Source organism: Pseudomonas sp. yb_5 (genome assembly GCF_043103865.1).
In the GTDB taxonomy this organism is placed as follows: domain Bacteria; phylum Pseudomonadota; class Gammaproteobacteria; order Pseudomonadales; family Pseudomonadaceae; genus Aquipseudomonas; species Aquipseudomonas putida_Y.
In genome coordinates this window covers 54,000-110,592 of sequence record NZ_JBICKE010000100.1, presented here as the reverse complement: position 1 = coordinate 110,592, position 56,593 = coordinate 54,000, and the positions used below count along the sequence as shown (strand labels likewise).

Sequence of the window (56,593 nt, the reverse complement as noted above, 5' to 3'; positions counted from 1 at the left end):
CCAATCTCCACCCGCCGTTCACCGTTGCCGCCGCTACCGTATTCGCGGGTAAACCCGCTCCTACCTTGGTTTGCGCTAACGGCTGAATTTTGCGCCGGGCAAGACAGGCGCTGTAGATGTGGAGCGCAATGGCAGCGATCAGCGGGCCAGGCCTGAACGACGCTCGCGCAGCGCCTTGTCGACTTCGGCCTCGACCTTGTAGGCCGGCCCCTCCAGGTCGTCGAAGTTGCGCGTATAGCGTCGGGCAAACTCCTCCACACCCAGCTCCTGATACTGCTGCACATGCTTGAGCTCGTGCGCCCACAAGGCCACGTTGTCCTCGGCATCGGCGGCCCGGCGGAAGATGATCGTGTCGATCAGTGTAACGGCGTTCACATCGGGGTTCTGCAATAGCGCATTGGCTGCGCTCATCTGTTGCTCATCCCCCACCCGAAAGCGCGCTGCGTCGAGCACGGCAAAGTCATACCAAGGTTCAAGCTGCGCCCGAATATGCAACGGAATCGGCTGAACACCGCTGGCCGTGGCTTCGTCGCGGGCCTGGCGCAAGGCGTAGGCAAGGCTGGACGAGGCCATGACCTCCACATCCTTGAGGATCTGCCCGGCCTGGCCCGGGTCGATCGGGGCGCAGAAGCAACCCATCAGGCACACCTGATACTGCCCAGGCGGGCAGGCCTGCTCGGCAAACGCTGGCAGGGCCAATAGCAAACCCAACAAGGCACTAATCTGCCTCATGCAGGGCCTGTTCGACAAACTGGCGGCTGGCGCCCAGTACCTGCGCTTGCACGCTTTCACTGGCCAGCATGCGCCCGACCAGCACTGCCCCTACGCACTGGCTGATCAGCACCCAGGCCAGTTGCTCATCCTCCAGGGTTGTGCTCCAGGCCTGGTGCAGTTCTACCAGCCAGTGCTCAGCCACTTCACGCACCGGCGTGTCGGCCCGGGCGATTTCCACTCCCAGCGGCGGCAACGGGCATCCACCTTCGGCATTGCGCAGGTGGGCCAGGCTCAGGTACTGCTGCAGGCAGCGGCCCAGGCGTTCGCGGTTGGCTCCTTGGCAGGCCAGGCGTATCAGGGGGCTGTTGCTCAGCTCCTGGCGTACCACCTCGGTAAACAGGTCGTCCTTGGACGGGAAGTGGTTATAGAAAGCACCGCCGGTCAGGCCGATCGCTTTCATCAGCCCGGCCACGCCGGTGCTGGCAAATCCCCCGCGCTTGGCCAGCGCGCCGCTGCTGGCCAGCAGCCGTTCGCGGGTTTGCTGTTTGTGTTCGTTGGAGTAGCGCATTCACATGCCTCGGCAGACAGGCTTGACGATGACCGCGATCATAACATAGCGTTCGTTTACTAAACGATCATTTACCCATGGAGGCAGGCATGTCAGAACAACAAAAAGTAGTGCTGGTGATCGGGGCGGGCGACGCCACTGGGGGCGAGATCGCCAAACGCTTTGCGCGTGAGGGCTATGTTGCCTGCGTAACTCGGCGCCAGGCCGACAAACTGCAGCCGCTGTTGGAGGAAATTCGCGCCGCTGGCGGCCAGGCTCACGGTTTTGGCTCTGATGCGCGCAAGGAAGAGGAGGTTACGGCGCTGGTGGAGACTATCGAGCGTGATATAGGCCCGATTGAGGCATTTGTCTTCAATATCGGTGCGAATGTACCGTGCAGTATCCTCGAGGAAACCCCGCGCAAGTACTTCAAGATCTGGGAAATGGCCTGCTTTGCCGGTTTCCTCACCGCGCAGGCGGTGGCCCGGCGCATGGTTCAGCGTGAGCGTGGCACCCTCCTGTTCACCGGTGCTACAGCCGGTACCCGCGGCGCAGCCGGTTTTGCCGCCTTCGCCGGGGCCAAGCACGGCTTGCGTGCCCTGGCACAGAGCATGGCGCGCGAGTTGGGGCCACGCAACATCCATGTCGCCCATGTGGTGGTGGACGGTGCCATCGACACGGCCTTCATCCGCGACAGCTTCCCCGAGCGCTATGCCCTCAAGGACCAGGATGGCATCCTTGACCCGGCGCACATTGCCGACAGTTACTGGTTCCTGCACGCACAGCCTCGCGACGCCTGGACCTTCGAGCTGGACCTGCGCCCCTGGATGGAACGCTGGTAAATCCCCGTTAACCCGCAAGGATCTTAACCATGCACACGTCTGTCGACTTTTTTTTTGACCTGGGCAGCCCGGCCAGTTACCTGGCCTGGACCCAACTGCCGAACCTGTGTGCCCGCCAGGGCGCCACGCTGCGCTACCGGCCAATGCTGCTTGGCGGGGTTTTCCAGGCTACCGGCAATGCTTCGCCGGCCATGATCCCGGCCAAAGGGCACTACATGTTCACCGACCTGGCCCGCTTTGCCGAACGCTATGGAGTGCCGTTCGGGATGCCGCCGGGCTTCCCGGTCAATACCCTGACTTTGATGCGCGGCGTGACAGGTACACAATTGCATTCACCGGATCGGTTCGAGGCATTGCTAACGGTGCTGTTCACCGGGCTGTGGGTACAGCGCCGCAACCTGAGCGACAGCGCTGTGCTGAATGAAACACTCGCGCAGGCAGGCTTCGACCCGCAGGTTTTTCACGCCCTGGCCGCTGACAGCGAAGTAAAAGCAGCACTAAAGCAGGCGACCGAGGCGGCTGTGGCGCGCGGGGTGTTTGGCGCGCCCACCTGTTTTGTCGGTGATGGGATGTTCTTCGGCCAGGACCGTCTGGACTTTGTCGAGGAGGCGCTGCGTCAGGGCGCCAACAGCCTCTCCAGCTGAGTGCGTTCCCACAGGCTGAGCAGGTCTGTGGGGTTGGTGCCATAGCGCTGCCAGTGCTCGAGCCCGGCCTGTTCGCCGTCGGGGGCTTGGCAATGAACGCAATGCGCCAGGCCTTCGGCATCCAGCGCCAACGTCAGTTGCCAGCCCTGGATGCCGACATCGACCAGGCCGTCATCGCGGCGTTCAGTCACCTCAAGGGGATGCACGCCAAGGGCCACATTGCGCAGGCACTGATAGACATCCCGGGTGCTCAGTGAAGCTCTGTGGGTCAAGATCAGAAATTCGCCGGCGTGTTGGCGCTGATGATCTCGGCCTCATCCGGGCCGATGTTCTTGAAACTGTGCGGCAGGGTCGTGGGGATATAGTAACCGTCGCCCGAGTTGAGCACGCTGACCTGGCCATCGACCCACAGCTCGACGGTACCACGGGTGACCAAGCCGCATTCTTCGCCTTCAGCATGCACGATCGGCTCGCCAGAGTCGGCGCCGGGTGCGTACAGCTCACGCAGCATGCGCATTTGCCGGCCTTCGACACTGGCGCCGACCAGCAGCATGCGCAGGCCATTGCGCCCCAGGTCTGGTTGTTCGCCACCACGGAATACGTAGCGCTCTTCGCGCACTGGCTCGTCGAAGCTGAAAAACTCCGCCAAGCTCATGGGAATGCCTTCGAGCAGCTTTTTCAGGGAGCTGACCGAAGGGCTGACGCGATTCTGCTCGATCTGCGAGATCGTCGAATTGGTCAGTCCGCTGCGGCGGGCCAATTCCCGTTGGGAGAGATTGTTGCGTTCACGCACCAGTTTGAGTCGCGTCCCCGTGTCCATAGCCGCCTTGTAATCAGAGGTGTCAATAATAATGAGCGATGCGCATTAAAACACACTCTGCGCCCTTGCGCGCTGTGCTTCTCAGACCCGCTGCTCACGCGGCATTGGCCACAGCCCGACCAGCAGCAACAGCACGGCCACGGCCAAGAATGGCAAGCGCGGATCAAGGGCATACACCAAGGTACCGGCGAGTGGCCCGATCACCGCGCCCATACCTTGGGCGGCGCCAATGGAACCGGCTGTGGCGCCTTGCTCAGAGGCCTGCATGGCATTGGCTGCCAGTGCCGAAAACGCCGGGAACACGAAGCCCATGCCCGCTGCCGCAACAAAGTAGCAAGCCCACAGCCAGGGGGCCGTGGTGGCCAGCGAGCCGCAGGCAAAGCCCAGTGCCGATACCGTGGCACCCACCCGGATCATCTTCAGCGGTGGCCACTCCAGTTGGCGCAGTATCACCTGCGCCAGCATCAGCGCCACACCTACGGTGGTCAGGGCGATGCCAGCCGCCTGGGCCGCTTCGGCAGGGCCCAGATGCAAGCGGTCGAGGGCAAAGAAACCGACGATGATCTGCGACACGGTCACACTGAGCATGGCGCTGAATGCCACCAGCAGCGGCCGGCGCAGGCGCGGGTCGTTCAGCCGCACCGGGCTGGGGGCGTGGCTGTGCGTCAGAGCCTGTGGTTTAAGGGTAAAAAACAGCACGAGGAAGGCGGTGGCCGGCAGTAGCGACATGATATGGAACGGCAGGCTCAGGCTGTGCCGCGCCAGCAGTGCGGCCAGCGCCGGCCCGACCACCAGACCGACGGCGTTGGCCGCTCCCAGTGAGGCCATGGCCCGCGCCCGGCGTTGCGGCTCGACATGGTCGGCGATCAGCGCATTGCAGCCTACCGGGATGGCGGCATAGAAGGCGCCGATGCAACCGCGCGCGATCATCAGGCCGATGAACGCCAAGGTTGCCCCCGGCAACCAGCGTAGTGCGCCTTCGACGAACAGGCACAGCAGCCAGTAGGCCAGGGTAAAGCCAGCGCTGCCCAGCAGCAGGATGCGCCGGCGGCCCAGGCGGTCTGCCGCGCGCCCCCAGGGCCGGGCCAGCAGTACCCAGACCACGCCGGCCACGGTTATGGCGGCGCCGGCTTGCCAGGTGGCCATGCCAAGCTGGCGGGCTATCGGGCCGATCAGGGCGACGAAGGCCATCATCGACATGGTGCAGGCCATGTTGGCCAGCAGCAGCGGGCGCAAGTCCAGGGTGCTGGCAGGTAGAAGGGTTGCAGGATCCTTTGCGGCGTTCATAGGCAGTCCAAGGCAGAGCGGCAAGCAAAAACCGATATTATTAGGAATCATTATCGATTGTCGAACCCCTGGGCTGCTGCAGTTCATTCACTGCGGCGCAAGGGGCCAGGCCACATGCTACGCAACACACCGTCGCGGCGCACCCACGCATGCATCAAGGCTGCACCCACATGCACCAGCACCGTGGCGAACAGCAGGTAGCCGGCCCAGCCATGGGCCTGGCGCAACACGGCATACAGCTGCAGGTTGTGGGGGGTGATGGCAGGCAAGCCGAGCGGGCGCGGGTAATCGCCGGCTGACAGCATGGCCCAGCCCAGCAGTGGCATGCCCAGCATCAGGCCATAGAGCAGCAGATGCGAGGCCCCGGCGGCCCAGCGCTGCAGTTTTGGCAGGTCGTTCGGCAGGGGCGGGTGGGGTACGGCCAGGCGCACAGCGATGCGCAGCACCACCAGCACCAGCAGGGCCAGGCCGGTGGCCTTGTGCAGGCTGATCAGCACCGGATGGCGTAGAGACAGGTCGGCGACCATGCTCACGCCGATGAACAACATGGCCAGGATCAGCACGGCCATCAGCCAATGCAGCAGACGGGCGAAAGGGTGGAAGGTTTCAGGTTTCATGGCTTGGCTCCGGTGCTGAGCGACTCGCGGCTACGGCGGTTGAACGATTCCGAATAGGCGGCCGAGCGGGCGGCAAGAATCGGGTCCGCCGATGCCTCTATACCGCGCGGCAGGATCAGCGGGTCGAAGTTGAGGTCGCGGCAGGCCCCTTGCTCGGGGGCGTCCACCTGTTCCAGCACCAAAGTGCCGGCGTCCACGCTGCGCCGCTCGGCGGGCCACCGCCGTGCAGGATCGTCCACGGCGTCGCCTGGTTCGGCCAGCACCAGACGCAGCTTCCAGCGCAACGGGCCTTGGGCAAGGCGTTGCTGCAAGTCGTGTTGCAGGAATTGCTTGTCATCAACCTGGGTGGGCAATGCCGCAAATGCAGTTTGTGGCTCGAGCTGCCAACGCACCGGGTGGGCCGCGCCAGCGGCGTCGATCAGGCGGAAGGCATTGATACTGTGGTATTGCGTGTTGGCGAAGCTGTCGCTGGGTTTGTAGCCCGCCGCCCATTGGCGAAACGCCGCGCTTTCCGGGTGGGCGGCAAAGAACGCCTGCAGCTTGCCAGGGTCCGGTTTGCCGGTCGCCGGGTCTGGTGTGCTCGCCAGTACTTGCTGGTAGAACGCTTGCGGCGTGCTGACTGCCAGCACCGGAGGATTGTTCATGCCCGTCCGCCAGACCTGACCGTCGTCGGTGCTTAGCTGAATTGCCAGGCTGCGTACGGGTATAGCGGTATCCGGGGCGAATGGGTTGGCACCGCCGATGGCAAAACGGCCCACCACCGGCACCCGTTGCTGGCTGAAGGCGCGCGCCGTGGACAGGTTGGCGGCCTGCCCGCTGGCCTGGAAGTAGCCGCTCACGCACAGGCCCTTGGCGTGGTTCTTGCGATAGCCGGGGTAATGCCCGGCCTGGGCTTCGAAGGTGTCGATGATGCGCTGTGGCGTCAGCCGGGATTCGCCGAGCCAACCGGCGGCATAGGCAAAGCCGGCACCTGCGGCCAGCAGCACGCCGCCAATGGCGGCCAGGCGCAAGGCTTTGGCCGGGCCGTGCAAGGGTGTGTTCATGGTCAATGTCCGGTTCAGTGAAGGTGCCAGTACGACGGGGCAGGGAAAAAGTTATTCCCTCATCGGGAATAGAATTTGTTCACAGGCGTCTGCCCTTTACACTGACAACCCCAGAGGCCGGTACCTGACCATGCACGATTTGGACGACCACCAGTGGCGCGAGCTGCTGGCCCGCCTGCGCCGCTTTGCCGTGTGGCTGACCCGCGAGCCGGGCAGCGCCGACGACCTGGTGCAGGCGACGGTCGAGCGGGCCCTGAGCCGCCGCGACCAGCAACGGGACGCCGATGCCCTGCGTGCCTGGCTGTTCACCATCCTTTATCGACAGTTCCTCGACGGTAAGCGCCGTGAGCGCTTGCATGCGCGCTGGTTGTCCTGGTTCGGCCGTAACGAGCGCGACGAAGAGCCGGCTGGTGACAACATCGAAGCCATCGTCCTGGCCCAGGCCGACCTGCAGGCCTTTGCCCGGCTATCGGCGGAGCAGCGTGCCTTGTTGTTGCTGGTCAGCATCGAGGGCTTGAGTTACAAGGAGGCCGCCCAGGCCTTGGGCATCCCCATCGGCACTGTGATGTCGCGCCTTTCGCGCGCGCGCAATGCCTTGCGCGAACTGACCGAGGGCAACCCCCAGCCCCCGGCCTTGCGGAGACTGAAATGACGCGCCTGATCCCCACCGATGATGAATTGCACGCTTACGTCGATGAGCGCCTGGAACCTGTGCGCCGGGGCGAGGTGCAGGCCTGGCTGGCGGCCAACCCGCAGGCTGCGGAACGGGTGGAAGGCTGGCGCGCCGATGCCCGGCGGCTGCGTACGGCACTGGCGGGATTGGGCGAGCTGCCCGGTGCAGCGCAGTTGGACCTTGGCCAGTTGCGTCGGCAATTGCGCCAGCGTCGGCAGCGGCGCTGGGCTGCGGCGGCGGTGGTGATGCTGGCGTTGGGTGTGGGGGGCTTGGGTGGCTGGCAAGTGCGCGATGCAACCCTGGCACGAGCCGACCTGCCCATGGCTGACGCTGTTCAGGCGCATCGTTTGTTCGCCGGCAGTGAAACACTGGATATCCAGGCCAGTGATCCTGGGCAGTTACGCGATTGGCTGGGGCGCTATTTCAGCCGGGTGGGCCAGTTACCGGACCTGGCGGGCTACGGTTTCAAGCCGGTGGGTGCGCGCTTGCTCAGCAACGAACAAGGGCCGGCTGCATTACTGGTGTTCGAGGATGGCAAGGGCCAGCGCATCAGCCTGTTCCTGCGCTCGCCGGGCGACCTTTATCGGCGCATGCCGGACGGGCAGCGGGTCGATGGCCAGCTGGAAGCGCGGTACTGGTCGCATGGGGCTTATAACTTTGCCTTGGTCAGCGCAGCGGACGATGTGCGTGGGGCGGGGGTAGGGGAGGCGTTGAGGCTGGGGTTGTAAGTGTGGGCCCAAGGCATGCACCTTGGGCCCGTCACCAGAGTCAGCTCAACTCCAACCAGATCGGCGCATGGTCCGACGGCTTTTCCATCCCGCGCAGTTCATAGTCCACCCCCGCTGCCTTGATGCGCGGCACCAGCGGCTGTGAGGCCATGATCAGGTCGATGCGCAGGCCGCGCTTGGGCTCGTCCTCGAAGCCGCGGCTTCGGTAGTCGAACCAGCTGAAGCGGTCGGTCACGTCTGGGTACAGATGGCGGAAGCTGTCTACCAACCCCCAGCCTTTCAAGCGTTCCATCCACTCACGCTCTTCCGGCAGGAAGCTGCACTTGCCGGTCTTCAGCCAGCGTTTGGCGTTGTCCGGGCCGATGCCGATATCACAGTCTTGCGGCGAGATGTTCATGTCGCCCATCACCAGCACTGGATGGTCGTTGCGGAACTGGCTTTCCAGCAGTGCCTGCAGGTCGCTGTAGAAGCGCTGCTTGGCCGGGAACTTGGTGGGGTGGTCGCGGCTCTCGCCCTGGGGGAAATAGCCGTTCATGATGGTGATCGGGTTGCCGTCGGCATCGGCGAAGGTGCCCCAGATGAAGCGGCGCTGGGCGTCTTCTTCGTCGGTGGCAAAGCCCTTGTGCAGGCTCAGCGGCGCCTGGCGCGACAGAAGGGCCACGCCGTAGTGGCCCTTCTGGCCGTGATAGTGCACGTGGTAACCCAGAGCCTGCACGTCGGCCAGCGGGAACTGATCGTCGCTGACCTTGGTTTCCTGCAGGCCGATCACGTCCGGCTGGTGCTTTTCGATCAGCGCCGCCAGCTGATGCGGGCGGGCCCGCAGGCCGTTGATGTTGAAACAGACGATCTTCATGGAAAGACAATCCCGGTAAAAGGCGCGATGCTAGCCGACATCGACCTTCATCACCAGCATGGCGGCCAGGCGAGCCTGCTGCTAACGTGCTGTTGGGGGTGAACGAAGCGCGCAGGGGCACCTCCAAGGCACAGTATGCCCATTCCAGGAGGTCTGCCCGTAATGCCCGAAACCACAGCCGCCCCGGCCCGTGTCTGCCTGCTCGATGATGGTTACAGCCGCGAGGCGCGTTCGCTGTTGTACAACGCCTACCGCCACGAGCCCACCTTCGCCTATCTCTTCGAAGCCCAGCGCCCGGGGTATGAGCGGCGCCTGCGGGTGATGGTGCGTGAATGGGTACGCCAGCACTTCTACCTGCAACTGCCCGCCATCGGCCTGTTGGTCGAGGACCGCCTGATTGCCCTGGCCCTGATCGTGCCGCCGCTGCGCCGGCTGGGCGTGGCCGACAGCTGGGCCTGGCGCCTGCGCATGATGCTGGGGACCGGCCTGCGCTGTACGCGGCGCTACATGGATTACCAGGCCGCGTTGGCCGCCTGCCTGCCCACTGACCAGGTACATATGCTGCCGTTGCTGGGGGTGCATCCGCAATTTCAGGGCAAGCACTACGGCGAGCAATTGTTACAAGCCGTGCACGACTGGTGCGCGGAAGACCCAGGCACCCAAGGTGTGGTGCTGGACACTGGTAACGAGCACTACCTGGCTTTTTACCAGCGTCAGGGTTATGAGGAAATTGGTGAAGTAGCTGTAGGGCCGATCCGGGAGAGGGTGTTCTTTCATCCTAATCCAGTCTCGTCAAAACCCGCATTTACCTGAACAGGCCGCCAGGCGGCTCCCTTGAGCGCCTGGCTCTGGTAGCATGCGCCGCATGACGTATTCAGGAAGATTGACCTGGGGCCTGGTTTTCTGGGTCGCCAGTTTCGCAGCATGGGGCCAGAGCGAGTTGTTGGTGAAGGTGAAGCCAGCCAACAAGGCGCTCAAGGCCAATGTCGAAGGCTATATCGGCACTTTGGGTGACCGCGACGAAGAAGCACTTTTGCGCTTCAGTCGCGGGGCAGAGGAGCAGGCGCGCAAAGCGGCACAGGCACTCGGCTACTATCAGGCGCAGATCGATACCGAGGTCAAGCCCGCCAGCGACGCAGACCATCCCCCACAACTGATTATCAGCATCAACCCGGGCGAACCGATTCGCCTGCGCAACGTTACCGTGCGCATCGAGGGCCCAGCCAGCGAGATGAAAGCCTTCCGCGTGCCTGGCAGCAAGGCGCTGCGGGCGGGTGAACAACTCAATCACGGCCATTACGAGGATGCCAAGCGGTTGATCCAGAACCAGGCGTCGCGCTATGGCTTCTTCAGTGGGCGCTTCACTAGTCAGCGTCTGGCTGTCGACCCGCAAGCCGGTGTGGCCGATATCGACCTGGTCTACCAGAGTGGCCCGCGTTATCGCCTGGGCGCCGTCACCTTCGGTGGCGACACGCCGCTGGACGAGGACCTGCTGCAGCGCATGGTTTCGTTCAAGCCGGGCACTCCCTACGACTCGGAATTGATCGCGGAACTGAACAACGACCTGCAATCGAGCGGCTATTTCGAAGGCGTGCGCGTGGATGCGGCGCCCACTGCTGCTGTGGGCGAAGACATCCCGGTGGATGTTCACCTGCAAACCCGTAAACCACGCACCATGGGCCTTGGCCTGGGCTTCTCGACCGACGTCGGGCCACGCGGCAAGGCCAACTGGACCCGCCACTGGGTCAACCCGCAAGGCCACAGCTATGGCTGGGAAACCGAACTGTCGGCACCGCGCCAGAACGTCGGCCTGTGGTACGACATTCCGCTCGACCCGCCGCTGACCGACAAGCTGCGCTTTGCTGGTGGCTACCAGAACGAGGAGCTTGCCGGCACCGACACGCTCAGCAAGCTGTTGACGGTCGGTCCTGAGTGGCACAGCAAGTTGCCCAGTGGCTGGCAGCGGGTGATTTCGCTCAAGTACCAACGTGAAGAATATCGCCTGGGTGACGACTCCGGTTTGAGCAACCTGTTGATGCCGGGTGCCAGCTATTCCTTCCTGCGCAGTGACAACCGCATCGACCCACACAACGGCTATCGCTTGCAGTTCGATGTTCAAGTTGCCAAGGAAGGGCTGGTGTCCGACACCAACCTGCTACACGGCAACGTATTGCTCAAAGGCCTGACCACGCTCGGCCACAACCACCGCTTTCTCGGGCGCGTACAGTTTGGCGGCAGTGCGACCAATGGCTTCAAGAACAACATTCCGCCGTCGCTGCGTTTCTTCGCGGGTGGCGACCAGAGTGTGCGCGGTTACGACTACCAGACCCTTTCCCCGAAGAACAGCGACGGTGACCGTATTGGCGGGCGCTACCTGGTGGCAGGGAGTGTCGAGTACCAGTATTCGCTGACCGAAAAATGGCGCGTCGCGACCTTCGTCGACCAAGGTAACTCGTTCAACGACCTGGAACTGCCCAGCCTCAAGACCGGCGTCGGCTTTGGTGTACGCTGGGTATCGCCGGTCGGGCCGTTGCGCCTGGACCTGGCCAAGGCGCTGGATGACGAAGGGGGCATTCGCCTGCACTTTTCCATGGGGCCCGAGCTGTGAAACGCGTAATCAAATATAGTGTGCTGGGCCTGCTTGGGGGCGTCGCGAGCGTGGGCCTGGTGCTCGGCCTGCTGCTGGGTACCCAGGCCGGCAGCCGCTGGGCACTGGGCAAGGTGCCCGGGCTTGAAGTGGCCGACTTCCAGGGGCGCCTGGCGGGCAGTTGGCAGGCCAGCCGGCTGAGCTGGGCCGACGCCGGCAGCAAGGTAGAGTTACAAGCGCCGTTGCTGGCCTGGTCGCCGGCTTGTTTGCTGCGCGCTACCTTGTGCATTGACCGGTTGCAGGCAGACCGCATTGACATGGCCTTTGCGCCAAGCACCGAACCGGCCGAGAGCGCCCCGCTGGAATTGCCGACCCTGCGCTTGCCGCTGGCCATCGAACTGGGCGAGGTGAAGGTCGGGCAGTTGCGCCTGGATGGCAGTGACCTGCTTGGCGACTTGCAACTGGCTGCGCACTGGACCCACAGCGGGATACGCATCGACAGCCTGCGGCTGCTGCGCGACGACCTGCAATTGAACCTGCAGGGCGACCTGCAACCCGAAGGCGACTGGCCGGTGCAACTGCAGGCGCAGTTGCAGTTGCCTACGGTAGACGAAAAACCCTGGCAACTGGCACTGACAGCCAATGGCCAACTGCAGAAGACGTTGGAACTCGCCGGCACCAGCAGCGGTTACCTCGATGCCACATTGAGCGGGCAGTTGCAGGCATTGGCCGAGCACCTGCCGGCGACCTTGCGCATCCGTTCCGAGGCGTTCAAACCGGCTGGTGCGTTGCCTGACACCTTGCAATTGAACGCGCTTGAGCTCGATGCCAAGGGCGATCTGCTCGATGGCTATCAACTGTCTGGCAGGGCCAGCCTGCCGGCCGAGCAGTCACCGATCGCCTTGGTCCTGTCCGGTCTGGTCGACAGCAAAGGCGCCAGGCTCGATGCCCTGGACCTGACCGCCAGCGACAGCCAACGGGTCAAGCTGCAAGCCACGGCTGACTGGCAGCAAGGCCTGAGCGCCGATGCGCAGCTGGACTGGCAGGACTTCCCGTGGTTGCGTCTGTACCCACTGGAGACTCCCCCCGAAGTCAACCTCAAGCGCTTCAATACCCAGGTGCATTATCGCGATGGCAATTACCAGGGCACCTTCACAGGCGACCTGGACGGCCCGGCGGGAGCGTTCAGCATCGCCAGCCCGTTCGAAGGTGACCTCACCCAGGTGAAACTGCCGCAATTGGCGCTGACCGCCGGCCAGGGCAAGGCAGCCGGCAGTGTCGCCGTACGTTTTGCCGACACCCTGGCCTGGGATGTCGACCTGCAGCTCTCCGCGCTCGATCCGGCGTATTGGCTGGCCGAACTGCCGGGCACCCTGGCGGGGCCACTGCGCAGCAAAGGCGAACTGAAAGGCGATGCGCTTACCCTCGATGCCCAGCTTGACCTCAAAGGCCGCCTGCGTGGTCAGCCAGCCATGCTCAAGGCCGAGGCCCAGGGGGCGGGGCAAAACTGGACCCTGGGCACACTGGCCATCCAGTTGGGTGACAACCGCATCAACGGCAGTGGCAGCTTGCAACAGCGCCTGGCTGGGCGAGTCGACCTTGACTTGCCGCGCCTGGGCCAGCTGTGGCCAAGGTTGCAAGGCCGGGTCAAGGGCCGGCTGGATGTCGCCGGCACCTTGCAGGCCCCGCAAGGTACGCTGACCCTGCAGGGTCAGCGCTTGGCCCAGGCCGAAAACCGCCTGCAGCAGCTGGACCTGGATGCGCGCCTGGACAGCGTCCAGCGCGGTGTAGTCGAGCTCAAGGCAACCGGTATCCACCTGGGTGACACAGCCTTGGGCACGTTGCAGGCCAACGGCAAAGGCGACATTCGCCAGCAGGCCTTGACCCTGGCGCTGGACGGCCCGCAGCTTAAGCTAGACCTTGGCCTGGATGGCCAGTTGAACAAAGGTGACTGGCGCGGGCGCCTGGCCAGTGGCCGAATCCAGGCCGGCGGCCAGGACTGGCAGTTGCAGGCGCCTGCACGCCTGCAGCGGCTGGCCAGCGGCCAGCTCGACTTCGGGGCCCACTGCTGGCGCTCCGGCCAGGCAAGCCTGTGTGGCGACGACCAGCGGCTGGCCCCCGAACCGCGCCTGCGCTACCACCTCAAGCAGTTCCCGCTGGGCAGCCTGGCCCAGTGGCTGCCGAAGGACTTTGCCTGGCAAGGCCTGCTCAACGCCGATATCAATCTGGACATCCCGGCCAGCGGCCCCAAGGGCACTGTCGTTGTCGATGCCAGTGGCGGCACCCTGCGTGTGCGCGACAAAGGCCGCTGGATCGATTTCCCTTACCAGGCCCTGCGCCTGGACAGCACGCTGGCACCGCGGCGCATCGATACGCGCCTGGCGTTTCGCGGTGAGCGCCTGGGTGAGCTGAACGTCAACGCCCGGCTCGATCCGCTGGGCAAGAACAAACCGTTGTCGGGTGATTTCCGCTTGGCCGGTCTGGACCTGTCGGTGGCCCGCCCGTTCGTGCCCATGGTCGAACGCCTGGCCGGGCAGCTCAATGGCAGTGGTCGGCTTTCAGGCACCTTGCTGGCACCTCAGGTCAACGGCAACCTGGTGCTCAGCGGTGGCGAAGTCAGTGGTGCCGAGCTGCCGGCCAGCCTTCAGGACCTGTCACTGCAGGCGCTGATTGCCGGCGAGCAAGTCCAGCTCACCGGTAACTGGCGCAGTGGCGAGGCGGGACGTGGCCAGTTGAGCGGCAACCTCACCTGGGGGCAGGCACTGGGCATGGACGTGCGTCTGCAAGGCCAGCAACTGCCGGTCGCGGTAGAGCCCTACGCCACGCTGGAAGTTGCCCCGGACCTGACCTTGCGCCTGATCGATGACAAGCTGTCGGTGACCGGCAAGGTGCAGGTGCCCAAGGGCAAGATCACTGTACGTGAGCTGCCGCCGTCCACGGTCAAGGTGTCGGATGACACGGTAATCGTCGGTCACCAGACCGAGGAAGGCAAGCCACCCATGGCAATGGCCATGGACATCGATGTCGAAGTGGGTCGCGACAAGCTGTCGTTCAGCGGCTTTGGACTTACCGCCAACCTGCTTGGCCATGTGCACATCGGCGACAACCTCGATACCCGTGGCGAACTGAGCCTGGCAGACGGCCGCTACCGCGCCTACGGCCAGCGCCTCACCATACGCCGGGCGCGCCTGCTGTTCGCCGGTCCGATCGACCAGCCGTACCTGGACATCGAAGCGATCCGCAGGGTCGACGACGTGATTGCCGGCATTCGCCTGAGCGGCAGCGCCGAGCAGCCGACGACCCAAGTGTTCTCGGAGCCGGCCATGAGCCAGGAACAGGCGCTTTCGTACCTGGTATTGGGGCGGCCATTGGGCAATACCGGCGAGGATAACAACATGCTCGCCGAAGCGGCGCTGGGCCTGGGCCTTGCCGGGAGCGCCGGCATTACCGGCAGCCTGGCTTCGAGTCTGGGGATCGACGACTTTCAGCTGGATACCGAAGGTTCTGGCAACAGCACCAGCGTGGTCGCCAGCGGTAACATCACTGAGAAGCTGAGCCTTCGTTACGGGGTGGGGGTGTTCGAACCGGCCAACACGATCGCGTTGCGCTACAAGCTGAGCAAGAGGGTCTACCTCGAGGCCGCCAGCGGGCTGGCAAGCTCACTGGACATCTTCTACAAGCGCGACTTCTAGGCCCGCAGCGTGGCGGCCATCAACGGACGGTGGCCGCCTCGATGAACTCGTTGGTGCCGGGTGAGGGCGGTGGGGGGGTGGCGCGTACCGGGACGATCAGGTTGGTGTATTCCTCGATCAACCGGTTCAAGGCCTCTGGCGGTTCGCTTGCCTGAAACTGCATGCGGATCTGCACTTCGTCCGGGTCGCGGTTTTCGCCCTGACGGCCTTGGCCACCAATGGTGACCTTGAAGCTCGCGGCCTTGCTCTCGCTTGCGGTCAGCAGTGCCTGCTGCGCCTCGGTGCCTTTGACCCTTACCGACAGGTCGACCTGCATGCGCTCCAGGGCCAGTCCTTTCGGTGACACCAGCGCAAACAAGGGGACGCGCATGATGTGCTGCCCATCCATGGCCACCTCGACCATCTTGGCTTTCATGGGGGCGCCCAGTGCTTCGGTGTCGCACTCGAAAAACTGGTCGAACAGGTTGATGTACTGCTGGGCAATCAGGCTGTTGGTGGCACTGGCGGCTTCTTGCAGGCCACGGGTAATTTCACGCAGGTCAATGGAGGTCATGGGGGCGGGGGGCTTTTGCAAAGATTCGACTCCTCAGGCCAGGGTGTGCCCCTCCCAAAACCGGCAGGAGGGGCAATCGGGTCAAGCACCAGCGGTTTACGGGGTCGGCAGGTTTGCAGGCGCGGGCCGTTTCAAGGTATCCGCCTGGGAGATTTCGTCCGGGCATTGCAGTTCGGCGGTTCGGACAACGGTTGGCTTTGTCGCGGCGTCAGTGAGGAACTCGATTACCCTCATCATCGCTTCGGGCGGTTCCTGACGCTTCAGGGTCGTGTTGAAGGCATAGCGGGCGCGAGTATCTGTTTTGCGGGTTTGCGTGGATTTGTGGCTTACGCTGCCTTTCACGTTCAGCCTGAACGGCCCCCATCCGAGTGAGCCGCTAGCTTCTGCATTCATGTCCTTGCTGGAAACATCTTCCGACATCTGGTTGATAACCAGCTCGAACGCTACATTACCCTCTTCGATGGAAATGTTGGGGTGGGTAATGGCCGCCATCAGCGGCACTTTCATGGTCTTGCTGACCACGCCTTTGTACTCGCCCTGTTCATCGACGATGGTTTCGTCGTAGTCGAACTGGATGGCGACTGCCTTGCCATCCTGGACGCATACCTGCATCAGGAAGTCGGCGTACGATTTACTGGCGGTTACCTGCGCCTGGACCATGGCCTGCAAGGGACCGGCGATCATGCGGTCCATCGGCAGGGCATTGATGACGGAGCCTATAAGGCTGTTATCTAACGACATATCGGAAAGCTCGCTCTATGTAGGGGTAAGGCAGCCGCGAATGGCAGCTACGGTGTTCGGGCGTCAGCGCGTGCAAAGCTCCTGGCGCCGGATGTTGCCGATCTGCCGCAGGCTCAGGCCGTACTTGTTGGCCAGCAGGCTGCGGGACAGTCCGTTGGCGCTCTCCTTCTGAATCTGCTGGTTGCGCAGTTGACGCAGAAAGTGGTCAGCCTTGGGGATCTCCAAGGCGACCCCGGCAAAGCGCTTGATCAGTGCGTCGAGCGCTTCGGCCGGCAGCACGTCGGCGAGCTTGGTGCGCTCGCGGTGCTTGGGTATGTACTTGGGCCTGCCGCCGTAGGCGCAGGTCAGTTGGTAGGCGTTTTCGATGCCGATACAGTCGATCAGGGCCTGCAGTGAGTGGGGCAGTTGGCTGATATCGATCTGGCTCAAATCTGGCATTTGCATATGGCGCTCCTTCGGGGTGGATGGGATGTGCGACCCGATCACCCGCGGCGTTATGTCGAAGGTGTGAGCAAATTCTGTGCGACAGCCGAGGCGCGTCGCTAGGCGGCATAGGGGTTGGGGGTTGTAGCTTCGGTGAACAGGATTTGCAGGCAGCGATATCTGGCTCTGTAGGAAATGGCGCCGATATTTGGCTGTGCCGCTTGGTTTCCTGTCGGGTCACTTCCGATGATGTGGAGTGGGTGCGGCACCCCTCAATCGCACGGATAACTGCTCAGCAAGCTGGCGCTACCCAGATAGGCTTGAGGGGTATCGCGCATGCCCGGCGGCAACGTGCGCCAATCGACCAGCAGGCACAGCGCGTGCAACGGCTGGCCGTTGCGCTGGCCGATGACCTGGTCGACAAAGTGGCGGCGGTACAGTACCTGGGTCTGACGCAGTGGCTGTGCCTGGTCGGCCTGTGCCAGTGTCAGTCGGGCCAGGTCGGGCAAGCGGGCTGTGGGCACGCTGAAATGTACCGGTGCAGCATCGGTCTGCAGGTAGCCGGCCTGGCGTACGCGTTGCCACAGTTGTTGCCATTGGCTGGCACCGGCATGGGTGGCCAACTCGCGGCCCAGTTCGAGCAGGTGTTCGGCCGGCGTCTGCTGGGTGTCCAGTGCATGAAGGGAGAGCGGGGTCAGTAACAGCGATGCGAACAACAGGGGTTTGTACATGGTGCCTCCGGCGTGGGTGCTAGGGAGCCCCATGCTTTCAGGCTGACGTCACCCCACCCAGCAGGAAATCCAGCGCCGGGGGCGGTGACCGTTGTATCATTGCCGCGGCTCGTTGCGAGCCATTTGCCCCTGATGTTGCAAGGAACATTCGATGACACACGTGCAGCGCCTCAAATATTCACTTCTGATCATCCTGGTGGTACTGGGCCTGATGCTGGGCCTGTCCCACCTGCAGAAGCAGGGCACGATCAGTGAGCAGACCTTCCAGATGCTGGCCATCGCCATTGCCGTGGTGGTCGTGGTGATCAACGGCATTCTGCGGCGCAAGGTCAAGCCCTGATCTGCGCGGGCCGGCCAGGCATGGCCGGCCATGCGCTCAGCGCGACGGTGTTTGCTCCAGCACGGCGCGCGCCTGGGGGTTGAGCCTGTAGCATTTGTCGCTACCCAGTTGTATGACGCCTTCGGTGCACAGGCGCTTGAGCACTTCGCGCACACTGAGGAACGACAGCGGGATATCCAGTTGTTCCAGTTGTGCGTGCACCCCGCGCACGCCAATGCTGCGGCCATTGCGGTCGGCGGCGTGCAAGGCGTCGATAACCTTGAGGCGGATCAGGCTGGTGCGCAGGCCGAAGGTGCGCAACAGCTCGCGGATCTGTTCGTTGCCGACACGTTCTTCAGCAAATACGTCCTGTCCCTTGGACGCTTTGCCTGGGGCGTGCCCGGCCTGGATCGAGGTTTGCGGGTTGTACATGCGAATGCTCCTTTTCGTGGACGAACCCGAAATGTGGGTGGCTCACTTACTAGGACGAATGAGCACGCAAAAACTGCAACCCATTCGTGAAAAAAATGCCTGTTTCTCATCAAGACGTTCCGTCGCCTTGTAATACGTAAAATATTCATCTGGCCATTCGTCTGATCGGGATGACCCCCGAACCCGAGGAGTGCCCGTGTTTCCACTTTGCCGTCCCATGACTTGCGCCGGCCTGGCCGCTGCCCTGGTGGCCTTCAGCGTCGGCGTGCAGGCCCAGCCCGCGATAGCCGATGCCACTGCCCAGATCCGCCACACCCGTTACGGCGTACCGCATATCGTGGCCAAGGATGAGCGTGGCCTGGGCTATGGCGTCGGCTATGCCTACGCCCAGGACAACCTATGCCTGCTTGCCAATGAAGTGCTGACCGTGAACGGTGAGCGCTCACGCTTTTTCGGCACCAAGGGCAAGACCCTGGAGCAGCGTGACAACCTGGCCAGTGACCTGTTCTTCACCTGGCTCAACAGCCCAGCGGCGGTCGATGCCTTCCTGCAGGCGCAACCCGCGCCGGTGCAGGCATTGCTGGCGGGCTATGCCAGCGGCTACAACCGGGCGTTGGCCGAGCGCCGTCGTCAAGGGCTGCCTGCCGAGTGTGGCGACGGTGAGTGGGTGCGGCCCATCAGCAGCCAGGATCTGGTCAAGCTGACCCGCCGTTTGCTGGCCGAGGGCGGTGTCGGGCAGTTCGTCGAGGCGTTGGCGGGGGCGCAACCGCCAACGCTGACCAGCCAGCAATCGTCAGCGGACTTTGCCACCGCTTTGGCCCGGCAGGCGCGGTTCGCTTCGGAGCGCGGCAGCAATGCGGTGGCAGTAGGTGCGCAGCGCTCAGCCAATGGCCGCGGCCTGTTGCTGGCCAACCCCCACTTCCCGTGGATGGGCGGCATGCGCTTCTACCAGATGCACCTGACCATTCCCGGCCAGCTCGATGTGATGGGGGCGGCGCTACCAGGCCTGCCGGTCGTCAACATCGGTTTCAACAAGCACCTGGCGTGGACGCACACCGTGGACACCTCCAAGCACTTCACGCTCTACCGCCTGCAACTCGACCCCAAAGACCCGACCCGCTATATGCTCGATGGCAAGTCGCTGCCGATGGCCCGGCAAACCATCCGTGTTATGGCCAAGGCTGCGGATGGCAGCCTGAGCCAGATTGAGCGGCAGGTCTACAGTTCGCAGTTCGGCCCTGTGGTGCAATGGCCAGGTCACCTGGACTGGAATGCGCAGGCGGCTTACAGCTTGCGAGACGCCAACCTTGAAAACACACGGGTGTTGCAGCAGTGGTACCAGATCAACCGTGCCGACAGCCTGGCGGCATTGAAGGGTTCGGTCGAACAGTTGCAGGGTATCCCGTGGGTCAACACGCTGGCCGTGGACGAAGGGGGGCGGGCTTTGTACCTGAACCAGTCGGTCGTGCCCTATGTCGACCAGCAACTGCTGGATGCCTGCAGCAACCCGCAGGCGCAAGGGCGCCTGGTGGTGCTGGATGGCTCGCGCAGTGCATGCCAGTGGAAGGTTGACGCGCAGGCTGCGCAACCGGGCATCTTCCCGGCGCGGCTACTGCCAAGCCTGGAGCGTGAAGACTTCGTGCAGAACTCCAACGACCCGGCCTGGATGGCCAACCCGGCGCAGCCGCTGACTGGCTATTCTCCACTGGTCAGCCGCAGTGACCAGCCGCTGGGCATGCGTGGTCGCTTTGCCCTGCAGCGCCTGCAAGGCAAAGCCCGGCTAGGGGTAGATGAACTGCAGCGCATGGTCACCGATGACGAGGTGTACCTGGCCAGCCTGGTGTTGCCAGACCTGCTGCAATGGTGCGAGGGTGCCAGTGCAGAGGTGCAGCCAGTGTGCAGCAGCCTGGCCGCCTGGAACGGCAAGGCCGACCTCGACAGTGGTATGGGCCTGGTGCACTTCCAGAACCTCTTCAATACGCTGGCTGAGGACCCGGAAAGCTGGCGAGTGGCATTCAATCCGGCCGACCCGCAACACACCCCACGCGGCCTGGCTGTCGAGCAGGCGGCGGTGAGCAAGCGGGTACATCAGGCAGCACTGGTGTCGCTCAAGCAGGTCAGTGAAAGTGGCGTTGCCCGGAATGCCCGTTGGGGGCAGGTGCAACAGGCCCTTGATGGCACGCCGGTACCGGGTGGCCCGCAGGCGCTCGGGGTGTACAACGCGATCTACAGCGTGCCGCACGGGCAGGGCAAGCGGCTGGTGGTGAGTGGCACCAGCTACCTGCAACTGGTCAGCTTCACCGACAAGGGGCCAGAAGCCCGTGGCCTGCTGGCGTTCTCCCAGTCGAGTGAGAAGGCTTCGGCGCATGCCAGTGATCAGACCAAGGCATTTGCGGCCAAGCAACTGGCGGTGATTCCGTTTACCGAGGCGCAGATCAAGGCAGACCCGGAGTATCGGGAAGTGGTGATCAGTGAGCGGGACAAAGGGGCGGTAGTCAGCCAGCCCTGAGGCGTCAGCCTGCGCCGGCCCATTCGCGGGTAAACCGGCTCCTACAGGGGCCTGCGGGCTTGCCCGCGAGCCCCTGTAATGTCAGGAAAACTCGAACGGCGCCAGCTGAAAGCCCTGTTCGTCAACCTGCAAGGCCCAACCGCGGCGATCCCAGTCGCCCAGTACGATACGCCGTGCCGGTTGCCCGTCGACCACCAGCTTGTGAATCGCCGGCCGATGGGTATGGCCATGCACCAGGGTGCGCACGCCATGCGCCGCCATCACCTTGGGTACTTCTTCTGGCGTGACGTCGACGATTTCGGTGGACTTCATCCGCGTTTGTGTACGGCTTTCATTGCGCAGCTTGCGCGCCAGCCGGTAGCGGGCCGACAGCGGCAGGTGGCGCAGGATCCACAAGCTCAGCGGATTGCGCAGCAGGCGGCGCATCTTCATGTAGCCCAGGTCGCGGGTGCACAGGGTGTCGCCGTGCATCAGCAGCACCTGTTCACCGCCCAGTTCGATCACACTGGGGTCGTTCAACAGCGTGCAGCCCGCCGCCTCGCAAAAGGCCTGGCCAATCAGGAAGTCACGGTTGCCATGCATCAGGTAGATGGCCGTACCACTGTCGCTCAGCCGGCGCATGGCCTGGCAGATCGACTGCTGGAAGGGCGTCATGGCATCGTCGCCAATCCACGCTTCGAAGAAGTCACCAAGGATGTACAGGGCCTTGGCGTGCCGGGCGCGGCCATCGAGCAGATCAAGAAACGCCCGGGAAATATCCGGGCGTTCTTCTTGCAGGTGCAGATCAGAGATCAGCAGAATCACTCAATGATCTCGGCTTTCTCGATGATCACGTCGTCTGCCGGTACGTCCTGGTGGCCAGCTTTGGAACCGGTGGCGACCTTTTCGATGGCGTCGACCACTTCACGGCCTTCGATCACTTCGCCGAATACGGCATAGCCCCAGCCTTGCACGTTCTTGCCGCTGTGGTTGAGGAAGTCGTTGTCGGAGGCGTTGATGAAGAACTGCGCCGAGGCAGAGTGCGGCTCCATGGTGCGGGCCATGGCGATGCTGTACTTCTTGTTCTTCAGGCCGTTGTCGGCTTCGTTCTGGATGCTGGCGCGGGTTTTCTTCTGGTTCATGCCGGCTTCGAAGCCGCCGCCCTGAATCATGAAGCCTTTGATCACACGGTGGAATACGGTGCCATCGTAGTGGCCATCCTTGACGTACTGAACGAAGTTTTCGGTAGTCAGCGGCGCTTTCTCGGCGTCCAGTTGCAGGACGATGTCGCCGTGGTTGGTGCTCAGTTTGACTTTGGACATGCTGAAACTCGCTCTTTCAAGGCAATCAGAAATTAGGGTGCGCAGGGCGCGGGTTATCACCAGACGCAGGATCAGGCGATCGCGACACATGGCGCGCACTGGCCATTTTGCCAGGCTGCGGCAAAAAGCCGTGATAAATCACATCAGTTTGTCCGGGCGCGGCTGTCAGCAGCTTGACTGCTTCGGCTATGATAGGCCCTTTGATTCAATCGGCCTACCCAGGCTGGACACACGCATTCAAGGATCCTATGAGCAAGCCCACTGCCGACAACGCGCCCAACGCCGCTGCCAAAGGCGCCCCCGCTGTCCCTGCGAACTTCCTGCGGCCGATCATCCAGGCCGACCTGGACTCGGGCAAGCACAGCAGCATCGTCACCCGTTTCCCGCCGGAGCCCAATGGTTACCTGCACATCGGCCACGCCAAGTCGATCTGCGTCAACTTCGGCCTGGCCAAGGAGTTCGGCGGCGTCTGCCACCTGCGTTTCGACGATACCAACCCGGCCAAGGAAGACCAGGAGTACATCGACGCCATCCAGAGCGATGTCAAATGGCTGGGCTTCGAGTGGGGCGGCGACGTGCGCTATGCCTCCGACTACTTCGACCAGTTGCACGACTGGGCGGTCGAGCTGATCAAGCGTGGCAAGGCCTATGTCTGCGACCTCACCCCTGAACAAGCCAAGGAGTACCGCGGCAACCTCAAGGAGCCGGGCAAGAACAGCCCGTTCCGCGAGCGCAGCGTGGAAGAAAACCTCGACCTGTTCGCCCGCATGAAGGCCGGCGAGTTCAAGGACGGCGAGCGTGTGCTGCGGGCCAAGATCGACATGGCCTCGCCAAACATGAACCTGCGCGACCCTATCCTGTACCGCATTCGCCATGCCCACCACCACCAGACCGGCGACAAGTGGTGCATCTACCCCAACTACGACTTCACCCACGGCCAGTCGGATGCCATCGAGGGCATTACCCACTCGATCTGCACCCTGGAGTTCGAAGGGCATCGTCCGCTGTACGACTGGTTCCTCGACAACCTGCCGGTGCCGGCACACCCGCGCCAGTACGAGTTCAGCCGCCTGAACCTGAACTACACCATCACCTCCAAGCGCAAGCTCAAGCAGCTTGTGGACGAGAAGCACGTCGACGCCTGGGACGATCCACGCATGTCGACCTTGTCCGGCTTCCGTCGCCGTGGCTATACGCCGGCTTCGATCCGCAACTTCTGCGAAATGATCGGCACCAACCGTTCCGACGGTGTGGTCGACATGTCGATGCTCGAGTTCAGCATCCGTGACGATCTGGACCGCACCGCGCCACGCGCCATGTGCGTGCTGCGCCCGCTGAAAGTGGTCATCACCAACTACCCGGAAGGCCAGGTCGAGCAGCTTGAGCTGCCACGCCACCCGAAGGAAGACATGGGCGTGCGTGTACTGCCGTTCTCCCGCGAGCTGTACATCGACCGCGACGACTTCATGGAAGAACCGCCGAAGGGCTACAAGCGCCTGGAACCGGCCGGTGAAGTGCGCCTGCGCGGCAGCTACGTGATTCGTGCTGACGAAGCGATCAAGGATGCCGATGGCAATATCGTCGAACTGCGTTGCTCGTACGACCCGGACACCCTGGGCAAGAACCCTGAAGGCCGCAAGGTCAAGGGCGTGATCCACTGGGTGCCGGCCGAGGGCAGCGTCGAGTGCGAAGTGCGCCTGTACGACCGCCTGTTCCGCTCGCCGAACCCGGAAAAGACCGAGGAGGGCGGCAGCTTCCTGGACAACATCAACCCTGCTTCGCTGCAAGTGCTCAGCGGTTGCCGTGCCGAGCCGTCGCTGGCCCAGGCGCAGCCCGAGGACCGCTTCCAGTTCGAGCGCGAAGGCTACTTCTGCGCCGACCTGAAAGACAGCCAGCCGGGCCGCCCGGTGTTCAACCGCACTGTCACCCTGCGTGACTCCTGGGGCAGCTGAGGAACCGCCGTGCTTACCATCTACAACACCCTGAGCAAAGCGAAGGAAACCTTCAAGCCGCTGGATGGCAACAAGGTGCGCATGTACGTGTGCGGCATGACCGTGTACGACTACTGCCACCTGGGTCATGGCCGCAGCATGGTGGCCTTCGACCTGGTCACCCGCTGGCTGCGCAAGAGCGGCTATGAGCTGACCTACGTGCGCAACATCACCGACATCGATGACAAGATCATCAACCGGGCCAACGAGAACGGCGAAAGTTTCGACGCCTTGACCGCCCGCATGATCGACGCGATGCACGAAGACGAACGCCGCCTGAACATCCTGCCGCCGGACCAGGAACCGCGTGCCACCGACCATATCGCCGGCATGCACGCGATGATCCAGACCCTGATCGACAAGGGGTACGCCTACGCGCCAGGCAATGGCGACGTGTACTACCGCGTCGGCAAGTTCGTCGGTTACGGCAAGCTGTCGCGCAAGAAGATCGAAGACCTGCGTATCGGTGCACGCATCGAGGTCGACGAAGCCAAGCAGGACCCGCTCGACTTCGTCCTGTGGAAGGGCGTCAAGCCGGGCGAGCCGAGCTGGGAATCGCCATGGGGCCCGGGTCGCCCGGGCTGGCACATCGAGTGCTCGGTGATGTCCACCTGCTGCCTGGGCGAGAGCTTCGACATTCACGGCGGCGGCAGCGACCTGGAGTTCCCGCACCACGAGAACGAGATTGCCCAAAGCGAGGCGGCCACTGGCAAGCAGTACGCCAACGCCTGGATGCATTGCGGCATGATCCGTATCAACGGCGAGAAGATGTCCAAGTCGTTGAACAACTTCTTCACCATCCGCGACGTGCTCGAGAAGTACCATCCGGAGGTGGTGCGCTACCTGCTGGTGGCCAGCCACTACCGCAGCGCGATCAACTACTCGGAAGACAGCCTGCGTGACGCCAAGGGTGCGTTGGAGCGCTTCTACCACGCCCTGCGCGGTCTGCCACGGGTGGCGGCCAAGGGTGGCGAAGCCTTTGTCGAGCGTTTCAGCGTGGCGATGAACGACGACTTCGGTACCCCCGAAGCCTGTGCCGTTCTGTTCGACCTGGTGCGCGAGATCAACCGCCTGCGTGACAGCGACCCGGAAGCGGCTGCCGGCCTGGCCGGTAGACTGCGCGAGCTGGGGGATGTGCTGGGTGTGCTGCAACTGGAGGCCGATGACTTCCTGCGTGCCGGTGCCGAAGGCAAGGTCGATGCGGCTGAAGTCGAGGGCTTGATCCAGGCTCGCCTGCAGGCACGTGCGGACAAGAACTGGGCCGAGTCCGACCGCATTCGCGACCAGTTGACTGCCATGGGGGTGGTGCTGGAAGACAGCAAGGGCACGACTACCTGGCGTCTGGCTGACTGAAGTAACTGGGGCTGCGGTGCAGCCCTTCGCGGGCACGCCCGCTCCCCGCAGGGATAGCGCACACTTGAAATGTCGCGCCAACCTGTGGGAGCGGGCGTGCCCGCGAAGGGCCGCAACGCGGCCCCAGCTTTTATTTGCCTAGACCCGCAAGCGGACAGTGCAATACCAGCCTGGCCCCACCCAATTCGCTTTCGCCAATCTCCAGCCCGAACCCATGCAGGTCGACGATCGCCGCCACGATCGACAACCCCAGCCCGAAGCCGGCATGGCGGTGGCCTTCATCGCTGCGATAGAACCGTTTCAGTACAGCCGTTCGCTCTGCTTCGGGAATTCCAGGCCCGCTATCCTCGATCGCCATGTGCACGCCGTTGTCATCCTGCGTGGCGGCAATGCGCACACGACCGCCCTCGGGCGTGAACTTGATCGCGTTGCCCACCAGATTCGCCAAGGCCTCGAACAGCAGCTCGCGGTCGCCGTGCAGTGCCGGTAGCTGCGCAGGTTGGTGCAACTGCAGGTGAATGCCGCCATCCTCGGCCAATGGCAGGTAAAAATCGTGCAGCTCTACCAGCAGCTCATGCGGGTCAAGCTGGACGAAGCCGGCGCGGCGCTGGCGGTCTTCCAGCTCGCTGATGCGCAACAACCCGCGAAAGCGCGCCATCAAGGTGTCGGTTTCGCCGATGGCCTGGTCCAGTGCTTCGGCTTGCGCAGAGTCCACGTCGCTTTGCTGGCGAATACGGTACAGCTGGGCGCGCAGGCGGGTCAGCGGTGTGCGCAGGTCATGGGCAATGTTGTCGCACACACCCTTGACCTCGTGCATCAGCCGTTCAATGCGGTCGAGCATGGCATTGACGATCGCCGCAAGCATGTCCAGTTCGTCACGGCGGGCCGACAGAGGCAGGCGGTGGGTCAGGTCGCCGGCGACGATCAGTTCGGCCTGGGCCTGGATCGCACGTATACGCTTGAGCGGCCTGCGCCGTAGCAAGTACCAACCGGCAAAACCCGGGATCAGGGTCAGCGAGATGCCCCAGAGCAGGGCGTGCAGGATGATCCGGGTAACCACGAACAGCGAGCCGTTGTCACGTACCAGCACCAGCCACCGGCCATCCTGTACATTGATTGCCACCGCGTCGCAGCTGTCGCGAGGCATGCGAGGGTCGTCGGCATCCAGGCAGCGTTTCAACTCATGGATCTTGCCGTCCAGCCTGAGCTCTGGGGGCAAGGCCCGCACGCTGCCGCCAATCGGGTTGAGCTGAGGGTCGAACAGGCCGTAGGCGTCAAAGCTGCGCTCCTCGAACGCCTGGCTGGCAATCAGGGCATCGTCCAGCTGCTTGCCGCTCATGTGTGCGAACAGGTGCTGGCGCTGCAGCATGGAGTGACGGGTGAGTTTGCTCAGGTAGCTGGACACCTCGAAATACAGCACCCCCATGAGGATGCTGCTCCAGGCCACGAACAGAAAGCTGTAGAGTGCCAGCAGGCGGCTGGTAGAGGAGCTCCAGCCTTTAGACGGGTTCAGCAATGGCATAGCCGGAGCCCCGTACCGTACGGATCAGCGGCGACTGGCCGGGGGAGTCGATCTTCTTGCGCAGGCGGCCGATGTGCACGTCGATCAGGTTGGTGCCCGGGTCGAAGTGATAGCCCCAGACTTCCTCGAAAATCATCATCCGCGTGATCACCTGGCCGCTGTGGCGCATCAGGTACTCCAGCAGCTTGTACTCGGTGGGCAGCAGGTTGAGGGTATTGTCACCGCGGCGCGCTTCGTGGCTGATCAGGTCCAGCTCCAGATCGGCAACCTGCAGGCGGGTCTGGGTCATGGGCACGCTGTTGCGGCGCAGCAATACCTCGACTCGCGCGGCCATTTCGTCGGAGGCGAACGGCTTGGTCAGGTAGTCGTCTCCGCCGGCACGCAGGCCGCGCACCCGCTCATCGACGTCGGAGAGGGCGCTGATCATCAGGATCGGCGTAGCGATCTTGAGGTTGCGCAGGGTGGTGACGATGGTCAGGCCGTCGACCTCGGGCAGCATGCGGTCCAGGGTGATCAGGTCGTAGCCGCCGGCAATGGCCTTGGCCAGGCCTTCACGGCCATTGTCGGCCCAATCCACCTCCAGGCCGTGGCTGGTAAGTTCGGCGACGATTTCCTGGCCGGTGACGGCGTCGTCTTCGATGGTCAGTACGCGAGGCATGCTGGTTCCCGGGCATCTAATGAAGATTTGATTGTGCCAAAGAATAGACAACCGGCGATTTAAGAAAAATTCATCTAGCGTGCACCGATGCCTTCGGCATGCATGATCTGCGCAATGATCGGTACCGGTGTCATCAGGTGCGCGCGCATCATGGCGCTGGCGCGTTTGGCATCACGGGCGAGGATCACCTCGACCAGTGCCGCATGCTCCTGGCGCTTGAGCGCCAGCGCCTGTTCGGAAAACACCGTTTGCGTCAGCCACAGGTGGCGGTAGCGCTCGGCCTGGTCAAACAGGTAGGTGCGTGCCTGCAGCAGGTGCTTGGAGCCGCAGCCCGAGGCAATGGCAGTATGAAACGCCTTGTGCCGCTCGTCCCACACATCCAGCCGCTGCTCGCGGGTTTTTACTTCTACCACCTTGGCCAGGGTATGCGAGTGGGCCAGCACCGACGCCTCCCAGGCGTCGTCGCCGCGCTCGATGGCCAGGGCGATGATCATCGCTTCCAGGTTGGCGCGGGCGTCGTAGATGTCGTTCATCTCATCCAGCGACATGGGCGCTACCCGGTAGCCTTTCTGGCTGATCGCGTTGACCAGGTGCTCGGCCACCAGTTGCGACAGTGCTTCGCGCAACGGGCCCACACCCAGGTCGTAGCGTTCCTTGAGGGCACTCATCAACAGCTTTTCACCGGGCTTGAACACCCCGCGGATGATGTCCTGCTTGAGCCTCTCATACCCGCTGAATGCTGAGTTTTGTCGGGGGGCGAGCGCTTCCAAGATCCTGTTCCTCAAAACGTTTTGCCGATCATACCGAAACCCTCTGTCGGCGAAAAACAATGGACAAACACAAATATTGTCGCCGAATCATAAAAATGTAGACATTTTGATTTTGTGGCGATATTTTTACCTCGCCCGCACTGATCCAGGTCATTACCGGACGGCGCCACCTACTTTTTAGCCAGGACATTGCCATGAACGCCTTTACGCAGATCGACGAACTTGTCATGCCGCTGCCACTCGAACCGCAGGGCTATTCCATCGCCCCCTCGAAACAGTCGCCGCGCCTGCTGGAACTGACCTTTGCCCGGGAAACCGTCGAAGCGTTCGTGCAGGCCGTTGCCCAATGGCCGGTGCAGGCATTGGAGTACAAGTCGTTCCTGCGTTTTCGCGTAGGCGAAATCCTTGACGAGCTGTGCCAGGGCACGCTGCGCCCGGTGCTGCTCAACACCATCCTCGATCGCGCCACAGGCGGCATGCTGATTACCCCGGTCGGCCTGGATGACGTGAGCCAGGCCGAAGACATGGTCAAGTTCACCACCGCCTGCGCCCACTTGATCGGCCGTTCCAACTATGACGCCATGAGTGGCCAGTTCTATGCGCGCTTCGTGGTGGTCAACAGCGACAACTCCGACAGTTACCTGCGCCAGCCGCACCGGGTCATGGAACTGCACAACGACGGCACGTTCGTGAACCAGATCACCGACTACGTGCTGATGCTGAAGATCGACGAGAAGAACATGGAAGGCGGCAACTCGCTGCTGCTGCATCTGGACGACTGGGAGGAGTGCGAGGCGTTCTTCCGTCACCCGATGGCCCGTCGCGAAATGCGCTGGACCGCACCGCCGAGCAAAAAGGTTGCCGAAGATGTGTTCCATTCGGTATTCGACACCGATGCCGAAGGCCGGCCGACCATGCGCTACATTGACCAGTTCGTGCAGCCGGAAAACTACGAGGAAGGTATCTGGCTGAACGCCTTGTCCGAGTCGCTGGAAGGCAGCGGCAAGAAGGTCTCGGTACCGGTAGGCGTAGGCAGTTTCCTGTTGATCAACAACCTGTTCTGGCTGCATGGCCGCGATCGCTTCACCCCGCACGAGGGCCTGCGCCGCGAACTGATGCGCCAGCGTGGTTACGTCGCCTTCCCCAAGCCGCTGTACCAGCGCGGGCAATAATGACAGGGCGCGGGGCGGGCGCTCGTCCACGCGTTTTTGCACATAACAATGCCACCAGGCCCCGTGCGGGCCTTGGTGAGCCTGCCAGGCAATGCCTGCGTGTGAGGTAAGGCTGTGTACGATTTCATCATTATTGGCGGCGGGATTGTGGGCATGTCCACGGCCATGCACCTGATCAAGGTCTACCCGGATGCGAAGATGCTCCTGCTGGAGAAAGAGTCTGGTCCGGCCCGCCATCAGACCGGCCATAACAGCGGCGTGATCCACGCCGGCGTGTATTACACCCCCGGCAGCCTCAAGGCGCGCTTCTGCCTTGAAGGCAACAAGGCGACCAAAGCCTTCTGCACCCAGCACGGCATCCGCTTCGATGAGTGCGGCAAGCTGTTGGTCGCCACCAACGATCTGGAAATGCAGCGCATGAAGGCGCTGTGGGAGCGCACCGCGGCCAATGGCCTGGAGCGCTACTGGCTGTCGGCTGACGAGTTGCGCGAGCGTGAGCCCAACATCGTCGGTATGGGGGGGATCTTCGTGCCGTCCAGCGGCATCGTCAATTACGCCCAGGTGACTGCTGCGATGGCGGCAGAGTTCCAGCGTGCCGGTGGCGAAATCCGCTATGGCGCAGAAGTGGTCGGCCTGCAGGAGCAGGCAAGTGAAGTGATCGTGCGCACCCCGCGTGATGAATTGCGCAGCCGTTTCCTGGTGACCTGCTCGGGGCTGATGGCCGACCGCGTGGTGGGCATGCTCGGGCTGCGTACCGAGTTCGTGATCTGCCCGTTCCGTGGCGAATACTACCTGTTGCCCAAGCAGCACAATCAGATCGTCAACCACCTGATCTACCCCATTCCCGACCCGTCGATGCCCTTCCTGGGGGTGCACCTGACCCGCATGATCGACGGCACCGTCACCGTAGGCCCCAACGCCGTCCTGGCGATGAAGCGCGAGGGCTACCGCAAGACCGATGTCAGCCCCAGCGACCTGTTCCAGACCCTGACCACGCCCGGCATCCTCAAGGTGCTGGCGAAGAACTTCCGCCCGGGCCTGATCGAGATGAAGAACTCGCTGTTCAAGGGCGGGTACCTCAAGCAGGTGCAGAAGTACTGCCCGAGCATTAGCAAAGCCGACCTCACGCCTTACCCGGCCGGCGTGCGTGCCCAGGCGGTGTCGCGCGACGGCAAGCTGATCGACGATTTCCTGTTCGTCAACACTGCACGCAGTGTCAACGTGTGCAACGCACCGTCGCCAGCCGCTACTTCGGCCATACCGATCGGCGCCTACATCGTCGAGAAAGTGTGCGAGCAGGTCGGCCTGCAGGGCGGCAGCTTCCCCAAGGCCGACCTGTCGGCCAACCAGAGGGCTGCCAGCTGACAGCCCAGTAACACCTTTTGCGGTTTCGTTTTACTCAACCCGTACTGCCCTGCTCACCATTCAGGGCAGGGCGGGCTTTTTCGCGCCTGCGTCGGTGACGTGCAGCCGGCGGCCCCTGCGTGGGCATGACAAAAACAACAAGGTAGCGCCATGCAAACCCACAAGAACAATTTGAGTCATGGATTGAAATCACGGCATGTCACCATGCTGTCCATTGCCGGCGTGATCGGCGCCGGGCTGTTTGTCGGCTCTGGCCGCGCCATCGCCGAAGCGGGGCCGGCCACCATCCTGGCCTATATCCTGGCGGGCGGCCTGGTGGTGCTGGTGATGCGCATGTTGGCCGAAATGGCCGTTGCATCCCCAGATACCGGCTCGTTCTCAACCTATGCTGACCTCGCCATCGGCAAGTGGGCCGGTTATACCATCGGTTGGCTGTACTGGTGGTTCTGGGTGCTGATCATCCCGATCGAGGCCAATATCGCCGCTACCATCATCAACTCCTGGGTCCCGCAGATGGAGATCTGGGTGTTGTCGTTGGTGATCACGTTACTGCTGACGGCCACCAACCTGTTCAGCGTGAAGAACTACGGTGAGTTCGAGTTCTGGTTGGCACTGGTCAAGGTGGTGGCCATTGTCTGCTTCATCGCCCTGGGTGTCTGCGCCATTTTCGGCCTGTTGCCGGGGTCCGGCGTCAGCGGCGTTTCGCGCCTGTGGGATACCGGGGGCTTCATGCCCAACGGCTTTGGTGCAGTGCTGAGCGCCATGCTGATCACCATGTTCTCGTTCCTCGGGGCCGAGGTGGTGACCATTGCTGCGGCTGAATCCGACGAGGCGGGCAAGCATATTTCCAAGGCCACCAATTCGGTGATCTGGCGGATAACGCTGTTCTACATCCTGTCGATCTTCATCGTCATCGCACTGGTACCGTGGACCGACCCGCGCCTGGCTACCGAGGGTTCTTACGTCACGGTGCTGGACACCCTCGGCGTGCCAAATGCCAAGGCCATCATCGACTTCGTGGTGCTGACCTCGGTGACCAGTTGCCTCAACTCCTCGCTGTACACCGCCTCGCGCATGGTCTATTCGCTTAGCCGTCGTGGTGATGCCCCGGCCTGTGCCCAGATAACCAGCCGCAGTGGTACACCCGTGGTGGCCGTGTTGTTGTCGACGGGGGCTGCATTCCTGGCGGTGATCGCCAACTACCTGGTGCCGGCCAAGGTGTTTGGCTTCCTCATGGCAAGCTCCGGCGCCATTGCCCTGCTGGTGTATCTGGTCATCGCCATTTCCCAGTTGCGCTTGCGCCAGCGCCTGACGGCACAGGGCAAGACACTCGGTTACCGCATGTGGCTGTTCCCGTGGCTGACCTGGGGCGTGATCCTGTTCATCAGCGGCGTACTGGTATTGATGCTGTTCCGCCCGGATCATCGCCTGGAAGTGGTCTCGACGATGGTGCTGGCGGTGTTGGTGGTGTGCTCGGGGGTGCTGGTCACCCGGCGCCGGGCGCGCGGCGGGGCCGTGGCTGGCGTAGGGCAGCGCGCCTGATTCGTCTGGCCTGAAGACAGACGAGCAAGTCGCATCAGGCTGTGAGAGGATGTCCGTCAACAAAGCCAGGACCCTGAACGCAGCCTGATGAAGACACCTAAAAGAATCGAACCGTTGATCGAAGACGGCCTGGTCGACGAAGTACTCCGGCCGTTGATGAGTGGCAAGGAAGCCGCTGTGTATGTGGTGCGCTGTGGCAGCGAGGTACGCTGCGCCAAGGTCTACAAAGAAGCCAACAAGCGCAGTTTCCGCCAGGCCGCCGAATACCAGGAAGGCCGCAAGGTGCGCAACAGCCGTCAGGCCCGGGCCATGGCCAAGGGCAGCAAGTACGGCCGCAAAGAAGCCGAGGATGCCTGGCAGAACGCCGAAGTGGCTGCGCTGTTCCGTTTGGCCGGTGCGGGCGTAAGGGTGCCCAAGCCTTACGACTTCCAGGACGGCGTGCTACTGATGGAGCTGGTGACCGATGCCGATGGCGATGCGGCCCCGCGCCTGAACGACGTACACCTGGAAGTTGAAGATGCCCGCGCGTTCCATGCCTTCGTCATTCGCCAGATCGTGCTGATGCTGTGCGCCGGAATGGTGCATGGTGATCTGTCCGAGTTCAACGTGCTGCTCGGCCCGGACGGGCCGGTGATCATCGACCTGCCGCAGGCAGTGGATGCAGCCGCCAACAACCACGCCTTCAGCATGCTGCAGCGCGATGTGGACAACATGGCCCATTATTTCGGGCGCTTTGCCCCGGAGCTGAAAAGCACCCGCTATGCGCAGGAGATGTGGGCGTTGTACGAGGCCGGCGAGTTGCTGCCCGACAGCCCGTTGACCGGGGTGTTCGAGGATGACGAACATGAGGCTGACGTAACCGGGGTGATGCGCGAGATCGACGCCGCCCGTATGGACGACGCTCGCCGCCGTGCGGCACGCGCCGAGGCTGAGCATGGGCCGGCCAAGGCAGAGGAGGTGACGCCGCCCTGGTTGCAGTAATTTAGTGCCTGTGCCGGCCGCTTCGCGGGTGAACCCGCTCCTACTGGGTTTGTAGGCGCGGGTTTACCCGCGAAGAGGCCAACACAGGCAAACCCCGGGCGTTGCCATTGACGCAAGACACAATCTCGTCATTTAGCCTTTTCACTGGCGCGCGACAGGCATAAGGTATACGCCGTTCAAATTCCCTGGAGCTGTCATGTCCAACCAATTCCCGTCCGTTCGTCCCCGCCGCCTGCGTCAGAACGAGTCCCTGCGCACGATCTTCCAGGAAACCGAGTTCCGCCTTGAAGACCTGATCCTGCCGATCTTCGTCGAAGAGGGCATCGATGATTTCGTGCCGATCACCAGCATGCCCGGTGTCAACCGTATCCCCGAGAAGCTGTTGGCCCAGGAAATCGAGCGCTATGCCCGCGCCGGTATCAAGTCGGTGATGACCTTTGGCGTATCGCACCACCTGGATGCTGACGGCAGCGACACCTGGAACGAAAACGGCCTGGTTGCGCGCATGTCGCGTATCTGCAAGGACACCGTGCCGGAAATGGTGGTGATGTCCGACACCTGCTTCTGCGAATACACCAGCCACGGCCACTGCGGCGTGCTGCATGACCATGGCGTGGACAACGACGCCACCCTGGCCAACCTGGGCAAGCAGGCTGTCATCGCCGCCGCTGCCGGTGCCGACTTCATTGCCCCTTCGGCGGCAATGGACGGCCAGGTGCAGGCAATCCGCAGCGCCCTGGACGGTGCCGGCTTCCACGACACCGCGATCATGGCCTATTCCACCAAGTTCGCCTCGTCGTTGTATGGCCCGTTCCGTGAGGCCGGTGGCACCGCACTGAAAGGCGACCGCAAAAGCTACCAGATGAACCCGATGAACCGCCGCGAAGCGGTGCGCGAGTCGCTGCTCGACGAGCAGGAAGGGGCGGACGTGCTGATGGTCAAGCCGGCCGGTGCCTACCTTGATGTGATCGCCGACATCCGCGCCGCTTCGCGCCTGCCACTGGCGGCGTACCAGGTGAGTGGCGAGTATGCGATGATCAAGTTCGGTGGCCTGGCCGGTGCCATCGACGAAGGCCGGGTGGTGCGCGAAAGCATTGGCGCAATCAAGCGTGCCGGTGCCGACCTGATCCTGACCTACTTCGCCATGGACCTGGCGCGCGAAGGTATCTGAAGCCAGGCCTTCGGCATGAAAGCCGCTGCCATTGCAGCGGCTTTTCTTTGGGCGCTGTTTGGTGGTGCCGCAAACGCACAAAAAACAGTAAGCGCTGAATTATTTAGTGTCCTGTTGTATCTGATCCCTTAGAGCATTCATCGACAGGGATATGGGTATGAAACCTCGCAAGAAAAACGTCCAGCCAATCGGCCTGAAGGACATCACCATCGTCGACGACGCCAAGATGAAGAAGGCGATCACAGCCGCCGCGCTGGGCAACGCCATGGAGTGGTTCGACTTTGGCGTATATGGCTTCGTCGCTTATGCCTTGGGCAAGGTGTTCTTCCCCAACGCCGACCCCAGCGTGCAAATGATCGCGGCCCTGGCCACCTTCTCGGTGCCATTCCTGATCCGGCCTCTTGGCGGGTTGTTCTTCGGTGCCTTGGGCGACAGGTTCGGGCGGCAGAAAATCCTCGCCGCGACCATCGTGATCATGTCCCTCAGCACCTTCGCCATCGGCCTGATACCGTCCTACGCGAGCATTGGTATCTGGGCGCCGATCCTGTTGCTGCTGGCCAAGATGGCCCAGGGCTTTTCGGTGGGCGGTGAATACACCGGCGCCTCGATCTTCGTTGCCGAGTACGCGCCTGACCGCAAGCGCGGCTTTCTCGGTAGCTGGCTGGACTTCGGTTCGATTGCCGGCTTTGTGCTGGGCGCAGGGGTGGTGGTGCTCATTTCCACGGTTCTGGGTGAAGAACAGTTCCTCGAATGGGGCTGGCGCCTGCCGTTTTTCCTGGCCCTGCCGCTGGGCATCATCGGGCTCTACCTGCGCCATGCGCTGGAAGAAACACCTGCGTTCCAGCAGCACGTCGACAAGCTGGAGCAGGGCGATCGTGAAGGCCTGGCCTCCGGGCCCAAGGTGTCGTTCAAGGAAGTGGCCACCCAGCACTGGCGCAGTCTGGTGACCTGTATCGGCGTGGTAATTGCCACCAACGTCACCTACTACATGCTGCTTACCTACATGCCCAGCTACCTGTCGCACAATCTGCAATACAGCGAAGACCATGGCGTGCTGATCATCATCGCGATCATGGTTGGCATGCTGTTCGTGCAGCCTATGATCGGTCTGCTCAGCGACAAGTTCGGCCGACGGCCGTTCATCATCGTCGGCAGTGTCGGCCTGTTGGCCTTGGCCATTCCGGCATTCATGCTGATCAACAGTGGCGTGCTCGGGCTTATTTTCGCCGGCCTGCTGATCATTGCCGTGTTGCTGAATTTCTTCATCGGCGTGATGGCCTCGACGCTGCCGGCCATGTTCCCCACGCACATCCGCTACAGTGCCCTGGCCAGCGCCTTCAACATCTCGGTGCTGATCGCCGGCCTTACCCCGACCCTCGCTGCGTGGCTGGTGGAGAGCACAGGCGATCTGTACATGCCGGCCTATTACCTGATGGTGATCGCCGCTGTCGGCCTGATCACCGGCCTGACCATGAAGGAAACCGCCAACAAGCCCCTGCGCGGCGCGGCACCCGCGGCATCGGACATCGAAGAGGCGCGTGAACTGCTGCAGGAGCACCACGACAACATCGAGCAGAAGATCGAGGACATCGATGCGCAGATCGCCGAGCTGGAAGCCAAGCGCGAGAAGCTGGCCCTGCAGCACCCGCGTATCGAATGATCAGCGCGGCATGTAGCCACGCTGCCAGGACCGCGGGATGAACCGCGATACCAGCGCCAGCACGCAGGCCAGCGCGCAGCTGCCGGCCAGCGCCTGCAGGCCCAGGTGTTGTTGCAACCAGGCGCCCAGTGCGGCGCCCAGCAGCATGCCTGCCCAAGGCACCAACTGCACCCGCCAGCCATTGCGCCGTTCGCCCAGCAGCCAGCGCCCCAGGCCGCGGCCGAAACGCGACAGGGCGCCAGTCACGTAAGTCAGGCCGATGGGCAGGCCATTCACCTGCTCGACTACCGCATTGATCATGCCCATGGCCAGCGTGGCCGCCAACAGCGCGGGGAAGGTGGCTGGCAACGGCCACGCTGCCGCGAAGGCCAGCAGTGCGGCAACCACCAACAGCACTGGCCAGGCTCGACGGCGCAATCCGTGAGCCAGGAGCACGCCCAGCGCATTGCCCGCGACAAAGCCCAGTACCGCGCCACTGAGGCGTAGCACAAGGGCCAGGTCTGCTTCACTGATGGCCACCGCCAGGCGTGTGGTGTTGCCACTCATGAACGACACGAAATCGCCCAGTGCCAGCAGGCCGATGGCATCGGTCATGCCGGCCAGCACCGACAGGGCGGCGACCAGGCCGAGGCCGACGCGACCACGCATTACCTGCAGGCGCAAACGCCTGGCTGTGCGCGCGGGGAGGGCGTTAGGGAGCATGTGCAGGCCTCAGGGCAGCAGGTTTTCGCGGGCCAGGGTACCTTTGATGGTGCGCTCCACCACATCGACCAGCACCATGGTCTGGTGGTCGACCTCGATGTTGAGCAGTTCACCTGTGTGGTAACTGGCGAAGGTGGTCTGCCGCAGGGTTTCCGGGATCAGGTTGATGGTGATCACGTTGTCCTCCACGTCAGCGACCGTCAGGCTGCAGCCATTGACCCCGATGAAACCGCGCGGGAACACGTACTTGCCCCATTGCGGCGGCATACGGAACTTGATGAAGGCGCCGGTTTCCTTGATCGACAGCTCGACGATTTCAGCGGTGGTGGCGATATGGCCGGCCATCAGGTGGCCGCCGACTTCGGCGTTCATCTTCGCTGAGCGTTCGATGTTCACGCGCTGGCCGGGCTTGAAGTTGCGCAGATTGGTGCGCTCGAGGGTCGCGGTCATGGCGTCGAACCTGACCTGGCTGCCATCGATTTCGGTCACGGACAGGCAGGTACCTTCGACACTGACGCTGGCACCGATCTTCAGCTCGTCGAGCAGTTCCGGGGTGAGGTCGATGGTGAACTGGTTGTGGCCCGGGTAGGTGGTCACATCAAGCAGAGGGCGGACGGCCTGGACGATGCCGGTGTACATGGAGTTGCTCCTGGGCACGGAAAAGAAAACTTCCGAACGCTATGCCCGTAGCGCAGTAAATGCAAGACCGGGCTTCCTGGCTGGCAAGCCGGCTTGCGAGTCTGGCGCCTGCGCGGGGCAGGCGGCGTGCTTGTGGGCGAACCCGGTTTGCCGACGGCAGGGCCACTGCAGATTCAAACATGCCCGCTGCTGTTGACGATCCGCAGGCACAGCGCCTCGTACGGGTCCAGGTTCACCATCAGGCGCCCGTCCTCGGTCAAATCGCCTTCGACCGTCTCGTTGATCATGTCGACCACCGGCCCGGGTGTGAACCCGGTCAACAGCAGTTCCTCGGCAATCGTGTCCTGGCCGAAGTTCAGCGCACTGATCTGGATACCCCGCCCGGCTGGCAGCTCGTGCACCATCACCAGCAGCCCCGGGCTGCTCACCTCAGGTACCAGCACCTGACGGCTGGTGGCGATGCCGTAGGCCTGGCGCACAGCCAGCAGTTTCTTCACCTTGCAGGCAAATGAATCACCCTCGTCCAGCTGGCTGTCGAGGCTGCCGTACAGCGCCCGGGCACGCGGCATGCCACGCACTGAAACCTCTGCCTGTGGGTCGAGCCCGGCGAGGTCATAGCCGCCCCGGTGAATCCAGCGGGTATCGCCATCGAGCATGCGTTCGGCAACCGCCTCGGCGGGCAAGGGCAGGGCGCCGACCAGGTCCCAACCGGACAAGGCGACCACCCCCGGCTGCATGGCGTTGTACATGACCAGCAGCAGGTGCACCTTCTTGATCAGCTCGATATCCGCCTCGCCAATCTGTTCGAGGTCGCGAATACCCAGGGCAGCAGCGATCAGGCTGGCGGTGGTGCAGGCGATGCCGTTGGTCACGAAGCGCAGGTTATACGGGGCATGTTCTCCCGACAGCCGTTCGTAGATCTCTTCGCGGATATGTTCGCGCAAAATGCTGCCAGGCAGGGTCTGGCCTTTGTACAGGTACATGTCGTGCGCGTGCAGTGTCCAGAAGTGCACCAGCTCCACGGTCAGTTCGTCATGGTTTTGCAGGGCATGTATCAGCGAGGCCGGGTCGATGCCGAAGGCGTGCATCTCCTTGAGCATCAGGCGCAGGAACTCGGTGTCGCCGGTCAGCAGCGCATGCTGGTAGGCCGGCCGGGTAATGAAATCGTAGGACAGGTCGGCGCCTCCCCTGGACATCTGCGCAATGTCATCGAGGGTCAGGTTCAGCTCCTGGAAGCTGAAACCGCCGGCCTTGCGGATCATGCCACCGATCAGCTGGTTGCCGACGATCGACAGCGGGTGGCTTTCCGACCAGGCGGTGCCGCTGGCGCGGGTTTCCACGCCGAGAAAGCCGTTGGCGTCCAGGCGCAGGCCGCGGGCACCGAGGCAGTCCAGGGCGTGCAACGCATCACCAATGATCATTTGTTGGGCGGCGAAGGTCGGGTCCAGCCAGTTCAGCGACGGCTGGCCCTCTTTGAAGTAGTGCAGGTACACCCAGCGCCGGGTCTTGCCGTCGACGCCTGTGATCGGCGGCGTGGCGCTCCAGTCGGTTTCCTTCACGCCCGGCTCGAAGAAGATCACCCGTTGCAGCTGGCCAACGATGTAATGGCGCGCCTTCAGCTCGTCACACTGCGCGGGCAGCAGGTTGACCGCATCGCGTCCGGCGGGCACCTCGGGCAGCAGCGTCCAGTCTTCTTCGCGGATCTCGACCATGTGGTACAGCCCCGGGTAGGGGCCATGGGCGATCTCGGCCAGGCGGAAGTCGGCGCCCTTGCCGGTGTGCGAGGGGATCAGGTCGTCGATGGTCACGGCATTGTGCGCAGCGGCCATGCGGCTCATCTGGATCAGCTCCTGCTCGCTGCCGTACAGCGGGTCGATGTCGAAGCTGATGCGGTCGAAGTTGCCGTCCACGCTAGGGGTGAGTTCGCGGCCGCGGATGCCACCGGACAGTTTGATAGGGCCCGTGTGCAGGCCCTGCACGCCAATCTCCGACAGGCGCTTCCACAATGCTTCGTGAGCCAGGGCACCGAGCACCGAGCAGCCCTCAGGGGCGATGATGGCGTCGGGGTAGACGGTGAGCCAGACCGAGGCGATTTCGGTGGCGCGGCGGGGCTGGGCCTCGGCGTAGGGTTGTTGCCACAGGCGCGACTGGCCTGAGTACAGGCTGGCACGCGCCTGGGAGGCCTTGAGCATGGCGCGGTCTTCGAGCCATTTGACGTATGACGGGTCGGGCTGGGTCATTTCGCGTCCTCTTTGCGTGTCGGCACCGGCTCAGATTATGACGGCATTGCGGCCTGAACGTTCGGCTCGAGATGGGTGTTGGTTTCTTCGCGGGCTCGCCCGCTCCCACAGGCTGCCATACCGCTGAAGATTTGCGCTGCACCTGTGGGAGCGGGCGCGCCCGCGAAGAGGCCGGGCCTGCAAAGGCAGGCTCAGCGCCGGGCCGACAACTGCTGCGGCGCCAGAAACGCATCATGGAAGTAATTGCGCACCGCCTGCATCGCCGGGCTGAACGCCCGTTCCCGGTGCCAGGCCAACCCTACGCTCATCGGTGCGACCGGGTCGCTGATGGTCACCGTCTCGATACGCTTGCCCTCCAGCGACCACGGGCGGTGCACCAGGTCTGACAGGATTGCCACGCCACTGCCATTGGCCACCATGCTGCGCACGGCCTCCACCGAACTGGTCCGCACCCTTACGCTCGGCCGCTGCCCGGCCTGCTCCCAGTAACGCATGGCACTTTGCTCGGCTTCATCCACGGTCAACAGGATGAACGGCTCACAGGCCACATCGGCCAGGCTCACCGCCGAGCGTTCGCACAGCGGGTGGTGCGCGGGCAACCACAGCCGGCGCTCGGAGTTGAACAGGGTTTCCGAAACGATGTCGGGGTGGGTGAGGTTGGCGGTGAGCACCACCGCCATGTCGAAACGCCCTTCCAGCAGGCCTTGCTCGATGGCGCTGCGTTCCTGCTCGTAGAGCTCCAGGGTCACGCCCGGATGCCAGTGCTCCAGGCGTTGCAGGTGGTGCGGCAGGAAGTAACCGATCACCGTGTAACTCGCCGCCAGGCGCAACAGGCCGCTGGCGCGCACGTCCGGAAGCGGGCTGTTCAACGCGTCGTCGACACTGCGCAGGATGACGTAGGCACGGTTCAAAAAGTGCCGGCCGGCCTCGGTCAGGCTCATGCCCTGGGCCGAGCGCTGGAACAACAGCACACCGAGCATTGCTTCCAGCTCCTTGATGGCCGTGGTCACTGCCGACTGGGAGATGTTCAGGTGGATCGCCGCTTGGGATATCTGGCCGATTTCAGCGGTGGCAACGAAGTAGCGGACCTGGCGCAGGGTCAGTGACACGGTAGGCTCCCGGGGTATCTGATTTTCAGAAGGTACCCCATCTGTTTATAGATCTTCCCAAGGGGGTGTAGAGAATCTAACGTGGCTTGCATGCAGTCACAAGTGCCAGGAGATGCCGTCATGCAAGCAGTAGACTTCAACTCGGACATGGGCGAGGGCTTTGGCCCGTGGACCATTGGCGATGGCGTCGACAATGAGCTGATGGGTTACATCAGCAGCGCCAACATCGCCACTGGTTTCCATGCCGGCGACCCCGGCACCATGCGCCGCACCGTCGAGCGCGCCAAGGCACTGGGCGTTGCTGTGGGGGCACACCCGGGATTCCGTGACCTGGTTGGCTTTGGCCGCCGGCATATCAATGCCTCGGCGCAGGAACTGGTGGACGACATGCTCTATCAATTGGGCGCGCTGCGTGAAATCGCCCGTGCCCAGGGCGTGCGTCTGCAGCACATCAAACCGCACGGGGCGTTGTACATGCACCTGGCGCGTGACGAAGAAGCCGCGCACTTGCTGGTGGAAAACCTGCGGGTGATCGAGCCGGAACTGCTGCTGTTCTGCATGCCGGGTTCGGTGATCTGTCGCATTGCCCAGGCACTGGGCCAGCCGGTAGTTCGCGAGTTCTACGCCGACCGCGAGTACGACCTGAGCGGGTCGATCGTGTTTACCCGCAATGTGCGTGGCTACGAGCCCCAAGCCGTCGCCGAGCGGGTGCTGCGCGCTTGCCGCCAAGGCGTGGTGCGTACGGTCGAAGGCCAGGACCTGGCCATCGAATTCGATTCCATTTGCCTGCACAGTGACACCCCGGGCGCGCTGGATCTGGTCGAGGCCACGCGCAGGGCCCTGGATACGGCTGGCATCGTGGTGCGTGCGCCGCGCTGAATCAATCAGGCATCCGGCAAACAGACAAGCCGGAGCCCGAGCATTTTATTTTCGCCTGCCTTTCTATAAAGATTCCAAGAAAAGGAACTGTCATGGCCGAACCGCTTGCTACAACACCGATCCGTTACAGCTTCGGCGCCGACGAGCACCTGTTTGCCGAAGTCAGCGAGAGCATGTCGCTGGAGGCCTTTTTCAAGGGTATGGCCGTCACCCGGGCGGTGGAGCGGCTGGCCCTGGATGGCGTGCTTGATGTGTGCCTGGCCAACGCGTCGTTCCAGATCCGCTTCGACCCGGACCGTATCGCCCCCGAGGCACTGCTTGAGGCCGTGCGCGGCGCCGAAGCGCAGGCGGTGGCCGAGCGCTCGCTGCAGACGCGTATCATCGAGATTCCGGTGCTGTACAACGACCCCTGGACCCATGAAACCCTGATGCGCTTTAGGGATCGCCACCAGGACCCGACCAGTACTGATCTGGAGTACGCCGCGCGCATCAACGGCCTGGCCGATGTCGACGCATTCATTGCCGCGCACAGCGGTGCGCCATGGTTCGTGTCGATGGTCGGCTTCGTCGCCGGCCTGCCGTTCATGTTCCAGATGGTCGAGCGCCAGCGGCAGCTGCAGGTGCCCAAGTACCTGCGCCCCCGTACCGACACGCCCAAGCACACCCTGGGCCATGGCGGCTGCTTCGGCTGCATCTACTCGGTGCGCGGGGCTGGCGGCTACCAGATGTTCGGCGTCACCCCGGCACCGATCTACGACCCGCAGCAGACCTTGAATTACCTGAAAGAGCACATGGTGTTCTTCCGACCAGGTGACATCGTGCAGTTCAAACCCATCGACCGCCGTGCCTATGACCAGGCGGTGGCGGATGTGGAGGAGGGCCGTTTTGACCTGCGCATTCGTCCCGTGGCGTTTTCTCTGGACGCCTTTCTCGCCGATCCGGTCGGCTACCCGAAATCGCTGCAGGAGGTGCTGGCATGATCAAGGTACTCAAACCGGGCCTGGCGACTTCCGTGCAGGACCTTGGCCGCGAAGGTTACTACCACCTGGGCATTCCGCCATCCGGCGCACTCGACCAGTATGCCCTGAGCGCCGCCAACCACCTGGTGGGCAACCCGGCGGGCGCCGCAGGGTTGGAGTGTGCGCTGGTGGGGCCGGAACTGGAGTTCCAGCAGGATACGCTGGTGGCGGTGTGCGGGGCACAGATGCCAGTGCTGCTGGATGGACGCGAGCAGCGCCCGGACACGGCGTTTGCCGTGCGCGCCGGGCAAGTGCTGCGTTTTGGCTTCCCCACTGCAGGCGCCCGGGCTTACCTGGCAGTGGCTGGCGGTATCGATGTGCCGGAGGTGCTGGGTAGCCGTTCAACCTATGCGCTGGGGGCCTTGGGTGGCTTTCAGGGCCGCAAGTTGATGGCCGGTGACCTGTTGCCGGTCGGCGTGCCCAGCGGCAAGACCCGCGCCGGTGCAAGCTTGCCGATGGCCCTGCGTCAGGCCCTGGGGGGCGAGGTGGTGTTGCGGGTGGTGCCTGGGCTGTACTTCCACCGCCTGACCGAAGCGGCAGCGCAACGTTTCTTCACCGACGCCTGGACGGTTGGCTCCGAAGCGGACCGTATCGGCTATCGCTACAAAGGCGGCAGCGCCTTGAGTTTCCAGGCGCGCGAGCAGCCGTTCGGTGCCGGGTCGGATCCGTCGAATATCGTCGACAGCTGCTACCCGATCGGATCGATCCAGGTGCCGGCAGGGTTGGAACCGATCATCCTGCATCGCGATGCGGTGTCGGGGGGCGGTTACGCCATGATCGGCACGGTGATCAGTGCCGACCTCGACCTGATCGGGCAGATGCAGCCCAACCAGCAGGCGCGGTTCCTGCCGGTGAGCCTGGAGCAGGCACTGGAGGCGCGGCGTTCGTACAAGAAGAAGCTGGCCTGCCTGGCCAGGCTCTTCAGTTGAGCATGATGGCTTCGGCGTAGCAGCGGCCTTGTGTCTCGACGGGGCCGCAACGGGCTCCGCGGCTACACCGAGCGCGCAGGTTTGCTGATTGTCTTGCCGGTTTGGGAGGCCACCTCAAGGGCTTGGCCGTCCCGCTGTTTGCCTTGGCGTGCCAGGCCTTCGAGCTGCGGTATCAGCATGCCTTCCGGCAAATGCCGCCAGAACCGTCCTGGCATGTGCAGGCGCAAGGCTTCCGGGTTCAGGCGGGCGGGGTTGAAGGTATGGCGGTAGTAGGTGCGCCAGAGTTCGGCGCCCGGGTCTTCGGCATTGCGGGCCCACTGGCGCCAGGGCTCGGGGCACTGGCGCTGGTAGTCGAACGCCTGGCCGTCGAAGCGAATGCCATCCTGTGGCGTGGCAATCAACCAGCGCAAACGCCCCAGGCGGTCGGCGAAGTGCGCGCTGGCACTGTGAAGAATGTCGTGTGCCGGCTCGTGATAGGCCACCAGATCGAGCTGCAAGTGCTCAGCCAGTTCCTCAGGCAGCGGCACGAAGCGTACAAACGCGTGCAAGTGATGCGCCTCGCGGGTTACCTGCTTGATGCGCCGTTGCAGCTCACTGCCCAGCCGATCACCCGCCAGCATTGCCGTGCGGTCGCCATGGGCGACGCGCCACAGCACTTCATACAGCAGGTTCCAGCGTTGTTCGCCACGGTAACGAGAGGCCTGCTCCAGTTGGCTCAGCAGTGCTGCCGGGACTTTGGCCCGAAAAGGACCAGGCCCTTCAGGCGGCGCTGCCGGCACGGCCAGCAGGTCCGCCATCGGGCCTTGCGACCAGGTGACTTCCGATGGGTCGATGCCATGCCCCAACAAGCCCCGGGCCTGATCGCGCCAGGTGGCGAACAGGTCGTCGCAGTCGAGCGCGATCACCCCCATAACCCCATCTGCACGGGCGCTGGCGGCTCACTCAAGCGCGCTCGCAGCAAGCCGCTGCGCAATTCGGCCTGGGCCGGGCGGTAGTCGCTGGTCACGATGAATGGCCGTGCCTTGTCCAGCACGCAGCGCAGCTGGATCAGGTCGTCATATCGGATGCGCCGCTCCCGGCGCAGGGCGACCAGGCGCTGTACGCTGCGCAGGCCGATGCCGGGGATACGCGCCAGTAGCGCCGGTTCGGCGCGGTTCACGTCCAGTGGGAACACTTCGCGGTTGGCCAGTGCCCAGGCCAGTTTGGGGTCGATGTCCAGTGCCAGGTTACCGCTGTGGCCCAGCAGCTCGCCAGCCTTGTAGCCATAACCACGCAGCAGGAAGTCGGCTTGATACAGGCGGTGTTCGCGCAGCAGCGGCGGTGCGGCGAGGGGCACGCTGCCGGGGCTGTCAGGGATCGGGCTGAAGGCGGAATAGTACACGCGCTTGAGGCCGTAGCCTTGGTACAGCGATTCGGCATTGCGCAGCAAGGTGCTGTCGTCGGTGCTGTCGGCGCCGACGATGACCTGGGTGCTCTGCCCGGCCGGGGTAAAGCGCGGCGCCCTGGGCTCGTTGGCCACAGCCTGTTGGCCCTGATGAATCACGCCCATGGCCTGGCGAATGGTGCGCCCTTGCTTTTCCGGCGCCAGGCGCTTGAGGCTGGCGTCGGTGGGCAGTTCGATGTTGACGCTGAGGCGGTCGGCCAGGCGCCCGGCCTCTTCGATCAGCAGCGGGTCGGCATCGGGGATGGCCTTGAGGTGGATGTAGCCGCGGAAGCTGTGTTCTTCGCGCAACAGCCGGGCCACACGGATCAGCTGCTCCATGGTGTAGTCCGCCGAGCGGATGATGCCGGAGCTGAGGAACAGGCCGCTGATGCAGTTGCGCCGGTAGAAGTCCAGGGTCAGGCGTACCACTTCCTCGGGGCTGAAGCGCGCGCGTGGCACGTTGCTGGAGCGGCGGTTGACGCAGTACTGGCAGTCATACAGGCAGAAGTTGGTCAGCAGTACCTTGAGCAGTGATACGCAGCGGCCGTCGGGCGTGTAGCTATGACAGATACCCATGCCGTTGGTAGCGCCCAGGCCGTCACCGCCGCGCGAGTTACGCTTCGGCGCGCCGCTGCTGGCGCAGGACGCGTCGTACTTGGCGGCGTCGGCCAGGATGCCGAGTTTGGCGATGAGTTGCATGGCGCTGTCTCGCTATACTGAATATTCATACAGTATTTTGAGATTTGATGGATTGCAAGTGGTTTGCGCCAGTCATACACGACCCTGCGTCGATGAAGCCGGCTGACTGCCTGGGGAGTGGCCAGCCGGTATTCACTGCAGTCAAGGTGGCGCATTGTTGCCACGTCCGATGCCGTAGTAGGTCAGGCCTGCCGAGGCCATGTGCTCGGGTTCGTACAGGTTTCGGCCATCGAACACCACACGGTCGGCCAGCTGCTGCGGCACTTCGTCCAGGTTGAGCACACGGTAGTCCTGCCATTCGGTGACGATCACCAGAGCATCGGCGCCCTGCAATGCATCGTCCTTGCAGGGCACCAGTTGCAGGTCGGCACGCGGGCCGTAGAGGCGCCGGATTTCTTCCATGGCCTGAGGGTCGTGGGCCTGGACCCGCGCACCCGCGGCCCACAACGCTTCCAGCAGGACCCGGCTGGAGGCTTCGCGGATATCATCGGTATTGGGCTTGAACGACAACCCCCACAGGGCAAACACCTTGCCCCGCAGGCCGCCAGGGTAGTGGCGCTTGATCTTGCTGAACAGCCGGCCCTTCTGCTGCTCGTTGACCGACTCTACTGCGCGCAACAACTGCGTTTCGCAGCCTTCTGCCTCGGCACTGTGGCGTAGGGCTTGCAAGTCTTTGGGGAAGCACGAGCCGCCAAAACCGCAGCCAGCGTAGATGAAGTCGTAACCGATACGCGGGTCCGAGCCGATGCCACGGCGCACCATTTCGATATCGGCCCCCAGGTGCTCGGCCAGGTTGGCGATTTCGTTGATGAAGGAAATCTTGGTGGCCAGCATGCAATTGGCCGCGTACTTGGTCAGCTCGGCACTGCGCGCGTCCATGACCATAAACTTTTCGCGGTTGCGGTTGAACGGCAGGTAAAGCTCGCGTAGCAATTCCACTTCGGCCGCTTCTGCGCCGCCGATGATGATGCGCTGGGGGCGCAAGCAGTCATCCACCGCAGAGCCTTCCTTGAGAAACTCTGGGTTGCTGATCACCTGGAAGCGGCTGGTATCGGCTACGGCCTGGGCGATGCGTGCCTTGATGCGGTGTACCGTACCCACCGGCACGGTGGACTTGTTGACGATTACTTTGGGTCCGTCAGCATGTTCGAGGATGCTGTCGACCACGGCGAAAACGTGCTTCAGGTCGGCGCTGCCGTCGGTTTGCGGCGGAGTACCGACGGCAATGAACTGCAACCGGGCATAGTTGGAAGCCGCTGCGGCATCGGTGGTGAAGCGCAGTCGACCGCAGGCGAGGTTCTTCTCCAGGAGCGGCGCAAGGCCGGGCTCGAAGATCGGGCAATGGCCTTCATTCAGGCTGGCAACCCGATCGGCATCGACATCCATGCACAGCACCGAATGCCCCACCTGGGCCAGGCACACCGCCTGGGTCAGGCCGACATAGCCGGTTCCGAAAACCGTGACCTTCATTTGACAGCTCCTTGATAGGCAAGCTGAAAAAAAATGTCACATCGATGTTTAGGAATTGTGACCTGAAGGATGTGCTCTTGCGCCATATGGCCGTTATTCCACGTCGCCCAGGCAGAGCATCTAAACTTACTGACAGCTCGCGCTAGCGTGTTGTACCGCGAGCGGAAACCCTTGAACCGACCACCGCCTCCCCGGAGCAGACATCCCTCGTGGGCGATGGCCTTCTTGCAGAGGAGGGCACGTCATGGACGAGGCAAGGCTTCACGATTTCATGGGTAAGCTGGTGGGCGACATGGGCGCAGCGGCGACGCTGGCCAATGTCATTCTCGGCGATGAACTGGGGCTGTACCGGGCCATGGCCGACAGCCAGGCGGTCACCCCGGAGCAACTGGCGGAAAAGACTGGCTGCCACCCGCGGCTGGTGCGCGAATGGTTGAATGCCCAGGCGGCATCGGGCTACATGATCCATGACAAGGGCCGTTTCGTGTTGCCTGAAGAGCAGGCCATGGCCCTGGCGCTGGAGGACTCCCCGGCCTATATGGCCGGCGGCGCGGCAGTGGTGGCTGCACTGTTCCATGACAAGGACAAGCTGGTAGCCGCCATGCGCGGCGATGGCGGGTTGGCCTGGGGCGATCACCACCCGTGCATGTTCAGTGGTACCGAGCGGTTTTTCCGGCCGGGGTATCGCACCTTTCTGGTCGCGGATTGGCTGCCGGCGCTGGAGGGTGTGGTGGCCAAGCTGCAGGCGGGCGCCAAGGTGGCGGACGTGGGCTGCGGTCATGGCGCCTCGACACTGGTAATGGCGCAGGCGTTTCCGGCGTCGACCTTCGTGGGGTACGACTATCATGAGCCTTCGATCGCAACCGCCAACGAGCGTGCACGTGAAGCGGATTTGGAGGCGAGGGTGAGCTTCCAGCAGGCCAGCGCCAAGGAGTACCCGGGGCATGACCATGACCTGGTGTGCTTCTTCGATTGCCTTCACGACATGGGTGACCCGGTCGGGGCAGCCCGGCATGCCTACCGTGCTTTGAAGGCGGATGGCACGGTCATGCTGGTGGAACCGTATGCCGAGGACACGCTGGAGGGTAACCTGACACCGGTCGGGCGCTTGTTCTATGCAGCGTCGACGTTTATCTGCACGCCCAATTCGTTGTCGCAGGAAGTGGGGCTGGGGTTGGGGGCGCAGGCCGGGGAGGCGCGATTGCGGGCGGTGTTCGAGGAGGCAGGGTTCAGCAGGTTCCGGCGGGCGACGCAGACGCCGTTCAACCTGATTCTGGAGGCCCGCAAGTAGAGGGTGATCTTGCGCCGGCCTCTTCGCGGGCTTGCCCGCTCCCACAGGTTACGTGCTTGTTTTCAGGCCTGTGGCGATCCTGGACCTGGAAAGCAGAAGGGGTGCTGCATGGCACCCCTTCTGTTTGTTGCTTAGGCTTCAGCGTCCCAAGGACGATCGCCTTTTTCATCTTTGACGCGGGTCGGCAGGCCCATCACGTCCAGCGCCTTGAGGAACGGCTCGGCTGGCAGCTCCTCGACGTTGACCATGCGCTTGGCATCCCACTCGCCACGAGCGACCAGCAGGGCGGCAGCCACTGGCGGTACGCCGGCGGTGTAGGAAATGCCCTGGCTGTCGGTCTCGGCGTAGGCTTCTTCGTGGTCAGCCACGTTGTAGATGAACACTTCGCGCGGCTGGCCATCCTTGGTGCCTTTGACCAGGTCACCGATGCAGGTCTTGCCGGTGTAGCCAGGGGCCAGCGAGGCCGGGTCTGGCAGTACGGCCTTGACCACTTTCAGCGGTACCACTTCCAGGCCTTCGGCGGTTTTCACCGGTTGCTCACTGAGCAGGCCCAGGTTTTTCAGAACAGTGAACACGTTGATGTAGTGCTCACCGAAGCTCATCCAGAAGCGCACGTTCGGCACGTTGAGGTTTTTCGAAATCGAGTGAACTTCATCGTGGCCGGTCAGGTACAGGTTTTGCGAACCTACCACTGGCAGGTCGTCGGTACGCTTGACCTCGAACATGGTGTTGCTGGTCCACTGGCTGTTCTGCCAGCTCCACACCTGCCCGGTGAACTCGCGGAAGTTGATTTCCGGGTCGAAGTTGGTGGCAAAGTACTTGCCATGCGAACCGGCATTGACGTCGAGAATATCGATCGATTCAATGCTGTCGAAATATTGCTGCTGCGCCAGCTTGGCGTAGCTGTTCACCACACCCGGGTCGAAACCGACGCCGAGAATGGCGGTAATGTTCTTTGCCTGGCACTCTTCGAGGTGTTTCCACTCGTAGTTGCCGTACCACGGCGGGGTCTCGCAGATCTTGCCCGGCTCTTCGTGGATGGCGGTGTCCAGATAGGCGACACCCGTATCGATGCAGGCACGCAGCACCGACATGTTGAGGAAGGCGGAACCTACGTTGATCACGATCTGCGATTCGGTTTCGCGGATCAGCGCCTTGGTTGCCTCGACATCGAGGGCATTGAGCGAGAAGGCCTGGATGTCGGCGGGCACCTTGAGGCTACCCTTGGCCTTGACGCTGTCGATGATGGCCTGGCATTTGGAGATGTTCCGTGACGCGATAGCGATACGACCCAGTTCGTCGTTATGCTGCGCGCACTTGTGGGCCACCACCTTGGCGACACCTCCTGCACCAATGATAAGAACGTTCTTCTTCAATTTACCTTTTGCTCCTTACTTGAAAGCCGGTCTTACGACAGGCTGGAAACGTAGTCTTCGAAACCGAACTCGCGGACGACTTCGACGCTGCCGTCGAGCTGCTTGACCACGATGGAAGGCATCTTCAGCCCGTTGAACCAGTTTTTCTTGACCATGGTGTAACCTGCCGTGTCGATGAACGACAGGCGATCGCCAATGGCCAGCGGACGGTCGAATTGATACTCGCCGAAGATGTCACCGGCCAGGCATGACTTGCCGCAGACCATGTAGGTATGCTCGCCGTCATTGGGGGCCATCTTGGCGTTGAGGCGGTAGATCAGCAGGTCGAGCAGGTGCGCTTCGATCGAGCTGTCGACCACGGCCAGGTGCTTGCCATTGTACAGGGTGTCGAGCACGGTCACTTCCAGCGAGGCGCTGTTGGTGATGGCGGCTTCGCCAGGCTCCAGATAAACCTGCACGCCGTATTTTTCCGAGAACGCCTTCAGGCGCGCGCAGAAGGCGTCTACTGCATAGTCTTCACCGGTGAAGTGAATGCCGCCACCCAGGCTGACCCACTCGACCTTGTGCAGCAGGTGGCCGAAACGCTCTTCGATGTGCGTGAGCATCTTGTCGAACAGGCCGAAGTCACCGTTCTCGCAGTTGTTGTGGAACATGAAGCCGGAGATCTGTTCGATCACCTGCTCGATCTTGGCCGGGTCCCATTCGCCCAGGCGGCTGAACGGGCGGGCCGGGTCGGCCAGCAGGTAGTCGGAGCTGCTGACCTGCGGGTTGACGCGCAGACCACGCACCTTGCCTTCGGACTGTTCGGCAAAGCGCTGCAGCTGGCCGATCGAGTTGAAGATGATCTTGTCGCAGTTCTCAAGCATCTCCTCGACCTCGTCGTCGGCCCAGGCCACGCTATAGGCATGGGTTTCGCCGGCGAACTTCTGGCGGCCGAGCTTGAGCTCGAACAGGGAGGACGAGGTAGTACCGTCCATGTACTGCTGCATCAGGTCGAACACCGACCAGGTGGCGAAGCACTTGAGGGCGAGCAGCGCCTTGGCACCGGAGTGTTCGCGCACGTAGGCGATCTTCTCCATGTTGCTGAGCAGCTTGGTTTTATCGATGAGGTAATACGGCGTCTTGATCATTTAAAGGCCCCCGGCCAGGCCGGCCAAAAAAAGGACACGCATTGTGCCTTCACTTGCCGCAGACCGAAAGGGCGGGATACGCATTTCGTCAGGGTTGACGCGATTGCGAGGGCTTTTCGGTTGCGGCGAGGCTAGTAGATCAGGTGTATGTGACTATCGTAATCACCCCCGACAGATGGCAGCTTCAATCTGCCTGCTGCAGCCACGCCTTGATCTGCTCCAGTGTTGCGGTAGCCCCGCCACAGACCACCACCAGTACATTGCGCAAGGCGCCCAGTGCCTTGGCATCATAGGCCACTGCCAACGCCGCCCCGCACGCGGGCTCGACCAGCACACGGTGGTCCAGCAGGAACCGCTCACAGGCCTCCAGCGCTGCGCGATCGCTGACCAGGTGGCTGTGCACCGGATGCTGCTGCACGCACATCAGCGCCTGATCAGCCACACGCTTGGCCCCCAGCGACGTCGCCACCGAGGCGATACGCTCCAGCTCCACCGAATGGCCGGCCTGCATGGCCGCATGCAGCGACGCCGCGCCCTCGGTTTCTACCGCCAGCACCGGCACATCGCCCCAGCCATTGCGCTTCAGCCCCTCGACCACGCCACTGAGCAAGCCGCCCCCACCGACTGACAGCACCACCGCGTCCGGCTTCAGGCCGGCCTCGGCCACTTCATCCACCAGGCTGGCATGCCCGGCCCACAGCAGTGGGTCGTCGAACGGGTGGATGAAGGCATCGTTCGGGCCTACCAGTGTCTGTGCCAAGGCGTTGGCCTCTTGCCAGGAACTGCCGTGCACCACCACCTTGGCGTTTTCCAGGTGCAGCAGTTCCTTGGCCCGTTCGGTGGTGGTTTCGGGTACCACCACGGTCACCGGCACCCCCAGCTTGCGTCCGGCGTAGGCGACTGCCAAACCGGCATTGCCACCTGACGAAGACACAAAGTGCCGGGCGCCGCGCGCCTGGTGTACCTCGCAGGCGTGGCCGACACCGCGCAGTTTGAACGAACCGCAGGGTTGCAGGGCATCGAGCTTGAGCCAGATATTTCGACCGGCCGCCAACGACAGCGGGCGCGATTCGATCAGGGGGGTATGAATGTGCAAGGTCATTGGCTGGCTCCGCGTAGTTGCTCGAGGTAGTTGTAAATGGTGTAGCGCGTCACGCCGAGGGCGCTGGCAGCCTTCTCGACGCCGCCCTTGACGATGAACAGGCCGCGTTCCTGCATGACGCGCACGGCCTCGACCTTGGCCTGTTTGTTCATCCGCCCCTGGCCGCTGCGCTGCAGGGCGGCCTGGATGATCTCGCTCATCAGCAGCTCCATGTCGGCAGGTTCGTTGACCGCCGGTATGGCCCCCAGCGGCTGCAACTGCTGGAGAAAACTCATGGCAGCATCGAGGCCGGTGACGTCGGTGTTGACGCACAGGCTGGCGAACGGGTGGCCGCTGCTGTCACGGAAGATTGCCGTGGCACTTCGTAGCGTGCGGCCCTTGAGCGTAGTGGGGTAATCGGGCAGCACCACCGGCTCACAGCCGTGCTGGTCGGCCGAGGCCTGCATCAGTGCCTTGAAACCCTGGTCCTGCTCCGGTGCGGCGAGGATCGGGCTGCCTACGCTGCGGCCGGAAAGATGACCATTGACGATCGCCACCACCGAATGCTCGGGGTGGTCAAGGTCGTGCAGGAGAATTTCCATGTTGCGCGCGGCAACGCTGCCCAGGGCCTGGATGGCGGCCTTGAGCACGGTGAGGGTGAGTCGGCGTTCTTCGCTGGAGGTGATAGGCATGGCAGATCGCAAAAATAAACTATTTGTGTATTTTTACACATGTAGTTGAAATTCGCGATCTGCTTTAACGGGCCCTGTAAGACTCAGCCGAGCGCCGGTGTGCGCGGCGGAATCATCCGGCGCGAGCCGGTCGCCTCGAAGGCAGCAGCAAAACTCAGCAGCGCGTTGTCGCTATAGGCCTTCCCGGCAAAGGTCAGCCCTACCGGCATACCGATATCGGCCATCACGCCCATCGGCACGGTGACGGTCGGCACGCCCAGGTGACGGATTGCCAGGTTGCCGTTGGCTACCCAGATACCGTTGCTCCAGGCAATGTCCGCCGATACCGGGTTGATATCGGCATCGGCCGGGCCAACGTCGGCTACGGTGGGGAACAGCACCGCGTCCAGGCCCAGCTTGTCCATCCAGTCTTCCAGGTCCAGCTTGCGGGTCTGCTCCAGGCCGCGCAGGCCGTCGGGCAAGGTCTCGATCTGGTCCCAGGTCTTCAGGCCACGTTTGGCCATGTTGACGTACTCGTCCATGCCGGCAGCCAGGTCGTCTTCACGGTTGGGCAAGGTACCCGGGTCGTGGGGGAAGATCTTCAGGCCGTCGACATCGGCCAGGCGGTTAAGCTTGGGGTCATCGTTGGCGCGCAGGAAATCGTCAAAGGCCCAGCCCGACAGTTCCCACAGTTCGTCATGCAGGAACGCTTTGCTGACGATGCCGCGGTTGTACACGGTCGGCGCGCCTGGGCGGTCGCCTTCGCAGTTGGACACCAGCGGGAAGTCCACTTCCAGTACTTCTGCACCCGCCGCTTCCAGGGCCTGGCGTGCTTGTTGCCACAGGTCGATCACCGTGGCGCGAGTGTTGATGCGTTGGCCGGTCGGCCCGCCGATGCCTGGCTTCTCGGCGGTGCCCGCCTCGGGGTCGGCATTTATATACATGCGTGGTACGCCAAAGCGCTTGCCCTTGAGCGCGCTGGCATCCACTGCCAGTTCAAGGTACGAAGCCGGACGTATGGTCGAAGCAGCCGGGATCGGCACCCATGGTTGCAGGCGCCACAGGTCGCCGCGCTTGTCGGCGTCATCGGCTACCACCACGTCGAGGATTTCCAGCAGGTCGGCCATGGTGCGGGCATAGGGCACCACCACGTCCATGGTCGGCGTCAGCGGCCAGTTGCCACGCACCGAAATCACCCCGCGCGACGGGGTGTAGGCGCACAGGCCGTTGTTGGATGCCGGGCCACGGCCGCTGGACCAGGTTTCTTCGGCCAGGCCGAAGGCACTGAAGCTGGCGGCGGTAGCGGTACCGGCACCGTTGGACGAGCCCGAGGCGAAGGGCGCGGTCAGGTAGTTGGCGTTGTACGGGCTTTCGGCGCGGCCATAGACGCCGCGCTGCATGCCACCGTTAGCCATGGGCGGCATGTTGGTCTTGCCCAGGCACACTGCTCCGGCGGCGCGCAGGCGCTCGATGGTGAAGGCGTCGCGCTGGGCGACCAGGTCCTTGAAGGCAGGGCTGCCGGAGGCGGCAGTCAAACCTTTGACCAGGTAGCTGTCCTTGGCGGTGTAGGGGATGCCGTCCAGCGGGCTAAGCACCTGGCCCTTGGCACGGCGGGCGTCGGAGGCCTCGGCTTCTTTCAGCGCCTCCGGGTTGCGTACCACTACGGCGTTAAGGGCAGTGGCGGTGTCGGCGCCATCGTAGGCGTCGATACGTGCCAGGTAGGCCTTGACCAGCTCGACCGCCGTCGTGCGGCCCGACTCGAGCGCGTCGCGCAGCTCGGCAATGGAAACCTCGGTTACCTCGATCATGCGTTCACCAAAAAATGTGCAAGTGGGGGGCTGATGCGAGGAGTGTACAAGAAGGGCTTGGCGGACGCAGGTTTGCGCGGGGGCAAATGGTTTTATGCAGGGGGGCATTGTCGGGGGGCATTTACAGGCATTACGCGGCCCTTTGTTGGGGCGACCTTTTGTTGCCAAAGGGCCGCTCCCACATGGTCTGCGTCAACCTGCCAGGTCTGCGGCGCTATGGCGCTCCGGCACCTGGCTGTCTTCATCTCCCCAGGTACGGTTCACCCGTGTACCGCGCTGCACCGCAGGGCGCAGGGCAATTTCCTCGGCCCAGCGCTGTACGTTCGGGTACTCGTCAACCGCCAGGAACTGCGCGGCGTCATACAGGTTGCCGCGTACCAGCTGGCCATACCAAGGCCACACGGCAATATCGGCAATACTGTATTCCTCGCCGCCCAGATAACGGCTTTCGGCCAAGCGACGATCAAGTACGTCCAGCTGACGTTTGGCCTCCATGGTGAAGCGGTTGATGGCGTACTCGAACTTTTCCGGTGCATACACGTAGAAGTGGCCAAAGCCACCGCCCAGGTAAGGCGCCGCACCCATCTGCCAGAACAACCAGTTCAGGCTTTCGGTGCGCGCAGCCGGCGATTCTGGCAGCAAAGCACCGAACTTTTCTGCCAGGTACAGCAGGATCGAACCTGATTCGAACACCCGCACCGGCGGCTCCACGCTACGGTCGAGCAGGGCAGGAATCTTCGAGTTGGGGTTGACCTGGACGAAGCCACTGGAAAACTGATCACCCTCGCCGATGCGGATCAGCCAGGCATCGTATTCGGCACCGGCGTGGCCCAGGGCAAGCAGCTCTTCAAGGGCAATGGTGACCTTGACGCCATTGGGCGTGGCCAGGGAATACAGCTGCAGCGGGTGCTCGCCCAGCGGCAGGTCCTTGTCGTGAGTCGGGCCGGCTACCGGGCGGTTGATGCTGGCGAACTGGCCGCCGGAGGCTGCGTCGTTGCGCCAGACTTTGGGTGGCACGTAGGCAGGCTTGCTCATGCATGAATCTCCTTCAATGGCGCGAAAACGGTCACGTAAACACGTGGACCTGCATCTATGCCACGGGTTCGACACAATGCGCAAATGCACAGGGTGCAGAACCGGCTCAATGTTCAGCTGTGACGAGCGCGCCGCGCCAGCAGCAACGTTAGGCCGACCCCGACCAAGGCGAGCAGGGCAGCCACGCAGAAGATCGAGGCATACCCCAGGTGTACAGCGACGGCCCCCATCACCGGGCCGGCAATGGCCAAGGCCATGTCGAAGAACACTGCATAGGCGCCCAGCCCTGCGCCGCGGCTGCTGCTGGGGACTTGCCTGATCGCCTCCACGCCCAATGCCGGGTACACCAGCGACAGCCCGAAACCGGTCAGCCCGGCGCCAACCAGCGCCCAGGGCGGCGAGGGCGCCAGCCACAGAAGGCTCAGGCCGAGCACTTCGGTGGCCATGCAGGCGACCGCCACGTTGTAGCCGCCAAAGCGGTTGACCGCGTTGACGAACAGCAGCCGCGAGATGATGAAGCACACGCCAAATGCACTCAGGCACCAGGCCGCGCCGGCCCAGCCGCGCTCGAGGTAATACAAGGTGACGAAGGTGGTCAGGGTGCCGTAACCGATCGAGGCCAGGGTCAAACCCAGGCCGCACGGGGCAACCCGGCCGAACGCCGACCAGAAGGGCAGGCGCTCGCCGCGTACCACGACCACGTCGGGGCGCTTGCGAAGCACCAGCAGGGCAAGGGTCGCCAGCACCAGCAAAGCCGGCCCCAGCACACTGAAGTCCAGCCCGTCCACGGCCAGGACGCCCATTGGCGCTCCGATGGCGATCGCGCCATAGGAGGCGATACCGTTCCACGA

Annotated in this window: 53 protein-coding genes (1 of these 53 running past the window's edge); 21 read left to right on the top strand and 32 right to left on the bottom strand. The window is 63.2% G+C overall.

From position 1 onward, the window contains the following. Positions 1–138: 138 nt before the first annotated feature. Positions 139–732, bottom strand: coding sequence for a DUF4157 domain-containing protein (locus tag ACF8GF_RS17715; RefSeq protein ID WP_392488267.1), 594 nt, complete (start codon positions 730–732; stop codon positions 139–141). Then, a complete protein-coding gene (locus ACF8GF_RS17710) occupies positions 719–1,282 on the bottom strand; it encodes a TetR/AcrR family transcriptional regulator (protein WP_176684636.1) in 564 nt (187 codons plus the stop codon). The genes ACF8GF_RS17715 and ACF8GF_RS17710 overlap by 14 nt, the downstream gene beginning before the upstream one ends. Before the next feature lie 89 nt (positions 1,283–1,371). On the opposite strand from ACF8GF_RS17710, the gene ACF8GF_RS17705 reads away from it, so the two are divergent. Together ACF8GF_RS17705 and ACF8GF_RS17700 are read left to right on the top strand one after the other, a co-directional pair. Continuing rightward, positions 1,372–2,103, top strand: a complete 732-nt coding sequence (locus ACF8GF_RS17705) for an SDR family oxidoreductase (protein WP_176684635.1) — start codon at positions 1,372–1,374, stop codon at positions 2,101–2,103. A 29-nt stretch (positions 2,104–2,132) separates the two neighbouring features. Further along, complete coding sequence (locus tag ACF8GF_RS17700) at positions 2,133–2,747, top strand: 2-hydroxychromene-2-carboxylate isomerase (protein WP_176684634.1); 615 nt, start codon at positions 2,133–2,135, stop codon at positions 2,745–2,747. Here the strand turns inward: ACF8GF_RS17700 and ACF8GF_RS17695 are convergent. From ACF8GF_RS17695 to ACF8GF_RS17675, 5 genes are all read right to left on the bottom strand, one after another. Continuing rightward, a complete protein-coding gene (locus ACF8GF_RS17695) occupies positions 2,720–3,019 on the bottom strand; it encodes a hypothetical protein (RefSeq protein ID WP_245355123.1) in 300 nt (99 codons plus the stop codon). The genes ACF8GF_RS17700 and ACF8GF_RS17695 overlap by 28 nt on opposite strands. A gap of 2 nt (positions 3,020–3,021) precedes the next feature. Next, positions 3,022–3,567, bottom strand: a complete 546-nt coding sequence (locus ACF8GF_RS17690; RefSeq protein WP_003248033.1) for a cupin domain-containing protein — start codon at positions 3,565–3,567, stop codon at positions 3,022–3,024. Between the two features lie 81 nt (positions 3,568–3,648). After that, positions 3,649–4,854 (bottom strand): MFS transporter, encoded by a 1,206-nt coding sequence (locus ACF8GF_RS17685; RefSeq protein WP_209966411.1) that lies wholly within the window; start codon positions 4,852–4,854, stop codon positions 3,649–3,651. An 83-nt stretch (positions 4,855–4,937) separates the two neighbouring features. After that, positions 4,938–5,471 carry a cytochrome b gene (locus ACF8GF_RS17680; protein ID WP_176684632.1) on the bottom strand — a complete coding sequence of 178 codons (534 nt, stop codon included), beginning with the start codon at positions 5,469–5,471 and terminating at the stop codon, positions 4,938–4,940. Continuing rightward, positions 5,468–6,520, bottom strand: a complete 1,053-nt coding sequence (locus ACF8GF_RS17675; protein ID WP_392488266.1) for a catalase family peroxidase — start codon at positions 6,518–6,520, stop codon at positions 5,468–5,470. Before ACF8GF_RS17675 ends, ACF8GF_RS17680 begins: the two co-directional genes overlap by 4 nt. A 124-nt stretch (positions 6,521–6,644) precedes the next feature. On the opposite strand from ACF8GF_RS17675, the gene ACF8GF_RS17670 reads away from it, so the two are divergent. Continuing rightward, positions 6,645–7,166 (top strand): sigma-70 family RNA polymerase sigma factor, encoded by a 522-nt coding sequence (locus tag ACF8GF_RS17670; RefSeq protein ID WP_021782377.1) that lies wholly within the window; start codon positions 6,645–6,647, stop codon positions 7,164–7,166. Then, positions 7,163–7,915: an anti-sigma factor family protein gene (locus ACF8GF_RS17665; protein ID WP_392488265.1), complete on the top strand. Its 753-nt coding sequence runs from the start codon at positions 7,163–7,165 to the stop codon at positions 7,913–7,915. The genes ACF8GF_RS17670 and ACF8GF_RS17665 overlap by 4 nt, the downstream gene beginning before the upstream one ends. Before the next feature lie 40 nt (positions 7,916–7,955). Here the strand turns inward: ACF8GF_RS17665 and xthA are convergent, their stop codons facing one another. Next, positions 7,956–8,768 (bottom strand): exodeoxyribonuclease III, encoded by an 813-nt coding sequence (gene xthA / locus ACF8GF_RS17660; RefSeq protein WP_176684629.1) that lies wholly within the window; start codon positions 8,766–8,768, stop codon positions 7,956–7,958. Between the two features lie 162 nt (positions 8,769–8,930). On the opposite strand from xthA, the gene ACF8GF_RS17655 reads away from it, so the two are divergent. From ACF8GF_RS17655 to ACF8GF_RS17645, 3 genes are read left to right on the top strand one after another with little or no spacing between them, the layout of a single operon-like run. Further along, complete coding sequence (locus ACF8GF_RS17655) at positions 8,931–9,581, top strand: N-acetyltransferase (protein WP_176684628.1); 651 nt, start codon at positions 8,931–8,933, stop codon at positions 9,579–9,581. Between the two features lie 52 nt (positions 9,582–9,633). Then, positions 9,634–11,376, top strand: coding sequence for an autotransporter assembly complex family protein (locus ACF8GF_RS17650; RefSeq protein ID WP_339443143.1), 1,743 nt, complete (start codon positions 9,634–9,636; stop codon positions 11,374–11,376). Beyond that, a complete protein-coding gene (locus tag ACF8GF_RS17645; protein WP_392461052.1) occupies positions 11,373–15,047 on the top strand; it encodes a translocation/assembly module TamB domain-containing protein in 3,675 nt (1,224 codons plus the stop codon). Before ACF8GF_RS17650 ends, ACF8GF_RS17645 begins: the two co-directional genes overlap by 4 nt. A 19-nt stretch (positions 15,048–15,066) precedes the next feature. Here the strand turns inward: ACF8GF_RS17645 and ACF8GF_RS17640 are convergent, their stop codons facing one another. The 4 genes from ACF8GF_RS17640 to ACF8GF_RS17625 all read right to left on the bottom strand — a co-directional run bounded on the left by ACF8GF_RS17640 (position 15,067) and on the right by ACF8GF_RS17625 (position 17,495). Continuing rightward, positions 15,067–15,621, bottom strand: a complete 555-nt coding sequence (locus ACF8GF_RS17640) for a DUF2589 domain-containing protein (protein WP_392488264.1) — start codon at positions 15,619–15,621, stop codon at positions 15,067–15,069. A gap of 75 nt (positions 15,622–15,696) precedes the next feature. Next, entirely contained in the window at positions 15,697–16,341 is a 645-nt protein-coding gene (locus ACF8GF_RS17635) for a DUF2589 domain-containing protein (protein ID WP_176684625.1), read from the bottom strand. A 63-nt stretch (positions 16,342–16,404) separates the two neighbouring features. Further along, on the bottom strand, positions 16,405–16,785 hold the full coding sequence (locus tag ACF8GF_RS17630) for a Mor transcription activator family protein (protein ID WP_003248057.1): 381 nt from the start codon (positions 16,783–16,785) through the stop codon (positions 16,405–16,407). Positions 16,786–17,036: 251 nt separating this feature from the next. Next, on the bottom strand, positions 17,037–17,495 hold the full coding sequence (locus tag ACF8GF_RS17625; RefSeq protein ID WP_392488263.1) for a hypothetical protein: 459 nt from the start codon (positions 17,493–17,495) through the stop codon (positions 17,037–17,039). Positions 17,496–17,646: 151 nt separating this feature from the next. Between ACF8GF_RS17625 and ACF8GF_RS17620 the strand changes: the two genes are divergently transcribed. Beyond that, the gene (locus ACF8GF_RS17620; protein WP_003248064.1) at positions 17,647–17,835 is read left to right on the top strand and encodes a hypothetical protein; all 189 of its coding nucleotides are present in this window, start codon (positions 17,647–17,649) and stop codon (positions 17,833–17,835) included. Positions 17,836–17,871: 36 nt separating this feature from the next. Here ACF8GF_RS17620 and ACF8GF_RS17615 read toward each other — a convergent pair whose 3' ends face one another. Next, on the bottom strand, positions 17,872–18,246 hold the full coding sequence (locus ACF8GF_RS17615) for a fe2+ zn2+ uptake regulation protein (protein ID WP_176684623.1): 375 nt from the start codon (positions 18,244–18,246) through the stop codon (positions 17,872–17,874). A 196-nt stretch (positions 18,247–18,442) separates the two neighbouring features. Here ACF8GF_RS17615 and ACF8GF_RS17610 point away from each other — a divergent pair, with 196 nt between their 5' ends. Next, complete coding sequence (locus ACF8GF_RS17610; RefSeq protein ID WP_392488262.1) at positions 18,443–20,755, top strand: acylase; 2,313 nt, start codon at positions 18,443–18,445, stop codon at positions 20,753–20,755. Positions 20,756–20,836: 81 nt separating this feature from the next. Here ACF8GF_RS17610 and ACF8GF_RS17605 read toward each other — a convergent pair whose 3' ends face one another. Next, positions 20,837–21,559 carry a UDP-2,3-diacylglucosamine diphosphatase gene (locus ACF8GF_RS17605; protein ID WP_176684621.1) on the bottom strand — a complete coding sequence of 241 codons (723 nt, stop codon included), beginning with the start codon at positions 21,557–21,559 and terminating at the stop codon, positions 20,837–20,839. Continuing rightward, positions 21,556–22,056: a peptidylprolyl isomerase gene (locus tag ACF8GF_RS17600; RefSeq protein ID WP_176684620.1), complete on the bottom strand. Its 501-nt coding sequence runs from the start codon at positions 22,054–22,056 to the stop codon at positions 21,556–21,558. Before ACF8GF_RS17600 ends, ACF8GF_RS17605 begins: the two co-directional genes overlap by 4 nt. A gap of 248 nt (positions 22,057–22,304) precedes the next feature. On the opposite strand from ACF8GF_RS17600, the gene ACF8GF_RS17595 reads away from it, so the two are divergent. Beyond that, positions 22,305–24,008 (top strand): glutamine--tRNA ligase/YqeY domain fusion protein, encoded by a 1,704-nt coding sequence (locus ACF8GF_RS17595; RefSeq protein ID WP_010953806.1) that lies wholly within the window; start codon positions 22,305–22,307, stop codon positions 24,006–24,008. 9 nt (positions 24,009–24,017) lie between these two features. Then, on the top strand, positions 24,018–25,400 hold the full coding sequence (cysS, locus tag ACF8GF_RS17590; RefSeq protein WP_103444506.1) for a cysteine--tRNA ligase: 1,383 nt from the start codon (positions 24,018–24,020) through the stop codon (positions 25,398–25,400). A gap of 130 nt (positions 25,401–25,530) precedes the next feature. On the opposite strand, the gene ACF8GF_RS17585 is transcribed toward cysS, so the two are convergent. The 3 genes from ACF8GF_RS17585 to csiR form a co-directional block, all read right to left on the bottom strand. Next, a complete protein-coding gene (locus tag ACF8GF_RS17585) occupies positions 25,531–26,922 on the bottom strand; it encodes a HAMP domain-containing sensor histidine kinase (protein WP_176684619.1) in 1,392 nt (463 codons plus the stop codon). Next, complete coding sequence (locus ACF8GF_RS17580) at positions 26,900–27,580, bottom strand: response regulator transcription factor (protein WP_176684618.1); 681 nt, start codon at positions 27,578–27,580, stop codon at positions 26,900–26,902. Before ACF8GF_RS17580 ends, ACF8GF_RS17585 begins: the two co-directional genes overlap by 23 nt. A gap of 74 nt (positions 27,581–27,654) precedes the next feature. Next, a complete protein-coding gene (csiR, locus tag ACF8GF_RS17575; protein WP_209966397.1) occupies positions 27,655–28,350 on the bottom strand; it encodes a DNA-binding transcriptional regulator CsiR in 696 nt (231 codons plus the stop codon). Positions 28,351–28,544: 194 nt separating this feature from the next. On the opposite strand from csiR, the gene glaH reads away from it, so the two are divergent. The 6 genes from glaH (at position 28,545) to proP (ending at position 36,241) form a co-directional block, all read left to right on the top strand. Continuing rightward, on the top strand, positions 28,545–29,522 hold the full coding sequence (gene glaH, locus ACF8GF_RS17570; RefSeq protein ID WP_176684616.1) for a glutarate dioxygenase GlaH: 978 nt from the start codon (positions 28,545–28,547) through the stop codon (positions 29,520–29,522). 114 nt (positions 29,523–29,636) lie between these two features. Beyond that, a complete protein-coding gene (lhgO, locus tag ACF8GF_RS17565) occupies positions 29,637–30,887 on the top strand; it encodes an L-2-hydroxyglutarate oxidase (RefSeq protein WP_176684615.1) in 1,251 nt (416 codons plus the stop codon). A gap of 150 nt (positions 30,888–31,037) precedes the next feature. Then, complete coding sequence (gene gabP / locus ACF8GF_RS17560; RefSeq protein ID WP_176684614.1) at positions 31,038–32,429, top strand: GABA permease; 1,392 nt, start codon at positions 31,038–31,040, stop codon at positions 32,427–32,429. 87 nt (positions 32,430–32,516) lie between these two features. Next, positions 32,517–33,410, top strand: coding sequence for a PA4780 family RIO1-like protein kinase (locus ACF8GF_RS17555; protein WP_021782398.1), 894 nt, complete (start codon positions 32,517–32,519; stop codon positions 33,408–33,410). Positions 33,411–33,606: 196 nt separating this feature from the next. Next, positions 33,607–34,581 (top strand): porphobilinogen synthase, encoded by a 975-nt coding sequence (gene hemB / locus ACF8GF_RS17550; protein WP_010953815.1) that lies wholly within the window; start codon positions 33,607–33,609, stop codon positions 34,579–34,581. Between the two features lie 157 nt (positions 34,582–34,738). After that, positions 34,739–36,241: a glycine betaine/L-proline transporter ProP gene (proP, locus tag ACF8GF_RS17545; protein ID WP_392488261.1), complete on the top strand. Its 1,503-nt coding sequence runs from the start codon at positions 34,739–34,741 to the stop codon at positions 36,239–36,241. On the opposite strand, the gene ACF8GF_RS17540 is transcribed toward proP, so the two are convergent. The 4 genes from ACF8GF_RS17540 to ACF8GF_RS17525 all read right to left on the bottom strand — a co-directional run bounded on the left by ACF8GF_RS17540 (position 36,242) and on the right by ACF8GF_RS17525 (position 40,931). Continuing rightward, a complete protein-coding gene (locus ACF8GF_RS17540; RefSeq protein ID WP_028697209.1) occupies positions 36,242–36,943 on the bottom strand; it encodes a YoaK family protein in 702 nt (233 codons plus the stop codon). Positions 36,944–36,952: 9 nt separating this feature from the next. Beyond that, on the bottom strand, positions 36,953–37,582 hold the full coding sequence (locus ACF8GF_RS17535; RefSeq protein ID WP_209966387.1) for a riboflavin synthase subunit alpha: 630 nt from the start codon (positions 37,580–37,582) through the stop codon (positions 36,953–36,955). Between the two features lie 173 nt (positions 37,583–37,755). Next, entirely contained in the window at positions 37,756–39,822 is a 2,067-nt protein-coding gene (gene treS / locus ACF8GF_RS17530; RefSeq protein ID WP_392488260.1) for a maltose alpha-D-glucosyltransferase, read from the bottom strand. A 191-nt stretch (positions 39,823–40,013) separates the two neighbouring features. Further along, positions 40,014–40,931, bottom strand: a complete 918-nt coding sequence (locus tag ACF8GF_RS17525; RefSeq protein ID WP_176684611.1) for a LysR family transcriptional regulator — start codon at positions 40,929–40,931, stop codon at positions 40,014–40,016. Between the two features lie 120 nt (positions 40,932–41,051). Here ACF8GF_RS17525 and ACF8GF_RS17520 point away from each other — a divergent pair, with 120 nt between their 5' ends. The 3 genes from ACF8GF_RS17520 to ACF8GF_RS17510 all read left to right on the top strand — a co-directional run bounded on the left by ACF8GF_RS17520 (position 41,052) and on the right by ACF8GF_RS17510 (position 43,758). Then, positions 41,052–41,810: a 5-oxoprolinase subunit PxpA gene (locus ACF8GF_RS17520; RefSeq protein ID WP_392461057.1), complete on the top strand. Its 759-nt coding sequence runs from the start codon at positions 41,052–41,054 to the stop codon at positions 41,808–41,810. A 92-nt stretch (positions 41,811–41,902) separates the two neighbouring features. After that, positions 41,903–42,790 (top strand): allophanate hydrolase subunit 1, encoded by an 888-nt coding sequence (locus tag ACF8GF_RS17515; RefSeq protein ID WP_176684609.1) that lies wholly within the window; start codon positions 41,903–41,905, stop codon positions 42,788–42,790. Further along, positions 42,787–43,758, top strand: a complete 972-nt coding sequence (locus ACF8GF_RS17510) for a biotin-dependent carboxyltransferase family protein (protein ID WP_176684608.1) — start codon at positions 42,787–42,789, stop codon at positions 43,756–43,758. Before ACF8GF_RS17515 ends, ACF8GF_RS17510 begins: the two co-directional genes overlap by 4 nt. Positions 43,759–43,820: 62 nt before the next feature. On the opposite strand, the gene ACF8GF_RS17505 is transcribed toward ACF8GF_RS17510, so the two are convergent. The 3 genes from ACF8GF_RS17505 to ACF8GF_RS17495 form a co-directional block, all read right to left on the bottom strand. After that, positions 43,821–44,669, bottom strand: coding sequence for a TIGR03915 family putative DNA repair protein (locus ACF8GF_RS17505; protein WP_339443137.1), 849 nt, complete (start codon positions 44,667–44,669; stop codon positions 43,821–43,823). Beyond that, complete coding sequence (locus ACF8GF_RS17500) at positions 44,660–45,880, bottom strand: putative DNA modification/repair radical SAM protein (RefSeq protein ID WP_176684606.1); 1,221 nt, start codon at positions 45,878–45,880, stop codon at positions 44,660–44,662. Before ACF8GF_RS17500 ends, ACF8GF_RS17505 begins: the two co-directional genes overlap by 10 nt. A gap of 141 nt (positions 45,881–46,021) precedes the next feature. Next, positions 46,022–47,350 (bottom strand): UDP-glucose dehydrogenase family protein, encoded by a 1,329-nt coding sequence (locus ACF8GF_RS17495; RefSeq protein WP_392488259.1) that lies wholly within the window; start codon positions 47,348–47,350, stop codon positions 46,022–46,024. 244 nt (positions 47,351–47,594) lie between these two features. Between ACF8GF_RS17495 and ACF8GF_RS17490 the strand changes: the two genes are divergently transcribed. After that, positions 47,595–48,641, top strand: coding sequence for a class I SAM-dependent methyltransferase (locus ACF8GF_RS17490; RefSeq protein ID WP_392461059.1), 1,047 nt, complete (start codon positions 47,595–47,597; stop codon positions 48,639–48,641). Between the two features lie 131 nt (positions 48,642–48,772). Here ACF8GF_RS17490 and ACF8GF_RS17485 read toward each other — a convergent pair whose 3' ends face one another. The 7 genes from ACF8GF_RS17485 to ACF8GF_RS17455 form a co-directional block, all read right to left on the bottom strand. After that, positions 48,773–50,017, bottom strand: a complete 1,245-nt coding sequence (locus tag ACF8GF_RS17485; RefSeq protein WP_176684603.1) for a saccharopine dehydrogenase family protein — start codon at positions 50,015–50,017, stop codon at positions 48,773–48,775. 32 nt (positions 50,018–50,049) lie between these two features. Further along, positions 50,050–51,147: a carboxynorspermidine decarboxylase gene (nspC, locus tag ACF8GF_RS17480; protein ID WP_003248125.1), complete on the bottom strand. Its 1,098-nt coding sequence runs from the start codon at positions 51,145–51,147 to the stop codon at positions 50,050–50,052. 184 nt (positions 51,148–51,331) lie between these two features. Then, positions 51,332–52,249 (bottom strand): pyridoxal-phosphate dependent enzyme, encoded by a 918-nt coding sequence (locus ACF8GF_RS17475; RefSeq protein WP_176684602.1) that lies wholly within the window; start codon positions 52,247–52,249, stop codon positions 51,332–51,334. Next, a complete protein-coding gene (locus tag ACF8GF_RS17470; protein ID WP_252459746.1) occupies positions 52,246–52,920 on the bottom strand; it encodes a transcriptional regulator in 675 nt (224 codons plus the stop codon). The genes ACF8GF_RS17475 and ACF8GF_RS17470 overlap by 4 nt, the downstream gene beginning before the upstream one ends. An 83-nt stretch (positions 52,921–53,003) precedes the next feature. Further along, positions 53,004–54,707: an amidase gene (locus ACF8GF_RS17465; protein WP_392488258.1), complete on the bottom strand. Its 1,704-nt coding sequence runs from the start codon at positions 54,705–54,707 to the stop codon at positions 53,004–53,006. Positions 54,708–54,899: 192 nt separating this feature from the next. Then, the gene (gene yghU, locus ACF8GF_RS17460; protein ID WP_176684600.1) at positions 54,900–55,742 is read right to left on the bottom strand and encodes a glutathione-dependent disulfide-bond oxidoreductase; all 843 of its coding nucleotides are present in this window, start codon (positions 55,740–55,742) and stop codon (positions 54,900–54,902) included. 113 nt (positions 55,743–55,855) lie between these two features. Further along, positions 55,856–56,593, bottom strand: the 3' portion of a protein-coding gene (locus tag ACF8GF_RS17455; RefSeq protein ID WP_176684599.1) for an MFS transporter. Its footprint extends 456 nt past the window's final position; 738 of the gene's 1,194 nt are visible here — the last part of the coding sequence; its start codon lies beyond the right edge, outside the window; it ends in the stop codon at positions 55,856–55,858.

Excerpts from the sequence above, each read along its gene's own strand:
- ACF8GF_RS17715 (WP_392488267.1), bottom strand. The coding sequence starts at position 732 with ATGAGGCAGATTAGTGCCTTGTTGGGTTTGCTATTGGCCCTGCCAGCG.
- ACF8GF_RS17710 (WP_176684636.1), bottom strand. The coding sequence starts at position 1,282 with ATGCGCTACTCCAACGAACACAAACAGCAAACCCGCGAACGGCTGCTG.
- ACF8GF_RS17705 (WP_176684635.1), top strand. The coding sequence starts at position 1,372 with ATGTCAGAACAACAAAAAGTAGTGCTGGTGATCGGGGCGGGCGACGCC.
- ACF8GF_RS17700 (WP_176684634.1), top strand. The coding sequence starts at position 2,133 with ATGCACACGTCTGTCGACTTTTTTTTTGACCTGGGCAGCCCGGCCAGT.
- ACF8GF_RS17690 (WP_003248033.1), bottom strand. The coding sequence starts at position 3,567 with ATGGACACGGGGACGCGACTCAAACTGGTGCGTGAACGCAACAATCTC.
- ACF8GF_RS17685 (WP_209966411.1), bottom strand. The coding sequence starts at position 4,854 with ATGAACGCCGCAAAGGATCCTGCAACCCTTCTACCTGCCAGCACCCTG.
- ACF8GF_RS17680 (WP_176684632.1), bottom strand. The coding sequence starts at position 5,471 with ATGAAACCTGAAACCTTCCACCCTTTCGCCCGTCTGCTGCATTGGCTG.
- ACF8GF_RS17670 (WP_021782377.1), top strand. The coding sequence starts at position 6,645 with ATGCACGATTTGGACGACCACCAGTGGCGCGAGCTGCTGGCCCGCCTG.
- ACF8GF_RS17665 (WP_392488265.1), top strand. The coding sequence starts at position 7,163 with ATGACGCGCCTGATCCCCACCGATGATGAATTGCACGCTTACGTCGAT.
- xthA (WP_176684629.1), bottom strand. The coding sequence starts at position 8,768 with ATGAAGATCGTCTGTTTCAACATCAACGGCCTGCGGGCCCGCCCGCAT.
- ACF8GF_RS17655 (WP_176684628.1), top strand. The coding sequence starts at position 8,931 with ATGCCCGAAACCACAGCCGCCCCGGCCCGTGTCTGCCTGCTCGATGAT.
- ACF8GF_RS17650 (WP_339443143.1), top strand. The coding sequence starts at position 9,634 with ATGACGTATTCAGGAAGATTGACCTGGGGCCTGGTTTTCTGGGTCGCC.
- ACF8GF_RS17635 (WP_176684625.1), bottom strand. The coding sequence starts at position 16,341 with ATGTCGTTAGATAACAGCCTTATAGGCTCCGTCATCAATGCCCTGCCG.
- ACF8GF_RS17630 (WP_003248057.1), bottom strand. The coding sequence starts at position 16,785 with ATGCAAATGCCAGATTTGAGCCAGATCGATATCAGCCAACTGCCCCAC.
- ACF8GF_RS17625 (WP_392488263.1), bottom strand. The coding sequence starts at position 17,495 with ATGTACAAACCCCTGTTGTTCGCATCGCTGTTACTGACCCCGCTCTCC.
- ACF8GF_RS17620 (WP_003248064.1), top strand. The coding sequence starts at position 17,647 with ATGACACACGTGCAGCGCCTCAAATATTCACTTCTGATCATCCTGGTG.
- ACF8GF_RS17615 (WP_176684623.1), bottom strand. The coding sequence starts at position 18,246 with ATGTACAACCCGCAAACCTCGATCCAGGCCGGGCACGCCCCAGGCAAA.
- ACF8GF_RS17600 (WP_176684620.1), bottom strand. The coding sequence starts at position 22,056 with ATGTCCAAAGTCAAACTGAGCACCAACCACGGCGACATCGTCCTGCAA.
- ACF8GF_RS17595 (WP_010953806.1), top strand. The coding sequence starts at position 22,305 with ATGAGCAAGCCCACTGCCGACAACGCGCCCAACGCCGCTGCCAAAGGC.
- ACF8GF_RS17585 (WP_176684619.1), bottom strand. The coding sequence starts at position 26,922 with ATGCCATTGCTGAACCCGTCTAAAGGCTGGAGCTCCTCTACCAGCCGC.
- ACF8GF_RS17580 (WP_176684618.1), bottom strand. The coding sequence starts at position 27,580 with ATGCCTCGCGTACTGACCATCGAAGACGACGCCGTCACCGGCCAGGAA.
- glaH (WP_176684616.1), top strand. The coding sequence starts at position 28,545 with ATGAACGCCTTTACGCAGATCGACGAACTTGTCATGCCGCTGCCACTC.
- gabP (WP_176684614.1), top strand. The coding sequence starts at position 31,038 with ATGCAAACCCACAAGAACAATTTGAGTCATGGATTGAAATCACGGCAT.
- ACF8GF_RS17555 (WP_021782398.1), top strand. The coding sequence starts at position 32,517 with ATGAAGACACCTAAAAGAATCGAACCGTTGATCGAAGACGGCCTGGTC.
- hemB (WP_010953815.1), top strand. The coding sequence starts at position 33,607 with ATGTCCAACCAATTCCCGTCCGTTCGTCCCCGCCGCCTGCGTCAGAAC.
- proP (WP_392488261.1), top strand. The coding sequence starts at position 34,739 with ATGAAACCTCGCAAGAAAAACGTCCAGCCAATCGGCCTGAAGGACATC.
- ACF8GF_RS17540 (WP_028697209.1), bottom strand. The coding sequence starts at position 36,943 with ATGCTCCCTAACGCCCTCCCCGCGCGCACAGCCAGGCGTTTGCGCCTG.
- ACF8GF_RS17535 (WP_209966387.1), bottom strand. The coding sequence starts at position 37,582 with ATGTACACCGGCATCGTCCAGGCCGTCCGCCCTCTGCTTGATGTGACC.
- treS (WP_392488260.1), bottom strand. The coding sequence starts at position 39,822 with ATGACCCAGCCCGACCCGTCATACGTCAAATGGCTCGAAGACCGCGCC.
- ACF8GF_RS17520 (WP_392461057.1), top strand. The coding sequence starts at position 41,052 with ATGCAAGCAGTAGACTTCAACTCGGACATGGGCGAGGGCTTTGGCCCG.
- ACF8GF_RS17515 (WP_176684609.1), top strand. The coding sequence starts at position 41,903 with ATGGCCGAACCGCTTGCTACAACACCGATCCGTTACAGCTTCGGCGCC.
- ACF8GF_RS17510 (WP_176684608.1), top strand. The coding sequence starts at position 42,787 with ATGATCAAGGTACTCAAACCGGGCCTGGCGACTTCCGTGCAGGACCTT.
- ACF8GF_RS17505 (WP_339443137.1), bottom strand. The coding sequence starts at position 44,669 with ATGGGGGTGATCGCGCTCGACTGCGACGACCTGTTCGCCACCTGGCGC.
- ACF8GF_RS17500 (WP_176684606.1), bottom strand. The coding sequence starts at position 45,880 with ATGCAACTCATCGCCAAACTCGGCATCCTGGCCGACGCCGCCAAGTAC.
- ACF8GF_RS17495 (WP_392488259.1), bottom strand. The coding sequence starts at position 47,350 with ATGAAGGTCACGGTTTTCGGAACCGGCTATGTCGGCCTGACCCAGGCG.
- ACF8GF_RS17490 (WP_392461059.1), top strand. The coding sequence starts at position 47,595 with ATGGACGAGGCAAGGCTTCACGATTTCATGGGTAAGCTGGTGGGCGAC.
- nspC (WP_003248125.1), bottom strand. The coding sequence starts at position 51,147 with ATGATCAAGACGCCGTATTACCTCATCGATAAAACCAAGCTGCTCAGC.
- ACF8GF_RS17475 (WP_176684602.1), bottom strand. The coding sequence starts at position 52,249 with ATGACCTTGCACATTCATACCCCCCTGATCGAATCGCGCCCGCTGTCG.
- ACF8GF_RS17470 (WP_252459746.1), bottom strand. The coding sequence starts at position 52,920 with ATGCCTATCACCTCCAGCGAAGAACGCCGACTCACCCTCACCGTGCTC.
- ACF8GF_RS17465 (WP_392488258.1), bottom strand. The coding sequence starts at position 54,707 with ATGATCGAGGTAACCGAGGTTTCCATTGCCGAGCTGCGCGACGCGCTC.
- yghU (WP_176684600.1), bottom strand. The coding sequence starts at position 55,742 with ATGAGCAAGCCTGCCTACGTGCCACCCAAAGTCTGGCGCAACGACGCA.